The 56946-nt window shown below is 34.2% G+C and carries 59 protein-coding genes and 4 pseudogenes; 24 read left to right on the top strand and 39 right to left on the bottom strand.

The window, feature by feature from the left end:
- On the top strand, window positions 1–706 hold a 706-nt coding region (locus B1202_RS16155; RefSeq protein WP_228145186.1), incomplete at its 5' end, for a hypothetical protein.
- Window positions 707–733: 27 nt separating this feature from the next.
- Here B1202_RS16155 and B1202_RS16400 read toward each other — a convergent pair.
- A pseudogene (locus tag B1202_RS16400) lies at window positions 734–913 on the bottom strand (MobA/MobL family protein); the annotation flags it as partial.
- Here B1202_RS16400 and B1202_RS16515 point away from each other — a divergent pair.
- The 3 genes from B1202_RS16515 (at window position 833) to B1202_RS16140 (ending at window position 4336) form a co-directional block, all read left to right on the top strand.
- Window positions 833–1249 carry a hypothetical protein gene (locus B1202_RS16515; RefSeq protein WP_171262680.1) on the top strand — a complete coding sequence of 139 codons (417 nt, stop codon included), beginning with the start codon at window positions 833–835 and terminating at the stop codon, window positions 1247–1249. The pseudogene B1202_RS16400 and the gene B1202_RS16515 sit on opposite strands and share 81 nt — an antisense overlap.
- Window positions 1250–1632: 383 nt before the next feature.
- On the top strand, window positions 1633–2829 hold the full coding sequence (locus B1202_RS16145; RefSeq protein WP_078191616.1) for a NucA/NucB deoxyribonuclease domain-containing protein: 1197 nt from the start codon (window positions 1633–1635) through the stop codon (window positions 2827–2829).
- A gap of 76 nt (window positions 2830–2905) precedes the next feature.
- A complete protein-coding gene (locus tag B1202_RS16140) occupies window positions 2906–4336 on the top strand; it encodes a MoeA protein (RefSeq protein WP_078191615.1) in 1431 nt (476 codons plus the stop codon).
- Between the two features lie 929 nt (window positions 4337–5265).
- Here the strand turns inward: B1202_RS16140 and B1202_RS16135 are convergent.
- On the bottom strand, window positions 5266–5664 hold the full coding sequence (locus tag B1202_RS16135; protein WP_078191614.1) for an SMI1/KNR4 family protein: 399 nt from the start codon (window positions 5662–5664) through the stop codon (window positions 5266–5268).
- Window positions 5625–5777: a hypothetical protein gene (locus tag B1202_RS16510; protein WP_171262681.1), complete on the bottom strand. Its 153-nt coding sequence runs from the start codon at window positions 5775–5777 to the stop codon at window positions 5625–5627. The genes B1202_RS16135 and B1202_RS16510 overlap by 40 nt, the downstream gene beginning before the upstream one ends.
- A gap of 267 nt (window positions 5778–6044) precedes the next feature.
- On the opposite strand from B1202_RS16510, the gene B1202_RS16130 reads away from it, so the two are divergent.
- Window positions 6045–6230: a hypothetical protein gene (locus B1202_RS16130; protein ID WP_143221635.1), complete on the top strand. Its 186-nt coding sequence runs from the start codon at window positions 6045–6047 to the stop codon at window positions 6228–6230.
- A 41-nt stretch (window positions 6231–6271) separates the two neighbouring features.
- Here B1202_RS16130 and B1202_RS16125 read toward each other — a convergent pair whose 3' ends face one another.
- The 6 genes from B1202_RS16125 to B1202_RS16100 form a co-directional block, all read right to left on the bottom strand.
- Window positions 6272–6562 carry an addiction module antidote protein gene (locus tag B1202_RS16125; RefSeq protein ID WP_005093398.1) on the bottom strand — a complete coding sequence of 97 codons (291 nt, stop codon included), beginning with the start codon at window positions 6560–6562 and terminating at the stop codon, window positions 6272–6274.
- A gap of 1 nt (window position 6563) precedes the next feature.
- The gene (locus B1202_RS16120; protein ID WP_078191612.1) at window positions 6564–6860 is read right to left on the bottom strand and encodes a type II toxin-antitoxin system RelE/ParE family toxin; all 297 of its coding nucleotides are present in this window, start codon (window positions 6858–6860) and stop codon (window positions 6564–6566) included.
- Between the two features lie 97 nt (window positions 6861–6957).
- On the bottom strand, window positions 6958–7758 hold the full coding sequence (locus tag B1202_RS16115) for an alpha/beta fold hydrolase (protein WP_078191611.1): 801 nt from the start codon (window positions 7756–7758) through the stop codon (window positions 6958–6960).
- A gap of 5 nt (window positions 7759–7763) precedes the next feature.
- On the bottom strand, window positions 7764–8522 hold the full coding sequence (locus B1202_RS16110) for an HD domain-containing protein (RefSeq protein ID WP_078191610.1): 759 nt from the start codon (window positions 8520–8522) through the stop codon (window positions 7764–7766).
- A gap of 271 nt (window positions 8523–8793) precedes the next feature.
- The gene (locus B1202_RS16105; RefSeq protein ID WP_078191609.1) at window positions 8794–9306 is read right to left on the bottom strand and encodes an SMI1/KNR4 family protein; all 513 of its coding nucleotides are present in this window, start codon (window positions 9304–9306) and stop codon (window positions 8794–8796) included.
- Between the two features lie 108 nt (window positions 9307–9414).
- A complete protein-coding gene (locus B1202_RS16100) occupies window positions 9415–9891 on the bottom strand; it encodes a hypothetical protein (protein WP_218948644.1) in 477 nt (158 codons plus the stop codon).
- Window positions 9892–10177: 286 nt separating this feature from the next.
- Between B1202_RS16100 and B1202_RS16095 the strand changes: the two genes are divergently transcribed.
- Window positions 10178–10675 carry a GNAT family N-acetyltransferase gene (locus tag B1202_RS16095; protein ID WP_078191607.1) on the top strand — a complete coding sequence of 166 codons (498 nt, stop codon included), beginning with the start codon at window positions 10178–10180 and terminating at the stop codon, window positions 10673–10675.
- A gap of 145 nt (window positions 10676–10820) precedes the next feature.
- Here B1202_RS16095 and B1202_RS16090 read toward each other — a convergent pair whose 3' ends face one another.
- From B1202_RS16090 to B1202_RS16070, 5 genes are all read right to left on the bottom strand, one after another.
- On the bottom strand, window positions 10821–12116 hold the full coding sequence (locus B1202_RS16090) for a Y-family DNA polymerase (RefSeq protein ID WP_078191606.1): 1296 nt from the start codon (window positions 12114–12116) through the stop codon (window positions 10821–10823).
- Between the two features lie 30 nt (window positions 12117–12146).
- Window positions 12147–12728: a LexA family protein gene (locus tag B1202_RS16085; RefSeq protein ID WP_078191605.1), complete on the bottom strand. Its 582-nt coding sequence runs from the start codon at window positions 12726–12728 to the stop codon at window positions 12147–12149.
- Window positions 12729–12811: 83 nt separating this feature from the next.
- On the bottom strand, window positions 12812–13432 hold the full coding sequence (locus tag B1202_RS16080) for an SOS response-associated peptidase (protein WP_078191604.1): 621 nt from the start codon (window positions 13430–13432) through the stop codon (window positions 12812–12814).
- A gap of 76 nt (window positions 13433–13508) precedes the next feature.
- A complete protein-coding gene (locus B1202_RS16075) occupies window positions 13509–13868 on the bottom strand; it encodes a hypothetical protein (RefSeq protein WP_078191603.1) in 360 nt (119 codons plus the stop codon).
- 168 nt (window positions 13869–14036) lie between these two features.
- Complete coding sequence (locus B1202_RS16070; RefSeq protein ID WP_078191602.1) at window positions 14037–14294, bottom strand: helix-turn-helix domain-containing protein; 258 nt, start codon at window positions 14292–14294, stop codon at window positions 14037–14039.
- Window positions 14295–14470: 176 nt separating this feature from the next.
- Here B1202_RS16070 and B1202_RS16065 point away from each other — a divergent pair, with 176 nt between their 5' ends.
- Together B1202_RS16065 and B1202_RS16060 are read left to right on the top strand one after the other, a co-directional pair.
- A complete protein-coding gene (locus B1202_RS16065) occupies window positions 14471–15091 on the top strand; it encodes a hypothetical protein (RefSeq protein WP_143221634.1) in 621 nt (206 codons plus the stop codon).
- A 39-nt stretch (window positions 15092–15130) separates the two neighbouring features.
- Window positions 15131–15697, top strand: a complete 567-nt coding sequence (locus tag B1202_RS16060) for a hypothetical protein (RefSeq protein WP_143221633.1) — start codon at window positions 15131–15133, stop codon at window positions 15695–15697.
- A 289-nt stretch (window positions 15698–15986) separates the two neighbouring features.
- Here the strand turns inward: B1202_RS16060 and B1202_RS16055 are convergent, their stop codons facing one another.
- Window positions 15987–16208 carry a helix-turn-helix domain-containing protein gene (locus tag B1202_RS16055; protein ID WP_078191599.1) on the bottom strand — a complete coding sequence of 74 codons (222 nt, stop codon included), beginning with the start codon at window positions 16206–16208 and terminating at the stop codon, window positions 15987–15989.
- 195 nt (window positions 16209–16403) lie between these two features.
- Here B1202_RS16055 and B1202_RS16050 point away from each other — a divergent pair, with 195 nt between their 5' ends.
- Complete coding sequence (locus B1202_RS16050) at window positions 16404–16658, top strand: hypothetical protein (RefSeq protein WP_078191598.1); 255 nt, start codon at window positions 16404–16406, stop codon at window positions 16656–16658.
- Between the two features lie 61 nt (window positions 16659–16719).
- Here B1202_RS16050 and B1202_RS16045 read toward each other — a convergent pair whose 3' ends face one another.
- Window positions 16720–19596: a relaxase/mobilization nuclease domain-containing protein gene (locus tag B1202_RS16045; protein ID WP_078191597.1), complete on the bottom strand. Its 2877-nt coding sequence runs from the start codon at window positions 19594–19596 to the stop codon at window positions 16720–16722.
- Window positions 19593–20132: a hypothetical protein gene (locus B1202_RS16680; protein ID WP_228145185.1), complete on the bottom strand. Its 540-nt coding sequence runs from the start codon at window positions 20130–20132 to the stop codon at window positions 19593–19595. Before B1202_RS16680 ends, B1202_RS16045 begins: the two co-directional genes overlap by 4 nt.
- A 63-nt stretch (window positions 20133–20195) precedes the next feature.
- Here B1202_RS16680 and B1202_RS16035 point away from each other — a divergent pair, with 63 nt between their 5' ends.
- Window positions 20196–20567 (top strand): hypothetical protein, encoded by a 372-nt coding sequence (locus B1202_RS16035; protein ID WP_078191596.1) that lies wholly within the window; start codon window positions 20196–20198, stop codon window positions 20565–20567.
- 122 nt (window positions 20568–20689) lie between these two features.
- On the opposite strand, the gene B1202_RS16030 is transcribed toward B1202_RS16035, so the two are convergent.
- Both B1202_RS16030 and B1202_RS16025 read right to left on the bottom strand, forming a co-directional pair.
- Window positions 20690–21919, bottom strand: a complete 1230-nt coding sequence (locus B1202_RS16030; RefSeq protein WP_078191595.1) for a type II toxin-antitoxin system HipA family toxin — start codon at window positions 21917–21919, stop codon at window positions 20690–20692.
- Window positions 21916–22176, bottom strand: coding sequence for a helix-turn-helix transcriptional regulator (locus B1202_RS16025; protein WP_078191594.1), 261 nt, complete (start codon window positions 22174–22176; stop codon window positions 21916–21918). The genes B1202_RS16030 and B1202_RS16025 overlap by 4 nt, the downstream gene beginning before the upstream one ends.
- A gap of 134 nt (window positions 22177–22310) precedes the next feature.
- Between B1202_RS16025 and B1202_RS16020 the strand changes: the two genes are divergently transcribed.
- From B1202_RS16020 to B1202_RS15990, 6 genes and pseudogenes are all read left to right on the top strand, one after another.
- Window positions 22311–22538 carry a hypothetical protein gene (locus B1202_RS16020; RefSeq protein ID WP_078191593.1) on the top strand — a complete coding sequence of 76 codons (228 nt, stop codon included), beginning with the start codon at window positions 22311–22313 and terminating at the stop codon, window positions 22536–22538.
- 585 nt (window positions 22539–23123) lie between these two features.
- The gene (locus B1202_RS16015; RefSeq protein WP_078191592.1) at window positions 23124–23450 is read left to right on the top strand and encodes a hypothetical protein; all 327 of its coding nucleotides are present in this window, start codon (window positions 23124–23126) and stop codon (window positions 23448–23450) included.
- 164 nt (window positions 23451–23614) lie between these two features.
- Window positions 23615–24539: pseudogene (locus B1202_RS16010) on the top strand (IS5 family transposase).
- Window positions 24540–25070: 531 nt separating this feature from the next.
- The gene (locus B1202_RS16000; protein WP_078191590.1) at window positions 25071–27410 is read left to right on the top strand and encodes an AAA family ATPase; all 2340 of its coding nucleotides are present in this window, start codon (window positions 25071–25073) and stop codon (window positions 27408–27410) included.
- Window positions 27407–29368 (top strand): UvrD-helicase domain-containing protein, encoded by a 1962-nt coding sequence (locus B1202_RS15995; RefSeq protein ID WP_078191589.1) that lies wholly within the window; start codon window positions 27407–27409, stop codon window positions 29366–29368. The genes B1202_RS16000 and B1202_RS15995 overlap by 4 nt, the downstream gene beginning before the upstream one ends.
- 71 nt (window positions 29369–29439) lie before the next feature.
- Window positions 29440–30628 (top strand): annotated as a pseudogene (locus B1202_RS15990) (IS3 family transposase).
- 290 nt (window positions 30629–30918) lie between these two features.
- Here the strand turns inward: B1202_RS15990 and B1202_RS15985 are convergent.
- Together B1202_RS15985 and B1202_RS15980 are read right to left on the bottom strand one after the other, a co-directional pair.
- Window positions 30919–31407 carry a hypothetical protein gene (locus B1202_RS15985; protein ID WP_078191588.1) on the bottom strand — a complete coding sequence of 163 codons (489 nt, stop codon included), beginning with the start codon at window positions 31405–31407 and terminating at the stop codon, window positions 30919–30921.
- Entirely contained in the window at window positions 31404–35963 is a 4560-nt protein-coding gene (locus B1202_RS15980; protein WP_078191587.1) for an RHS repeat-associated core domain-containing protein, read from the bottom strand. Before B1202_RS15980 ends, B1202_RS15985 begins: the two co-directional genes overlap by 4 nt.
- Window positions 35964–36030: 67 nt before the next feature.
- On the opposite strand from B1202_RS15980, the gene B1202_RS15975 reads away from it, so the two are divergent.
- A complete protein-coding gene (locus B1202_RS15975) occupies window positions 36031–36324 on the top strand; it encodes a hypothetical protein (protein WP_078191586.1) in 294 nt (97 codons plus the stop codon).
- A 721-nt stretch (window positions 36325–37045) separates the two neighbouring features.
- Here B1202_RS15975 and B1202_RS15970 read toward each other — a convergent pair.
- From B1202_RS15970 to B1202_RS15895, 14 genes and pseudogenes are all read right to left on the bottom strand, one after another.
- A complete protein-coding gene (locus B1202_RS15970) occupies window positions 37046–37513 on the bottom strand; it encodes a GNAT family N-acetyltransferase (protein ID WP_078191585.1) in 468 nt (155 codons plus the stop codon).
- The gene (locus B1202_RS16545; protein WP_213033265.1) at window positions 37501–38166 is read right to left on the bottom strand and encodes a hypothetical protein; all 666 of its coding nucleotides are present in this window, start codon (window positions 38164–38166) and stop codon (window positions 37501–37503) included. Before B1202_RS16545 ends, B1202_RS15970 begins: the two co-directional genes overlap by 13 nt.
- Before the next feature lie 35 nt (window positions 38167–38201).
- Window positions 38202–39713, bottom strand: coding sequence for a hypothetical protein (locus B1202_RS15960; RefSeq protein WP_228145184.1), 1512 nt, complete (start codon window positions 39711–39713; stop codon window positions 38202–38204).
- A gap of 387 nt (window positions 39714–40100) precedes the next feature.
- Complete coding sequence (locus tag B1202_RS16675; RefSeq protein ID WP_228145183.1) at window positions 40101–40352, bottom strand: hypothetical protein; 252 nt, start codon at window positions 40350–40352, stop codon at window positions 40101–40103.
- Window positions 40345–40797, bottom strand: a complete 453-nt coding sequence (locus B1202_RS15955) for a hypothetical protein (protein WP_228145182.1) — start codon at window positions 40795–40797, stop codon at window positions 40345–40347. The genes B1202_RS16675 and B1202_RS15955 overlap by 8 nt, the downstream gene beginning before the upstream one ends.
- Before the next feature lie 210 nt (window positions 40798–41007).
- Window positions 41008–41646: a phage capsid protein gene (locus B1202_RS15950; protein ID WP_078191584.1), complete on the bottom strand. Its 639-nt coding sequence runs from the start codon at window positions 41644–41646 to the stop codon at window positions 41008–41010.
- A gap of 436 nt (window positions 41647–42082) precedes the next feature.
- Window positions 42083–42817, bottom strand: a complete 735-nt coding sequence (locus B1202_RS15940) for a hypothetical protein (RefSeq protein ID WP_078191582.1) — start codon at window positions 42815–42817, stop codon at window positions 42083–42085.
- A gap of 24 nt (window positions 42818–42841) precedes the next feature.
- Entirely contained in the window at window positions 42842–43036 is a 195-nt protein-coding gene (locus B1202_RS15935) for a hypothetical protein (RefSeq protein ID WP_078191581.1), read from the bottom strand.
- Between the two features lie 64 nt (window positions 43037–43100).
- Window positions 43101–44702, bottom strand: a pseudogene (locus B1202_RS16670) (portal protein).
- A gap of 5 nt (window positions 44703–44707) precedes the next feature.
- Complete coding sequence (locus B1202_RS15915) at window positions 44708–44938, bottom strand: hypothetical protein (RefSeq protein WP_078191577.1); 231 nt, start codon at window positions 44936–44938, stop codon at window positions 44708–44710.
- Window positions 44939–45490: 552 nt separating this feature from the next.
- A complete protein-coding gene (locus B1202_RS15910) occupies window positions 45491–45982 on the bottom strand; it encodes a hypothetical protein (RefSeq protein WP_078191576.1) in 492 nt (163 codons plus the stop codon).
- 87 nt (window positions 45983–46069) lie between these two features.
- Window positions 46070–46477 carry a hypothetical protein gene (locus B1202_RS15905; protein WP_078191575.1) on the bottom strand — a complete coding sequence of 136 codons (408 nt, stop codon included), beginning with the start codon at window positions 46475–46477 and terminating at the stop codon, window positions 46070–46072.
- Between the two features lie 4 nt (window positions 46478–46481).
- The gene (locus tag B1202_RS15900) at window positions 46482–46865 is read right to left on the bottom strand and encodes a hypothetical protein (RefSeq protein WP_143221632.1); all 384 of its coding nucleotides are present in this window, start codon (window positions 46863–46865) and stop codon (window positions 46482–46484) included.
- A gap of 44 nt (window positions 46866–46909) precedes the next feature.
- Complete coding sequence (locus tag B1202_RS15895; protein ID WP_143221631.1) at window positions 46910–47287, bottom strand: hypothetical protein; 378 nt, start codon at window positions 47285–47287, stop codon at window positions 46910–46912.
- Between the two features lie 563 nt (window positions 47288–47850).
- On the opposite strand from B1202_RS15895, the gene B1202_RS15885 reads away from it, so the two are divergent.
- On the top strand, window positions 47851–48135 hold the full coding sequence (locus tag B1202_RS15885; RefSeq protein WP_078191572.1) for a type II toxin-antitoxin system Phd/YefM family antitoxin: 285 nt from the start codon (window positions 47851–47853) through the stop codon (window positions 48133–48135).
- Window positions 48089–48355 (top strand): type II toxin-antitoxin system RelE family toxin, encoded by a 267-nt coding sequence (locus tag B1202_RS15880; protein WP_078191571.1) that lies wholly within the window; start codon window positions 48089–48091, stop codon window positions 48353–48355. Before B1202_RS15885 ends, B1202_RS15880 begins: the two co-directional genes overlap by 47 nt.
- 6 nt (window positions 48356–48361) lie before the next feature.
- Here B1202_RS15880 and B1202_RS15875 read toward each other — a convergent pair whose 3' ends face one another.
- Window positions 48362–48703 (bottom strand): hypothetical protein, encoded by a 342-nt coding sequence (locus tag B1202_RS15875; RefSeq protein ID WP_078191570.1) that lies wholly within the window; start codon window positions 48701–48703, stop codon window positions 48362–48364.
- Window positions 48704–49716: 1013 nt separating this feature from the next.
- Here B1202_RS15875 and B1202_RS15870 point away from each other — a divergent pair.
- Window positions 49717–51066: a hypothetical protein gene (locus tag B1202_RS15870; RefSeq protein WP_228145187.1), complete on the top strand. Its 1350-nt coding sequence runs from the start codon at window positions 49717–49719 to the stop codon at window positions 51064–51066.
- A gap of 284 nt (window positions 51067–51350) precedes the next feature.
- On the opposite strand, the gene B1202_RS15865 is transcribed toward B1202_RS15870, so the two are convergent.
- Window positions 51351–51920, bottom strand: coding sequence for a hypothetical protein (locus B1202_RS15865; protein ID WP_078191569.1), 570 nt, complete (start codon window positions 51918–51920; stop codon window positions 51351–51353).
- A gap of 130 nt (window positions 51921–52050) precedes the next feature.
- Between B1202_RS15865 and B1202_RS15860 the strand changes: the two genes are divergently transcribed.
- On the top strand, window positions 52051–52665 hold the full coding sequence (locus B1202_RS15860) for an AAA family ATPase (protein WP_078191568.1): 615 nt from the start codon (window positions 52051–52053) through the stop codon (window positions 52663–52665).
- The gene (locus B1202_RS15855; RefSeq protein ID WP_078191567.1) at window positions 52665–53123 is read left to right on the top strand and encodes a hypothetical protein; all 459 of its coding nucleotides are present in this window, start codon (window positions 52665–52667) and stop codon (window positions 53121–53123) included. The genes B1202_RS15860 and B1202_RS15855 overlap by 1 nt, the downstream gene beginning before the upstream one ends.
- Before the next feature lie 234 nt (window positions 53124–53357).
- On the opposite strand, the gene B1202_RS15850 is transcribed toward B1202_RS15855, so the two are convergent.
- Window positions 53358–53909 carry a recombinase family protein gene (locus tag B1202_RS15850; protein WP_078191566.1) on the bottom strand — a complete coding sequence of 184 codons (552 nt, stop codon included), beginning with the start codon at window positions 53907–53909 and terminating at the stop codon, window positions 53358–53360.
- A gap of 529 nt (window positions 53910–54438) precedes the next feature.
- On the opposite strand from B1202_RS15850, the gene B1202_RS15845 reads away from it, so the two are divergent.
- Complete coding sequence (locus B1202_RS15845; protein WP_078191565.1) at window positions 54439–54951, top strand: hypothetical protein; 513 nt, start codon at window positions 54439–54441, stop codon at window positions 54949–54951.
- A 203-nt stretch (window positions 54952–55154) separates the two neighbouring features.
- The gene (locus tag B1202_RS15840; protein ID WP_228145180.1) at window positions 55155–55736 is read left to right on the top strand and encodes a hypothetical protein; all 582 of its coding nucleotides are present in this window, start codon (window positions 55155–55157) and stop codon (window positions 55734–55736) included.
- Between the two features lie 324 nt (window positions 55737–56060).
- Here the strand turns inward: B1202_RS15840 and B1202_RS15835 are convergent, their stop codons facing one another.
- A complete protein-coding gene (locus tag B1202_RS15835; RefSeq protein ID WP_078191563.1) occupies window positions 56061–56549 on the bottom strand; it encodes an immunity 26/phosphotriesterase HocA family protein in 489 nt (162 codons plus the stop codon).
- Window positions 56550–56946 lie beyond the last annotated feature (397 nt).

The raw sequence follows: 56946 nt of genomic DNA, 5'->3' as shown, positions 1-56946 counted from the left end.
AGGCACTAGCCTAGGTCTTAAATTTAAAAAATACATAAAAAATAAGGCTATAGAATCATTTTTTTCAACTTCGTATAACATGTATTATGTTGATTTTAGCAAAGCTAAAAAGTGTCTCACTTATTTAAATTTTGGAAAATGTAGGCGGTTTATGTCATTTGACTTCGTAAAAATCTTTAAAGAAATTGATCTTCATAAAAATGATCTAGATATTGATAATTTCATGACAACGATCATTAATCATTGTCATGAAATGCAGCCAAACAAAAGTTGGGATCTATTCAAAGAATTAGATTACACAGCAGAAGTTAAACGTTTAACAACTCATATAATTGACACTTTAGAAAAAGAAGCTTCTCCCTTTATTGAGCAAGGGTTTTGGTTCGGTCTTTCTGATAATGGGTATCTATATTTTGCAGTATCAGATCAATACATTGCAGAAGAAGATAACCTAGATTGGATGTCTGAAGCCAAAACATACTATCCTGAGCAAGGAGCTTTTAGCTCTGAAATTTTACGATCTATTGAAAATTTAGCAGATGAAACAGAACTAGATAATTATGCTGAATATCCTTTGTTCTTAGCTTATGGACTTAAGCTGGCACAAGCGTCAATCAATCATTATAAAACCGCTTACCCAGAGAGAAAGATTGGGTATTCTATTGGATATGATTCAGGAGATTTTATTATTGGAGGATGGATTTAACTTATCCATTTAACATAATAGAGGTTATTGCAGCTGAGCCTGATTTCTTTCTTTGATTTCATCATTGGTTCGGCTGATTTCGGTTTCGATGCCTCTTCTACGTAGTTCGGTGACTTTCGGTCCTTCGTGCAGAGTGGCTTCCAAGCCATTCTCCTGGTCTTTATAGCTGCGGTGGTCGACTCTGGCTGTGGATCCGGCCAAACGAGCTATAACATTAGAGCAAATAAATTTTATATTGCACGTACTTCCTGTTCGTGTTGGTCATGTAAAGAAGATACCTTTGTATTTTCTCTAGCTGTACCGCCAAAAGCACTTTTCTGTGAATATGATGAGGATGAAGATATAGAAGAATGGGTAACTAATATTCATGACAATCCAACTTTTATTAGCTACCTTTCTGCAGCTACCCCTAATGTTGAAAAAGCACTCAAAAAGGTAGCCCCAAAGTATTATCCAGATTTTAGTAGAACGGTGAGTACTACTTACTGGATGAATCATTGTGAACACTGTGGAATGAAACAAGGTGATTTTGGGTTACACTAGGAAAGTGATGCACCATTTTTCCCCCATCAGCACAGAACAGGCTCAATTATTAGCGTTTTTAGAAGTAAATGAGCCGATGCAATGTACTGGTGACGGATATGGAAATTACAGCTCTAATATGGATGAACTGTTCCAACTATTTCCGATAATCGACTAGGTGACGTTTTATAAATTAAGTAGATGATCAAAAGGCTCATGAATCGGGCCTTTACGCATAATTTTCTATTCAATCACCAAAAGATAACATGGGGGAGCGTATTGGTATTTTGGACATGATAAAAGATTTTTTATTAAAAAATAAATAGGGATTTTAATTAGTTGTAAATTGTACGTTTTTTGTATAAAGTAAAAGATCAATTAATATTATCTTAATTATATTTATTATGAATAAAATCATTCACTTAATTTTAATTTTTTGCTTTTCGTTCTATATTCCTGCGTATGCGGATACACAAATTAATAGAGATGAAAATGTGAACTCACATAATTCTGCCGAAGGGATATTTTTAGGCACATTAAATAGTATTATTGTAACGGTCAATAAGTTAAGAAGTAGTTCTGAAAGCGCACTAGACGTCTCAAGTGCTTGTGAAAAAGTTGGAGAGGGAGCTTTTAATAGCCTAAATAGTCGAACCTCATTCTGTCAAAAATTTGAACAAAATCTTGATCTCTACGATAGCAGTGGATCATATGTAAATACTGCAAATATTATTGGTTATATATATACTGAGGAAAATAATCCCACAAATACACTTATTTGGCCTGTTAAATTTAAATTTAGAACTGTTTACTCAGACCCTACGGGGCCATTAGCTCAAATATCACCTAGAATTGAATGTGGTACAGATGAAGGCGTAGAAAATTGCCAACTTATTGGCGGTATGCGCTCAGTCTTACTTACCCCTGGATTATCTTTAGAATTCCCAATTCAAACTGTAATGAATATGACAAATAGAGATAAATATAGTTTTGATTCTATGGAAATAAGAGCAAATTATAATGTTATAGGACAATCTCTTGATATAAATTCTCCTTACTTAGTTTCAGATAGAATTCCAAGTCTTCGTTGTGACGTTGGATTAGCTAAAACAGGAACTCAAGGATGTATTTTTGAGGATGCCCCAGCAGTACTTACCCGAATCAATGTAAATGACCAAGATGTTAATGAATCAGCTTTACATATTAGAGATGCACAACTTTCAGGACTTCCTGGAAGATATATACCAGAACCAGATAGTATTATGCCTAGTTATGAATCTTCGCCTTTAAGAAGATTAAGAGATTTAACTTTACGTAGACAAAATCGTTCAAAATCGCTTCAAATGTGTTTAGCAAAGTTTAATTCATATAGTTCAACATGTGCACCATCAGGTGATCCTGAAGATGCTGAGGTTGATTGCGATTGTGATGAATATCCATTTGCGGCAACCATGGAGGGTGCTGCTAATACAGAATTTATACCAGTTTCTGTAAGAAAAATTGATCCGAGTGATAATCGAAGAGCTGGAGCATATCTAGGAGTCTTTTATACACAACAAAGAGTTCTAGATGGTGAAGAATTTTATATAAATGTAGAATAAATATTTAATAGATAGGCTTTTAGGTACACTATTAGCCTATCTATAAACACTAAATTAAATTCAGGTCTTAAATTTTATGGAAATTAAAAATAAAAAAATTATAGATAATATATTAAATAAATTAACATCTATCAGTAAAAAAATGCCTAATAAAAATTCTATAGAATTAGTTAATTTGAATGATTGTTTAGGGCGAAAAGTTGCTGAAGATATTTATGCCGAAAATGACTACCCTGAAATAAAGATTTCAAAGATTGAAGGAAAACTACTAAATATTAATCATAATATTAATTCAGTTGAAGAGTTTAAAAAAATAGAAAATGATGTTTCTGGCAGTTTAGCTTTAGGCGAAAATCCATTTATTTTAAGTACAGAAAACAATTTTAGCGCTAATATTGGCCCTTATATGAAAGTAGGAAAAATTGGAAATACTGTAATACCAATAGAAAAATATTTACCATGGTTTGATGCAGCTTTTTTAAAAAATAGCAATAGTGAATTACTTAAGGAAATAAAAGTAGGTGAAGGAATTATTGAGGTTGGAGTAGATTACAAAAAAAATGATCTTATTTTAAAAAAAGATGATATTATTACAAATGCAAAAAAAGCACTAATTAGACAAGCTGGAATAAAAGAAATCAATGTTTATAAAAATATAAAAATTGCAATATTATGTGTAGATTATGAATTCGAAGAATTAAATAAAAATTTTGAACTTGAATATATTCAAGACTGTATGAAATCTTGGGGTTATAAATTTGAATTAATTAAAGTTAAACCTTTTAACCTTGAGTTTAATAATAATCGAAATTTCGAAAAAACTGGAATGACGACAACATTTAAAATATATTTAGATGAAATCAAAAAAATAACCGAAAGCTTTGATTATATAGTTGCTTGTGGTTTATCAAATAGTAATTATTTTAGCAGATTGGGTTTGTTTAAGCAATTGAATTTTCTACATAAATTAAGCTCTCAAGGAGAGAATGAGGATATTAGCTTTATCGGTAATTATTTTAAGATGATGGTTGGTAGTTTAAGAAGTCCAATACAGTATGAAAATATAACATATTATAATAAAGAAGGCATTCCTATCAGTAATAGAAGAAAATCTTATGAGGATAGAGCTATTATAAGCTATATACCTGGATACATACTTGATATTATCATTAATATGCAAATTTTTATTAAACCAACTATATTGAGTAGAATTTATGGAAAACCTTTCTTTCCTAATTTCAAAATTGGAAAATTAACTCATGATTTTGAGGTTAAAGATGATTATAAGTATAAAAATAAATTTTTATGGGCCTTTTCATCAAATTACACCTATTCTGAAAGTGGAGAATTAAATGTAAAAGAAATTCCTGAAATAAAAATTTTAAATATAGGAGATGAAAGACCGGATCAACTTAGTTTTATGAAATATTGTAATTGTTTTATTCCTATGATAAATAATAATTTAGTTTTAAAAAAAGATGACTATATTTATTATTTAGAAATATAGTTTTTTGTATATTTTAATGGCTTTGTTGCATAAATATGTAAGCATCTGATTTAAATAAATTTAATTTTGGATCAAAAACCAATCAAAACTTTTAAAATCATATAGTTATGAAATCTTTGTGCAACAAAGCCTATTTTAATATAAATAACTATTTATTTTCTTTATGTTTCTTTTAGAAAGTTGATTTTTTATATAGAATTAAATTTGTATATTTTTAATTGTAATTTAATTATATAGATTACTGTTTAAATAATCATAATATATACAATTAGCTAATTATTTAGTATAACTCTATCTTTAATTTCGAAGCAATTAGATCCTATTCAAATTATATCCGAAAACTTTTCTACTAATTACCTCCCATTTAACATAATAGAGGTTATACGAAATGCTTTTTAAAATATCATTGTTTTTCATATAGTTAAAAATTTTTCATCCCCCTAAAAAACAATAAAAAACCGACTTGGAAACAAGTCGGTTTCTTTTTAAGCAGTTTTGATACTTCTTGCCAATAAAATTGATTAATATTTAATCAATTTGTCATTTTTCTCTGCGTTATCAAGCCAGCGCTGGCTTAAATTATCCCCAATTTCTGCGGACAACTCTTGGGATAAAAATCCACCAATTTTGTACGCCTGAGCGCACATGAATTTAGGGGTTTTGCGGATATTCACAATCCCTTGTATTCAATATCATGAAGTCATAAGAGAACAGGACGTTCCGCAGAATAAAAATAAATAATCGCACAAGGATCGGCGGTACGACAGGAGTCATGCCAAGCGAACCAATACGAAAAAGCCCGACAGGATGTCGGGCTTTTTTATCGCAGATTCTTTTAAATCAAGATAGTATACACTTCTAGAATGCCAATTTTATTTAGCTAAAATCTATTTTTTGACGAATTTTATATTCTAGATATTCGATTTCATCTATTGTTCTAATTGGTCTGTAAAATTTGAGAACCATTCTGTAAAATTATTGGCTTCCTTCTGGACTTCAATATCTTCATGCCAGTACTGGACTACTTGTCCAAATTTTCCATCTTCAGCAGGATCAAGATCTAAAAAATAAAGATCGCCATTCCCCAAATCAATGATTGGAATCCATTTAAGGTTCCAACCTTCCCCTTTAATCCCATTGACTGATGAGGCGCCCTCCATATCTTCAAATACTCCACTTTCGAATATATCCTTCATTATTTTCCATATTTGAAAAATACTTGAAGTGGATAAAAACTTAGCATCATTAAACAGTCCGTCAGCATTACCCCATTGACCATTGTGGACTTTTAAACAAGCGAGAAAGTCTTCTGGAAGTTTGACACCAATTTTTCTTCTAAGTTTGAAATCTCTGTATCAGTTGCTGCTGGAGCAAGGTCAGCTAATATAGATGGGTTGGTTTTTTCTAATATATTTTCTAATTTCTGCCAATTTTTTTGCACTTTAAGTTCCTATAAAAATTTATAATTTAAAACATATCGTTAGCGATGATTTAGAGTCTGTTGATATTTGCTTTTTAGAAAATAGCGAGAAAGTAAGATTCAATCGCCAAACCAAATAGACTTCTCACTATTCCTCAAACTAAGCTGGTTGCTCAACATTGATCTAAGTTAAAGGATATTATCGTAAAATTAGATTAATTTAATAAAAATAATATTTTGTATAAGAGATTTCATGTTAAATGTCTTAACTTTTTTGAGGAGGTAATGATGCCTAATAATGAACATGAACATGTGCATAGTAAATTAATTCAGATTATGGAAGATACTATTGATATTGCAGATATTTTTACTAGAGAAGATGCAAATAATGAGATGCTGTCTGAACAGTTACACAACCAAATGTTTGAACTAAGAAAAGTTATTCGTGACTTAAAAAAATTAAGTCAAAATTAAAATTATATGAATTAAACAATAGGAGCTTTAAGCTCCCATTTTTAGGCGTGTTGTACTGTTAGTTTTAAGCCTAAAGCATTCACTACACGATTAATCGTATCAAAACGTGGTGCAGAGTCGTGACGAAGTGCTTTATACAGAGCTTCACGTCCAATTCCTGCCTCTTTAGCGATTTGAGTCATACCACGAGCTTTGGCAATTACTCCAAGTGCATGCGCTAATTCAGCTGGATCATTCTCTTCTAGAACCATATTGAGATACATCACAATGTCTTCTTCAGTTTTGAGTGATTCAGCCATATCAAAACTTGGTAAATCAGCGACTTTAACCATTTTAATCCTCCAATGTTTTCGACAATTTGACTGCTCGCTTGATATCGTCTTGCTGTGTAGACTTATCTCCTCCACCAAGCATCACAATAACGACGTCACCATGTTGGATGTAATACATCCTCCATCCAGAACCGAAGAATTCTCTCATCTCCCAAACACCATCTTGGAGAGGTTTAATGTCTCCCCAATTTCCACGTTGAACCTTATCTAATCTACGATTCAAGCGAATTCGGGTCATATTGTCTTTAATACCATCTAACCATTCATCAAATTCTGGTAGACGTTTAATTTCAATCATGAGGATTCCTTATCTTCTCACTGTATTGTATTCGATCGAATACAATATGCAAGTAATCTATACGAACATCCATTAATTTCGTATAACAGCCATTATGTTAAATCGGATAATTCTTTATTGTATTATCAATGACCTTAATGATCTGATCTGGACTTTTTAGCCAAATACTATGTCTATTGCCTTTCAAGTGTGAGGGTAATTCAATTTGTTCTAAAACATGATGATGAAACATGCCTGCTAGTTTTTTAGTGGACTTTAGAGGGGAAAATTGATCATCTTTTATATTAATAAACAAACTTTTAATTTCATTTTTCTTAAGTTCTATACCTGAAAAACTGTAATTCCCTGTTAACACAGTGTGACACCAATTATTCATCAGGCTTTTGGCTTCCCTATACCCAAAACCAATCTTGTAACCTGGGAAAAAACCATAAGTTTTAGTCAGCGCTTTAAATAATAACACTGCACTTAGTATTTTAGCCCTGCCTGTCAGACTCCAATTCTTATAATGAATGTTTCCTGAAGCAATCACGACGATTGGCGTATTATTTTTTAAGGCATATAAGCTAGCAAGATGCCCCCCTAAACTATGTCCTAAAAGGACAAAGTTCTGTGTATCACAACTTTCAATCAAATTGGGTATAAAGTACTGAAGTAAATCCGCATAATCATAATCGTGGTCTTTAGAGATTTGAGGAGTATTCTCGCCACAACATGGATAATCAGCATAAATCACTGAATAACCATTATTTTTAAGTCCAATGATTAATTTTTCATACTTTTTAATCGGCACGCCAATTGCAGGTAATACAATAAAAGTTAAATGTTTATTTTGACTACTTGGGCTTATCTTATTCACTTTAACCGTATAGGCATCTTTAAAAGAGAAACTTTGCATCTGTTTTAATTCCTATATGGATTCAAGTGAATCATTAATGGTAACCCTAGATTTTTGAGAAAGGCTGTACGTGAATTTGGATTGTTCTTACTTTCAGCTTTGATGAGCTCAATAAAGGTTTTATTAAAATTTTCTCTTGGATAATTTTCTATAATTTCCTTCTTAAAATGAGAGGGTAACTTATGAAAATGTTCACCAATCACATCACACGATGCACCTTGTTGCAAAAGTAGAACTTCATTGGGATGTGATGGATCAATATAACCATTCATATGAATGCAAATGGCATCTTTGATGAGCCGTGTCTTATCTTGATCAAAATTGATCTGTGCTGCTTTATAAGCAAATTGATCCGCACTTTCATGTGTAAAACATTTACAGCCTTTCGTCTTCAGATGAGGTTCTGTTAAACCAATGTCATGGAACAAAGCCGCTGTGAGCAGTGATTCTGGATCAAAGGTTTTATTCTGAATTTGGCCTAAAGCAGCTCCCCAAAAATAGGTTCTCCAAGAATGATTAATGATTGAAGCACTCGCTTTTGATTCGAGTTCTTCTATAGCCAGTTCAATCATTTTGGTATCTGGAACGAGAATTTTATCGAGATTTATATTTTTATTTAACTGTTTTTTATATAAATTTTCTTTAATTGGTGTGATTAGGCTGGGTATCAATAGGTGATTAAATAATTTAATTTTCTCCTTAAAAGATAATTCCCCATTTGCTTTCACAACCCATGAATAGGTCCCTATTTTTGTATGATGCATTATTTTTAGCCTTATTTAGAGTAATTACTCTAAAATATAAGGTCACAATACTTTTTACAATATGTTCTAAGCTTAAAACATATTAAATGCATAATAGTAATTTAAGATTTTCTAAAATTAACATAATACACGTTATGCGAAGTTGAAAAATTGAGACTATAGCCTTAATTTTTATGTATTTTTTTAATTTCAGACCTAGGCTAGTGCCTAGGTTTTTTTATTTCGTATAACAGCCCTTATGTTAAATGAGGCTTATATCCACCATCTAATTTTAAGGTTCCCAGAATTTATCCCCCTGAGTTTCATAAAATTTATTAATGAATTCTTCAAAAGTATTAGCAACAACATACCAATCTTGTCTTTGATCTATAGGTAAGACAACAAAAATAGAGCCGTAATCATTACTATTAGGATCACATCGAACCAACAATAAGTCTGAATCTCCATAGAACTCTCCAATAACTAAGTCACTTTGAAGAGTGTCATTATTACGATTACTTTTATAAATTTTTGAAGCAAAAGTTACCTCCTCAATAGAATATAATTTTAAGCCCCATTGTCCGTATTCTTGATCTTTAAATAGATCTGCACCATTAGATACTGTATAAAAATCCTCTAATACTTTTGGTAAAAGTACTTGGGGTATTTGTGGGTAAATTTTGCTTTTTGGATTTAATGAACACTGTAAAGGAAAGGGACATTCCATACCTCTATGAATAGCTTTCTTAGGCTCAATCTCCCATTCATTATGTATTTTTTCTATAATTTCATGAACACTATTCATTTATTAAACTCTTAAAATCCTTAACTTTTACTAAAATTAACATAATACGAGTTATACAAACCGTGAGCCAATTTCCTACGCTTTTTGCTTCGTGTAACAGCCCTTATGTTAAGTATTTGCAGATATTAAGTCATTGTTTCCACAAATGAATACTGCTTGAGAGCAGTCATCTAAGCTATCCATTAAAATTTCATTCATTCTTTTTTTATGAAAACTAAGAGTGGCATTACTTCCAAATTCACTTTCTAAATCAGATGATAAAATTATAGTGCACTCATCATCCCTTAGCTGATTCCATAAGTTTTGAACTAATTGAACTAATGCGAATCCGATGTTGATTATTTCATTCATTTCATACTGTTGATTATCCACGTAATCCTCGATATGAATCTTATTACTGGAGGCTTCAAACCCTGTTAGATCTCCGTAAACATCAGCTATGGCTTCGTAATTCACCTGCTCTAACCTATCTTTGTAAAAATTAAAGACAATAGCATCCGAATCCTCATAAAAGCCTTCTAGTATCATAAGTTCTAAAATTGAGGGAAGCTGGACATCATATCTGGATAGAAAGAATGCATCCATTTGGGAACTTTGAAGTATCACTTTTACACCTGGAATATTTTTGCTGTTATTGAAATTAGATTTTTAGTATTTCTAAAATTAACATAATACACGTTATGCGAAGTTGAAAAATTGAGACTATAGCCTTAATTTTTATGTATTTTTTTAATTTCAGACCTAGGCCAGTGCCTAGGTTTTTTTATTTCGTATAACAGCCATTATGTTAAATATGGGCTTATTGCATAGTTAAAGCTAATAAGTAATTTATGCTAAGTTACAGGGAGTTAAATTTTTCGAATATAAGAATATGTTAAACATTGAGATTAAAACTTTAGGTGTAAGCGATCTTAAAGATTTTAGAACTATCAGACTTTCAGCTTTAGAAAAATCTCCAACAATGTTTGGATCTACCTATACAGCAGAAGTAGTGAAACCTTTAATGTTTTTTGAAGCTTGCTTATCAAATTCAACTGTATTTGGTGTATATCACAAAAATGAAATAATAGGTTTAGCCACATTAACACAAGAGATTGGAGCAAAATTTTCTCATAAAGCACATTTATCCAGTGTTTTTATTGAGCCTGAATTTCAAAAAAAAGGTATTGCAAGTAAGTTACTTAATGCAATTATAAAATATAGCAAAAAGCATGTAGAACAAATTTTACTTACTGTTGCAGATGACAATAAACCAGCAATTCATCTTTATGAAAAATTTGGCTTTCAAACTTATGGAATTGAACAAAAAGCATTAAAAGATAATGACGAATATATTAATGAAATTTTGATGAAGCTTTTTGTGGTCTAGTATTCAGTTCTACTAAAATTAACATAATACACGTTATACGAAAGGCCCGATCCACGGGCCTGTTGATCATCTAATTAATATGAAATCTCTTATATGAGATAAATACTTTTGACTCAATTAAGAATTATTGCTGATATAAACTTAATTAGTTAACAACGAGCAATTGATCCCACTGGAAGTAGTTTTGGGTCAGTCTATCGCGTGACATGTTCCATGCTCTATTAGGAAGCATACTTGCTCCAAGGCCCAGCTTCTTCTTCCCATATTTTGTATGTATTGCTTCAAGGGAGTCCATCAAGCTATCACTTAATGCAATGGTTTTCATATCGGTGAAGATATCAAAGGAGTGGCTGCTCTTAGGCTCTAAGCATGTAAGGATAACGCCACACTTCTTGTATGCAATATCTTTGGTAAACAGTCCATCTATCATTGCAGTGGCGAGCTTAGAAAGCACTAAGACGTTATCTGTTGGTTCAGGTAATGGAAGTGATAAAGACTTATTGTAGAAGGGTTTTGATGTATCGAATGGATTAGATTGAACGAAACCAATTAGACAGCCACATAACAATCCGTCATCTCTTAAACGATGTACTGCATCTTGAACATAAAAGGTCATCGCTTCTTTAAGATCATCAATGTGATATACACGTTGTCCAAAGGAACGACTAGCTATGATCTGTTTCTTTGCTTCAGGTGTATGCTCCAATTCAATGCATGATAAGCCATGCAATTCTAGAATTGTTCTGTGCATTACTATTGAAAATTGGTCTTTGATCATAAGCGGGGAAGCCATAACAAAATCAAGTACAGAGTGAATGCCTAAGCCATTCAGCTTCTTCGTATGCTTTCTACCAACTCCCCAAATTTCACTTACATCAATGCGGCTGTAAAGAGCTTCAGTAGAGCAAGGGTCCATTGAAACCAGATTACATACACCATTAAGGTAAGCATTTTTCTTAGCAATATGGTTGGCTATCTTGGCTTCTGTTTTGGAGCGGCCTATACCAATGCAAGCCGGTAAACCAAGCCATTTAAGTAAACGTTGTAGAATTTGTAAGGCATACTCTGTTAGGTCATAGTTTGCAGCATAAGCTGTGAGATCGAGAAAGCATTCATCAATGGAGTAGATCTCTTGTTCTTGCGGTGTAACAAAATCAGAGAGTATCTTCATAAACCTGCGCGACATCTCTGCATAAAGTGCATAGTTGCTTGATAGCACTATGACTTGGTGCTTCTCTACGATGTCCTTAATTTGAAAGAGTGGGACACCCATTTTGATGCCTAAATCTTTAGCTTCTTGAGAACGTGCAACAGCACAACCATCATTGTTTGATAAGACAATAACAGGTCTTCCATTCAAGCTAGGTCTAAAGACTCTTTCACAACTGACATAGCAGTTATTGATGTCTACTAAAGCATAGATTCGATGTTTACGATTCATGTGATGAAACCAAAATGAAAAGGTTCTGTATTACTTATGCTTTTTGAATGACTTTAATACGAAGGTAACAACTCCCCACACAACTACTTCCTGCCCATCATGAAAATGGATGTTTGGATAATCTGGATTTTCAGCTTTAAGCCAACGGTTTTTGCCTTCTTCGATCATTAGCCGTTTGACAGTAAATTCATTATCAATCCATACGACTACGATGTCTTCGTGTTTGGCTTCTAAGCTACGATCAACTACAAGTTCATCATTAATGTCGATGCCAGCACCTAGCATTGATTGCGAGGAAACAGTTACGACGAATGTTGCTGCCTCATTTTTGATGAGGTGCTCATTCATATCGAGCGTTTGTTCAATATAGTCTTGAGCAGGGGAAGGAAAGCCAGCAGAAACTTTTTCAGAAGCGAGCGGAATTCGCATAAATGTAGTTGGGTCAACCTGAGTAATGGATGCTACATCATTAAAGATAGGTTTCTTGCTTTCAGCGAGGAAATGCTTTATTTCGATAACTTTGGATTCGGGTACTCGGATGACTTTGGTCGGTTCTTCATATAAGGCTTTGCGCCCTGATCCTTGTCGACTGCCACCATGATTACTAGTCATAAGACCCTCACTTGAAAAAGTTACATAATCAAATGTTAGAGGATGTAGTTTGATTCATACAAGCTTGATCTGATGAGTGGTAGTTACCTTGGCATGTGTGATGAAGTGAATTCTTTAGGATTCATGAGCTTAAAAAATTGTGGAGCATCTTCAAAATTACAGTGAAGCCATTCATCTCTGAGTTCATTTGGTATAACGATGATCGAGCGTTTTTCATCTTCTGGTTTATGGAAATGAGACATTAATGAGTGCTCTTCTGCATTGATGGTAAGCATGGACATGGAGCGTACCTGTTGCCCATTTAGGAGGATATTTTCATATATGGCTGCGACCATAAAAGGTAAGCCATCATCTCTGTATATGCCCCATCTTTGGGCTTTGCCATTGACATATTTAGGTTCATAAATTGTTTGAACTGGGATGAGTGCGAACTGACTTCGATACCAAGCATTCCTGAAACTTGGTTTTTCATGGACTGTCTCAGTACGCGCATTGTAAGTCATACGGCCTATTTTCATGTCCTTGGCCCACTTTGGTATCAATCCAAACTTAACAGATCTCCATTCGATTCTTTCTTTACCTGCAAAGATGAGAGGGCTATCACTTAACGGGTAGAGGTCATCACTGAAAACCAAATTCATAGGTTCTGGTAGGTTAAGTAGCTTAGCTTGATTTGGTTTTATAGGGCGGAAATTAGCACACATACGATCTCCATCTATATTATTAGAGAAATTATTTCTCCTCGTGGAATAAATATATGGTTTCTACCCTCTATGAACGCTAAATATTCGCTGGAATAGCCTCCACAAACTCTAAAACTTGAACTAGACCTTCAGGATGCTGAACTTGCTCTACAGGGATACCCCCAGTTAAGAGGTTTTTGTTATGCATAAAATGATGAATCATTTGAACATCACCGCCATTTAGCATTTCTAAAGCAATAGAGATCCGGACCAATGACAAAGCACGTTTTCCTTGTTCAGAATCAGGGTCGATGCCAAATTCATTAACCGTGAGCTCTCCTGGAGATATTCTGAGTGTTGTTGCCATCTGATTTAGAGTCATGCCGAGCCGTTCAGCACTGTTTAGAAATGCTTTGGCTAAAACAGAGTTTTTATCTGTATTTGAAGGTGAGTACATAACACATCCTCTAATTAATCATTATGGGCTGTTTCAATAATAATTAGTACACAACAGACATCACTTTGTATAGATTTTTAAAGTGATTGGGAGGAGTGAATTTTTACCTATAAAAAACATGCGATAGTTCTTCAGACATCAAATATGCCGAATAATAGAGTTTAACCTCTACCGATCTTGAAGTAGAGTTATCAACTGCTGAATTGTGGTGTGTGCATCTAATTCTAAAGCTTCGCAATACTTTAAAAATTCAAAGATATCTAGTTTTCTATCCCCAGTTTCTACTTTCGCTACAAATGAGTAAATGACACCTAAACGATCTGCTAGCGCCCGTTGGGAAAGTCCGAGTTCATTTCTCTTTTGAATAAAAAGCTTACGCAGCCAGACATATTCATCAGAGTGAATTGATAAAGTAATATTATTCATTGCACCTATAATAGGTGCATGTTAGGATGCACCTGTTTTAGGTGCAACTGACGCTAATATATTAATAATATGTAATTTTTATCCTTAATGCCGTTAATTTTTATTTAAGGAAATAAATTCATATAGCAAAAAAAGAGGGGATTGAAATGAGGATATTTAATAAAAGAAGCCCAGGAATGAAAAAGTTACTGTTGTTATCTAGTATGGCTTTTACACTTCAACTAAGTGCTAATACCAATGCCGGCATAGCACCTGAAGTGAAGCCTGTAAAAAATAAGGCGGGCGTTAGCCTGAAAAAAATGGTCTCTGAAAAATGCTTGGATAAGCTAATTGTGAGTGATGATGGAAATATAAGTCTTCCATCGGAATGCAATTCTTCATTTAGCGAATTGTATGCTCATGACCAAAATTTCAGAGCTAAAGTGGGCCAAGCATTTAAAGTTTCACCATTTGATGGCCGATTTTTTGATATAGAGTCACCTGCAGAGATTACTGAGCCAGCAGGTGATAATGATCTTACATGGTCTGTTTTACTTGAAACAGTGTCCAGAGAGAAGGGAATAAGCGCACAGGTGTTCGCTGTTCCAAATATCAATGAACTCACTGTAATTATAACGGATACAGGGAGTGGCAATAAAAAATGTAGTTATGGCATATATGGCGATATTCAGGAAAGAAATGAAAGTTTCTCTTTGGCTTCTTTATATATAAAGAACATTCAGGGCGCATTTCAAGGCTGTAAATTGCTGACAAAAGTGCCAAATTTAAGTGGTTATGATGGTTTAGCTAATCAATAAAAAATCTTCTTTAGTATTCTATTTTAAAAGTTTTATGTTATGTCTTGTGTAATAAAAACGGTTTCAGTGAAGCAGCCTTGGTCTGCTATGCAAAGTTTGCTTGGCTATTTTATATTTTTTCTGATTACGCTATTTGCTTTCAAGGCATATGCCGGAATGAAGGCAGATATCTTATTTTATTTTGTGGGATTCTTATATTTAGTCATTTCATTTTTAATTTATTACCCGATTCGAAAGGTATATATCAGCAATATTTTGCCCCAAAGACTGCATAAGCAAAAATTGAGCTATTTGAAGGCAGATGGTTTTAATGAGAGTTATTCAGCGACAGGTGTGGTGATTGATGCTGTACAGCGGAAAATTGCTTTTACAGCGCAAACGATATCAAACATTATAATTTTTGATTTGAGTGACATCCGCAGCTGGAGTATGGAAACGCGGACAAATACAATTCGGCGTTCTGACGGCAGAGAGATCTCACGAGATCACTATTCTATCGTTGTGAATACGAATAATGCAGAGCAGCCTATGTTCAAGTTTTTTGCGGCCAATGCTCATGATGCCCAATCATGGATTGCAAGATTCAATGCGATCATAAATGGTTAAAATTATTTAAAATCAAAGTACTGATATTGATCAGTACTTTTTTGACTTAATCAATATCATAAGTAATTTTATGAATCACAACTCTATTAATAAAGTTGATTTGATCAAACGTTAAGAAATTAAGACAATTCGAGAGTGACCGAACTTTTAAATTAAGCTCAATTGTATTGGTAAGCTATTTGATCATTACAGCAGACGAAACGTGGAACGAGGCTGGCACGGTCTAAAATTATAAAATGGTGATACTTCATTTTTTCCCAGAGAAAAAATAATTGTAGGATCGGCCAATTTAAATATCTGACTCTATATCAGGAATGTATACAAATAAGTCATTCATAGTGCAGTTGAAATATTTACATAACTTGTCTGCAATAGGAAGTTCGATTCGAACAGCTCGATCATAGTACAAACTCGTCAGCGTATTTCGATTTATACCTGTCGCATGTACGACATCACTTAATTTCAAAATTTTACGTTCGCCCATGAGGCTCGCTAATTTACATTCAATCATATGACTTTCAAATATAAAAATAACTTACTGCAGGTTATTTTTGGTTGAATTATTGCTTACACTATAGTATAAATAACCTGCAGCAGGTTATATTTACTTTCTACAAGTGTTAATTCTTCTCTAATCATAATTATAGCTTGTAATTGAGATAAACCATCATTTTTTGATAATCAGATTAAAAGATAGGATGAAATTATGAGTATTTCTAACGAACTATGGTTAAGCCGTAAAACTAAAATTTTGGGCTATAACTTAATCAAACAGTTGAATGTCGGTATGGGATTCGGCCTAGCAGGGTACTTGCATGTAAATCATTGTTATAATAACCATGAAGCTGTTTTGGTATGGTTGGAACATTTCTTAACTGAGAATCCAGAAATCGATAATTTTAATTCTATTAAAACCGAGTTTCTTAAGTATTTTCCTGAATCTTCGTATGTAATAGCCTAAGCATAATGCTTAGGCTATTTTTCATACTATGAAAATAATAGCTCAACTAAAATATGTTTTGTTAAAAGCCTGGTCCATCATAGCTTCTATTTTCGGGTTGAGACTCTTGCTTTCGAGTAGGAGGGGAGACGGATTGATTTTCATAAAAATGAGTCGCTTTATCTACCTGATTAGTTCGACTTAATTCTTTTGGTTCCAGTGATAATTCCTTATTTTGCGAGTTCTGATCAGAGCATTTATATTCAATCTGGTTGCTCTCAGCTTTTGTGCTGTCAATTGGAGAAAGTGGAACTTGCTGTGGAGGAGAATCAAATTCAATTTTGATATCTTCTAAAGTAGCAAGTTGCTGTACCTTTTGTTTAAATTCGTCTGTTCCAGATACCAGTACTACTCCAAATTTATCTCTAGCAAGTAACAGAGCATCATGGATATGCGTATTATTTTTACTTAATACCTTAATTTCTGATGAGTTTTTATCCTCAAAAAAAGCGATTTTTTTTTGATCTAAATAAAACGTACAGCCAAATTTATAATCAATTTGATATTTAGTGTGCGGAAAAAACCGTTTTTTGGTTTGTTGATTAGAATTTGAATTGCTCTCTGATGCTGTGAAGCTATTTGCTGCTTCTATTTCTTGCTTTTTCTTCAGCTTAGATCTTCGGCTATATTCAAATAACTCATACATCTGTAGAAAATCGAGTTCAGATAAATTTTCGCTATGTTGAAAAGATTTATTGACCTGGTTTTTGGGAATTAGGCTGAGTCCTTGGTAGAGATCAGGCGATGAATCAGATGTACGTGTATCTAGTTCATACTGATGAATAGATGGCGTGAGTTTTTGTGAGAAATATAATTTCCAGCATTCCTCAATTTCATTGGCGTTAAAATATTGTCTATTGAGTTTTAAGGATTGGGTATATATCAGATTACGAATTCGTAGCATCAGTATCTTTTGATTTTCGATACTTAAATCGGGTATATCATTTTTACGAATACACTCTGCTAATGTCGATTGCAGTGTATCTGCAGCAACACCGCAACAATTGAGGAGCAGAGCAGTTTTGATCAGCGCTGTGCTTTGACATGCATCTGAAGTTGTAAAGTATTTATACAGTTCTTGGAAACTGGTTTGAATATGTTGAGGAGATAAATTCTTGAAGCTTGGGAGGACTCTGTCTTTATTAATATCTTGAATATTCCTAGATTTATGTTTCAAAGCCAGACGAAATAATTCTTTAAACTCTGCTGATCCTCTGATTCGCGCTTTTTGCTTGAGATCTAATGCATTTATACATTGTCGTAGCCGACTCATTGAATAATTACTAAATACAAGGATCCCAAATTGATTTTGAATTGCAATTGGTTCATCCGGTTGATGCTGATCAAACAGGATTTGAGCCTTCCTAATATTTGGGTTGTTCTGAGCAATAAAATTCTTAGATTGACGCTGATCAAATAAAAATTGTTGCTGGATCAGCAATGGATTCATTGGTGAAATATACTTTAAAAAATCAGCGTATGATGTGATTTTGGATGAGTCAAAGCTTCTCGATGAGAAGATATTATTCGGTAACTTTTCCGATGTCTGTTGACTCAAGTCTTTATGTTGAGAACTAAACTTTTCTCGTATCAGTGCTCTGGTTTTTTTTTGATCTGCATGATGATGATAATGTAATAGTGTAAAAATCACATCAGATGATTGTGCGGGAAATTTTTTCTGCCATCGCTTCAAAGAATGACCTTTATTATATTTATAAATTTCATTGTCAGACTCGATTGCTTGGTACTTATTTTTCCGATCTACGCTTATAAGATCTTTGTTTGCTTTCATTGTGAGATAGTTATCATGCAGATCTTTTATCAAAAAGTCCTCATTATTAAATAAATGATAAGCGTGTAACGTCGAAGTTATAGGTTGATTCTGCTGAGCTATATCACTTATTTTGAATAACGGAATTCTTGTCTGATCGATATCATAATGAGTAAAGTCTCCCCATTTTTTTTCTAAACTTTTAAGTGTTACTTGCTTATTACAAAATAGAGAGGCTTTAAAGGTGAGTATTTGCTTATCACTCGTTTGAATTTTAAAAATACTGCCATTACGTTTCTTTTCAAACAGAATTCCAACTTGAGCTAACTGTTGGTGCCAATCTTTCCAATTTTTTGTGCTGTTGAATATATGTTCAATGTCTTGAGCAAGATAAGCATGGTAGTTATTCGCTGCTGAAATTTCATTGCTCATCTGACTTTTTTGTTGATGACGATGTTCTTGATCACGAATTTTTGAATTGATTTTTTGCGCATCCGGTTCAGCAATGTAATTTGGATTTCTTTCACATTTGCCAAGCTCAAAGTTATATATAAAAAGTGGATTGGGCTCCGGCTCCCAGCTTTGCTTTGCTTCAATTTCTGCAGCAGCTCGATGTACCGCATTTAAGATCCACCCATCACCTAAATCAATGACTTTATTTTGATTACGCTTATTTTTTTGGAAAGGATGTACTTTATTTATGATTAAATGAAAGTGCACATTGTCTGTATCCACGTGCATCGCATACTGCATTTGCAGTTCTTCAGCACCAAGGTGTTTCGTTAAAATATCAATTTGTTCCTCTAGCTGTTCTGTGGTTGGAACTTCAAATTTTTTAAAACTTCCAACGATATGAACGATTGGGTCAATCACTTGAGAGTTCAAACTTGCAGTTTGTGACATTTCAATTTTTTGATAATGTGGGTCATCATCTAAAAAGTTTCTTGAGTTTGAATAGACACATTTTTCAGAGATAAGTTCGTCACTGAAACTAGAATGCAATTGAGAAATATAGTCCGATAAGTATTCACCACGTGTTTGTTTCGGATCATGAATATAGTCTGACAACCCTGCGACGCGCTTATCAATTGATGTATCCAGTGTATTTGCAATTACTTTAATAATCATACTTTACTCACACTATCATTAAGTCTGCGTACAATTATTTTCAATTCATCAATCAGTTGTTTAATGTCCTCTAATTCATGTGGAATGAGTTGTGTATCTTTGAGTTCTTCTAATAATTTGACTAGCACCAGCCCAGCGATTCTAATAGCATGAATGTCTCGAGGATCTATGATCTGAGCGTGAGATTCAGTTAAAATTTTCATGCGCATATAGTCTGATTTATTCATTTGTAATGCGTTAGATGACGCAACCATTTTCTGATATTCATCTATTGTTAAACGAACAAGAATTTGTTTATTTCTTAAAGCCTTATCTTCCATTTTTTCTACTGCATCCAAATTGAGACCGAGCGGAGCAAGCTCGAAATTTGTGACTATGGACGATGTGATATACATCGTCCCATCCTGTATTTTTTTGGCCATATACCAGGGGGAAGAAATATGAAGAAATCTTGATAGCTTTTTTGTTTTTTTCTTATCGCAAAAGGTGACTTTTTTTGAACTTTTAAAAATCGAAAAAAGGGCAGGATTTGCCATTTCTGCATTAGTAGAAATTTTAAATACTGATCTCATTCTTTTGTTTAAATGTGGAAAATTACAATGCTAGATCAGAATGTTTTAGAGCTCGAAACTCAGAACACGAATAGTCGAAATCTTGAAAGCGTATTGACTCTTTCAAATGTGAAATCGGTTGTTAAAGCAGAAAAGTCTTCGAGTACGATCGATAAAAAGCAAAAAATATATAGCGAGAATGATTCAAAAAAATTTGAGAGTATTCTTATTCGTTTTAAAGAAAAAATGAATGAAAAGAATATGACAAGAAATCAGCTTCTCACTCAGCATAAAAATACTTTACTAGAGCTCTTCGAATTGGGGGCAACAGTTGAAGAAGTGCTTTTGTTTTTAGAAGAGAATAATTTTTCTGGTCTCACTGCGGAAAATTTACGTGAGTTTTCTAAGAAGCTGAAATAGTTTTAGAAGCTAGAAAAAGTTCTCTACTCACAGTCTGTTTTATATTTAAAGCATCTCTTGGACAAACGACGTCTATTCTTTTGGCGTAGGCGAGAACAGTAACTTATAGGTTATTGTTCTCATTATTCAAATTTCTTCTTTCTGTCATGTCGATAAATTTTTGTACTAGAGCTTGATTTCATAATATTTGAGATTGATTGTTCTATAGATGTCCGCAATCCATCAAATAGCTGCACTTCATTAGATACTTGGAGATAATCCAATATATTTTCGCTAAGAGATTCGATGATTTCTCGCGGATTTCTAATTCTAAAATACTCGCTTTCAGCTAATTTTAGAAGATGGGAAAGTACAGGAAATTCTTTGCTGCCAGCGAGTTTAAGTGCCATTTTATTATCGATTGATTCATAGATAAGTGTATGTGTAATATCAAAAGGTGGGGAAACAAAAATATTTTTCATATCTGGAGAATATTGCAGAGCAAAGTTTTTCAGGTGCGCATCACCATTCCCGATTAAGCAGTTGAATACGATGTACTTATACATTTTTTCAACTTCAGTTACGCTTCCAGTGTATAAAAACGTCGCTTTCAATAATGTTTCATAGCTCCCTGTATATTTTGCATCTGCATCATTTGATTTCTTCATGAGAGTCGTAAAGTCTTCATAACCTAGCTTTAAACCTTCTACTGTTTTATCAAACCTTTCTACAACATATGTTTCTAAATTTTCAGACAAGTACGTTTGTGGTGGCTCAAGTCCACACTGCCGAGCAGCCTGCATACAGACAAATTCATTGACGGTAAGTAATGGGAATTCAGAATCAAACGACTTCACGATTAAATTTTTTTGTTGAACTGTTCTATCCGTTTTAACAGTTTTTGCATTCGGAATACTCACCTTGGGTTGCATACCGGCCAACGAATTTCTGAGATAATATTTTTCTAATAGCTGTGGAAAAAGGGGTTCTTTACTACGGTAAGATAGGATTTCACTCAAGCTTAAAGAATCTGCTTCAGGCAAATTTAGCTCACTTTTATAAGAGAGCATTCCAATTCCTTGACTGCCTTGAAGTGCCAATAAATACATGTCATTAACTTTGGCATATCTCGCAAGTTTTTCAGCAATAAATCGTCGATTAAAACCTTCTGGCAAGTTCTGAGCAAAAATTGGATGAAGTGCACCAGAAGAATATCCATCTATGCCTTTGCGAGTCATAGTGAGTGATACATGCTGATTTTCCTGAGTCGGCTGATAATGGTGCACTGAACCATATGTCAGTACGCCTAATTCAGCCTGATTGGCACATACCTGAATATTAGTGATTTTGGCTGGAAGCTTATGTGTACTCATTCACTATCCTCCGAAAACATATTTTCAATTTCATCCCAGTGGGGCAATGAATGCTGCTTCGGAGATACATCAAACTGTAAACCTACTGCATCCAGTACACGCTCAAATATGTCAAAAGAACCAGTAAAGCGGCCATTCTCGATCTCAGAAATTGTGGTTTTGTTAATTCGAATCAATTCTGATAATTCTTGCTGTGTATGACCAAGAGCTTTTCGTGCTATACGAATTTTTTTACCAATTTCGACTCTACTCGCCATCGCAATCCAACCAATATATTAGCCATATAGCTAATATAATATCTTATAAACAAGATATTAGCTATATAGCTAATACACTCGGTGTAATTTAACAAACTCGCGGGTAATATCTTCAATCAATTAGCAAATTAAAAATGAACTACTTTGAATCTATCAATCCTTCAGTGAGGGGAGAAATAGTAGAACTAAAACAGTTTACAGATAATAACTTTGTACCACCTGTGCCCTACACAGGATCGATGCGTATTGAAATGAACGGATGGGCTGACTTCAACAGCTTTAAACTAATCATTGAACAATCTGAACCATTACCGCTTCATGTAACAGCTGTAGTAATAGAACAGAACATTAATGAAAGGTAATCGAACAAGAGCGTTAAATGTTGTCGCGCTACATCAGCAAGGGGGTGGAATAGTTAGACTTGTGTAAGTAGTCTAATAAGACCACAAGATGTAGTGGGTAATAGCTATCTAATAAGATGTGAAATTAAGTGAGAGCATGGGTGTATAAAAGAATAATTGTTGATACTATATTTTTATAGCTCGTATTGCTCCATATTGCTCCGTATTGCTCCGTATTGTTGTTTTATGGGGTGTTTTGATATCTTTGTAAAAAAAGCTATAAAATAGCGTAAAAATAGCTATTTAAGTTACATACACACTTGCGTAAATAGAAAAACTCTCGTAAAGTGTTTCCGTTAGCTATTTTTAGTTAATAAAAAAGGCCGAGCATAAGCCCGACCTTTTTGAAAGAAGCGAGATAAGTGGCTTTTAAGGGTTTATAAAGTACCAGTTTATAAACTCTACCTCTTAAATCTAGCATTCAGTGTAAATAAGGAGTAATCAAAATTCAACAAGTTTGTTGTATTTTGCAACTTTTAAGAAGCTGAATTAGATTGGAAGGGTAGCTGTTTTCTCCATAAACTTTTGTTTATTAGGAGCAAAGCAATGACTTTGACAACAGGTGGATATAAGTTCCCACGTAAAAAAACTTATGCAGCGGGTATCCTTGTTAAGTTGCTTGACGGCAACACTATTACGAATGCTCAAATGATGGCAGAACTAAATTGCCCTCATCCAGCTACGGCAATGAGTCATCTGCGTAAGCGGTGCAAATGGGAAGATTTCATCAAAGATAAAGATGGGCCAGCTATTTCAGGTATGGGTGATAGTACACATGCCAAAAAATATTGGTTAGATCCCTTAGAAATCTTAAAACTGAAAGCAAGCGATCCGCGTGTAGAAAGTTTTTTAAAGACTAATCGTAAAATTTAAGAAGTAAGTTAGCTTTAAAGTGAGGTGTCCTTCGGGATGCCTTTTTTATTACAACAATAAAATAGAAATAATATACTTAATAAAGCATGAAAAATTTTAGACATCATTGAGACTTTGTTGCACAAACCTACCGATAACGTCTTATTCGGCAATATAATTCGCAAATGAATAAGCCTACGCCTAAAATTTATCGTACAACCAATTGGTTATCCTACAATCGCGCTTTGATCAATCGTGGTAATCTAACAATTTGGTTTGATCCTGAAACTCAATGATATGTGCAGTCACAAGGCAGGCATGGTCGAAATCAAACTTTTCCGACACAGCCATCCAATGCTGTTTAATGATTAAATCCTTATTTCGTCTGTCTTTAAGCATGGTCACTGGCTTTGTTCAAAGTCTCATTCATCTTTGTAGATTAGATTGGCCCCCCCAGATTATTCCACCATCTGCAGAAGACAAAAGCATATTGATATTCAAAATAGTTATGAGAAGAGTTGCTATGGACTGCATCTACTCGTCAATTCCACGGGCTTGAAGTTTTTAGGTGAATGGAAATGCAAGAAACATCAGCCTGAATATCGTCGCCAATGGCGTAAATTACATCTTGGTATATATGCTAACACCCTGCAAATATGCGCTGTTCAGCTCACAACTAATAATGTGAGTGATTCTCAGGTACCTGGTGGTTTACTTGATCAGATTCCACAAGATGAGCAGATTGACTCTGTTTATACCGATGGAGCTTATGACACCAAGTAAGGTCGTCAGGTCAGTGCAGATCGGCCAGCGTATGAAGTGATTCCGCCAAGAAAAAATGCGAAACCTTGGAAAGATACAAAAATCAGCTCGCTAGAGTGAAATGACTTACTTCGAACAGTTAAACGTTTAGGCAGGACACTATGGAAAAAATGGGCAGGCTATCATCGGCGAAGTTTAGTTGAAACCAAGATACATTGCATCAAATTATTGGGGGATAAACTCTGTGCGAGAAATTTTCAAAGCCAAGTCAATGAAATTCATGCACGTGTGGCAGTATTAAATAAATTTAAGGACTTAGGCAGACCTCATACCCAAGTTGCAACTTAAATTTGAGTAGATATGGGAAATCTAAATTTTTAAATCTTTGTGCAACAAAGCTTAGCCAAATTAAGAACACAACTTAAAATTGATCCTATCTCTAAACATGGTGAATTAGCATTACTGTTAGTCCATCTTTTTAAACGCTTACATGACCTAAGCGGATGGGACTTTAATTGGATTCAATATTTTCTTAAGACTAAAAATCGAGTAACTAGTGGAGTTCCAAAAGAGCAAATTGAAACTGTTCGTGGTTTAATCTTAGTTCTTAATTTTGTCGAAGCAATTCGAAGTTAACAATATGTGAATTGAACTGACGAACATTAAAACTGTGATCTTTATAGTGGTGAAACAAGGCTACTTCTCTTTTAATTATTAGTATAAAAAATCATAAGTATCAAATCCAACCAATTGAAATATAAAAATTATAATATATTCTTATACATCTCTAAAAATAGATATTTATGCTTTTACTATTTTGAGAACTTTAAAAAGATATTTAATAAATAATTCAAAGAAGTATACAGAGGGGGGGGAGCTATGCTTGAAACTACTTTAAAATCTAAAGCAAAAGAAGGCATCAACCTTAGATTTATTGAACTTAGTAACTTTCGTAGACTAAGTGAAATTCAACTAAATCTAGATCCAGAAACTACAATTTTGGTTGGTGCTAATAATAGTGGCAAGACTTCTATCCTTGCAGCTTTGCGCCATTTTCTTGCGGATGGTTCTCCTTTTAGTGCCTTTGATATAAGTATTGCTCAATGGTCAAAGCTAAGAGCTTTGGGGGAGACTTGGGAAAAATTAACTGAAGATCCATTTACTAATAATGATTCAGAAGAAGTTTGGCATGAACAGTTAGAGATACTATTAAATACAATGCCAACAATTGACCTATGGTTTGATGCTGACATTGGTATGTATCATTATGTTGCTCCATTTCTTTCCACATTTGCATGGAAAGGTGGTGCTTTCGGTGTGCGTTTACGATTAGAACCTGTAGCAAACATAGAAGAATTAAAAAATCTAGCTTGGACTTTTAGTAGCGCTCGTAGCCCTATTAAAGATATGGGCGATGATTCATTAGCTTGGCCCATTGATATAATTGACTTTTGGTTGAGAGAGCCTCAGAAACTTGGGCAAGTTCGTGCGTACAAGATTAATAGCAAACATAATCCTATTACTGAGCTACAGTCTTATGTCACCCCTAATCTAGATATCAATAGCCTTCCTGTAGATCGTAAACATCTATCTCGATTAATTCGAGTGGATTTTATCGCTGCACAGCGTGGATTGGGTAGTGAAGAAGCTGAGTCAAAGTCTACCTCTGGAGCACATCGAATAGGCATGTTTTCAAACCAATTGGTTAAGTTCGCACGTCAACATTTGAATGTTTCTAGTTCAGGACATAGTCAACGGGCAGATCTTATTAAAGCTGTTGCTTTAGCCCAAAAAGAGTTGGATGATAAAATCCATTTAGCTATTGCCGATTCTGTAGAAGAGGTTAAAGAACTTGGCTATCCTGGTTTGCATGACCCACAAGAAATTCGCTTTCGCACACGTATTCAAACATCAAATTTACTAGACCACGGAACAGCTGTGCAATACAGTATGCAAAAGGATTCAACAGAATCACTTTTACCAGAATACTCTATTGGGCTTGGATATCAAAACTTACAATCATTAAGTTACCAACTAGTCTCCTTTAGGGCTTCTAGACTTAATCCTGAAAAAGGTTCTCCTGTGCCAATTCATATAGTTATGATTGAGGAGCCAGAAGCCCACCTTCATGTTCAAGTACAGCGAATATTTCCAAGAAAAGCACATAAACTTATCAGCCCTACAGATAAAGACTCGCTAGGTTTAAAAAGCCAATTAATAATAAGTACTCATTCAAGCCATCTAGCACATGCAGAAAATTTTGATCGTCTTCGATATGTTTGTCGCTTAACAAAAAAAGGCGAAAATCAATCACCTATTACAGAGGTGGTTAACCTTGCAGATGTATTTGGAAATGATAAAAAAACCCGTGCATTTGCAGAGCGTTATTTTCGCGTTCAGCACACAGACTTATTATTTGCCAACGCAGCTATTTTTGTTGAGGGTGTTGCAGAACGTATGCTAGTACCACTTTTTATGGAGCGTGATTTCAAAGCACTAAATAGCCGTTATGTATCATTCTTGGACATAGGTGGAAGTCATGCACATCGACTGAAACCTTTAGTTGAAAAACTTCGCATCCCAACAGTAATTATAACTGATATTGACCCATCCGCAGTAAAAGACGGGAAACTTAAGAAAGATGGCACGCCATCTAAAAGATTAGTTGCTGTTCCTAATACTGGTCAAAAAGACCTCCAGTGTGGTAACCAGACTTTACGTGGATGGCATCCAAAACTGGAACAACTTGATGATTTTAAAGAACCTGAAGACACCGCACTGATATGGAGTGAAATAGAAGGATGTCCCGTTCGCTTTAGTTGGCAATTACCTATAACTGAACATAAAGACTGCTGGCCAAGTACATTTGAAGACTCTCTAATCCTTACTAATTTATCTTGGTTCAAAGGGTTACTTAAAGATGAGTCTGATGAATATGAAGAGCAGGATGAGGAAGAACATGAGTATGAATATGAAAAACAAACGCCAAAAGGCGCTCTAGGTTCTATTGCAAAATTGGCAGAGGAAGAAACTAATGCTCAACAACTTCTAGAAGAACTACACAAGCTAATGCACGGTTCATTCAATAAAGGAAATTTTGCGGCGAATATGTTTGAGTTAATCTCTTCAGGAGAGGATATCAAGTGTCCAGAGTACATAAAGAGTGCTTTGGTCTGGTTGCAAGATCAACTGGAGCCAAGTAATGGAGTACTAGAATGAATAAGTCCATGATTGATATTGAAAACGAGCGTGATGCAGGGGTTGTCGACGAAATCTGTGGTTATTTAACTAGCTTGCCTCCCCGCAGCTATTTTCTTTTTGCTGGTGCGGGTTCTGGTAAAACAAGAACTTTAGTCGAAGTTTTACGTCGTTTAACGGGTGTTGTAGAACATGCAGAAGGAGGAAGGCTTGCAAGACAGTTACGCTTATATGGTCGCTCAATCCGTGTGATTACATATACAAAAAATGCTGTTGCTGTCGTAAATGGGCGCCTCGGGAATAATGACTTGGTTGAAGTATCTACCATACACGCATTTTGTTGGGAGCTTATAAGCGGATTTAATGATGATATTCGAGCTGCCCTCATTAGTATCAAAGAAGCACAACATGCAAAGGAAATGGCTGAAGCGCTTACTAAACCAAAGGGAATTACCTCAGCCAAACAACGAAATCTAGATGAGATTAATGAGGATATTGAATCTTATAGAAAAATTGACGTATTTATCTATCATCCGGATCGTGAAACTTATGGTCTTGGTGCATTAGCCCACAAGCATGTCCTAGACGTAACTGCTTGGCTTCTCCAAAATAGACCGACTCTCCAAGCAATTCTTAAAGACCGATATCCCATTGTGCTTATTGATGAATCTCAGGATACAATGAAGGGTATGTTGGATGCATTGATAAGTCTCACAGACCCACATGCTAATGGTATAACTATTGGGTTACTTGGTGACCATAGACAACGTATTTATGCGGATGGTCATGCAGATCTGCCTAGGTTAATACCTCAGAGTTGGGCCACCCCGAAACTACAAATGAATCATCGAAGTCAACGTAGAATTGTGGATTTAATAAATACAATATGGGACGCGGAACTTGTAGGAAGAACTCAACCAGTTAACGGAATAATGCAACATTCAAGAACTGAGAAAACTGGTGGTCTTGTACGAGTTTATATTGGAGATACGAGCTTTTCTCCTGAGGAGAAAGTTCGAGGTGAGCATTGGTGTGCAGACCAGATATTTAAGGCAAGTGGAATAGAGGCTTGGTCTACTAAAAAATTCCAGTTGCTTGCACTTGAGCATAAATTAGTTGCAACCCGCGGTTCTTTTCTTGATGTTTACAATGCTATGGATTTATTAGATCCGAATTCTGCCGCCCCGAGCGGAAGTGGTGAAAATAAAGGACCAACTATTGTAAAAATACTCTTGAATGAACTTGCAGATCTAGAGGGATGTCTTGATTCTTATGGCGTTATTAATGAGTTTAGAATTACTGAGATTCTTAATCGTTATGAATGTCTTGATGAGATACCCGAAGACCCTAAAACCAGAGAGATTCGTGTAAAAGAAATATTAGATGCTATTTCAGCTTTTTCATCCGCTTGTTCAAATTCAGATTCGACGGTGGCACAAGTACTGGAACCAATCATAAGAGTTAAGTTATTTAAAGTTGATAATCGATTAGTTGAGGCGCTAAATGACAATTCTCCTCCACCAGCTGCACCAGTAAGAGGTAAAAAAAATGAAGAGTCTAAGCAATCTCGAATTAGACGAGGATTATGCACTCTCTTTGCTTCTCCGTGGAGTCAATTAAAAGGATATCGGAACTATCTTTCAGGTAATTCAGTTTTAGCTACTCACCAAGTAGTAAAAGGTTCTGAATTTCCGCATGTTATGGTTGTTATGGACGATATTGAGGCAGGAGGGACACTATTTGGTTACGATAAACTTTTCGGCGGGAATGAATTAAGCCAAAGAGATAAAGAAAACTTTGCGGTAGGTAAAGAAACAGCCATAGATAGAACTCTCCGCCTTCTTTATGTAACTTGTAGTAGAGCTGAAGAATCTCTAGCACTCGTGCTATGGTCATCAGCTCCAACATTAGCTATAAAAAAAATAAAGGAGAGCGGTTGGTTTGCTGAGGATGAAATTCAAGAAATTAGACTGGATTGATATGAATTGGATAGCCACCGATTTTGTAGACACTCTTTAGTTAGATAAAATGGCTAATTAACGAGGTGTTTATCAGCAGTAGCAAAAGATATCCTGAAGAATTCAAAATTGAAGCAGTAAAGCATGTGACTGAAAAAATTCATAATGTGGCTGAAGTGGCTTCACGTTTAGGAATCACCACACATAGTCTGTAAGCATGGATAAAACGTTATGATCCTCAGCAACCTAAAATCACAGAATTTAGTGATCCACTTGCAGAATTGGCAAAGTTAAAAAAAGAACTACAACGAGTCACCGAAGAATGGGACATATTAAAAAAAGCGGCGGTGTAATTCGCAAGCCAGTCCAAATGAGGTATGCCTTTATTCAGGACAATAAGCACAATGCCCTGTTCGTCGTTTATGTTTAACTTTAGATGTTCATCACAGCGGCTATTAAGCATGGTTAAAGCAACCCATCAGTGAGATTGCTAAGAAACGGCAACAGCTTTCAGGTCTCATTAAACAGTTCTGGCTCGAATCTGGTGGAGTTTATGGCTATCGTAAGATTCACTGTGATTTAAAAGATATCGGTGAAGGATGTGGAATTAACTGGGTATATCGACTGATGAAAGCCGATGGGCTTAAATCACAACGCGATTATCGCAAGCTTCGAGCTTATGCTGGTATTCCAAATATCTTTGCTACAAACACTTTAGACCGGCAATTTAATCCAACTTAGTTTAATCAGTGATAGGTGACTGATATTACATAAATTCGTACACACGAAGGTTGGTTATATTTTGCGGTGGTGATTGATTTATTTTCGCGTCTTGTCGTTGGCTGGTCTATGAAGTCGAGAATGACCACAGATCTGGTTTTAGATGCATTATTGATGGCTCTGTTGCGAAGGAAGCCGAAGCATAAAGTACTCATTCACTCAGACCAAGGTAGACAATATACGAGCCATGAATGGCAAGCTTTTATCAAGTATCATAATCTGAAAAGCAGTATGAGCAGAAGAGGAAATTGCCATGATAATGCCGTTACTGAGAGCTTCTTTCAGTTGCTAAAGCGAGAGCATATTAAGAAGAAAATTTACGTATCAAAATCAGAGGCTAGAGCAGATATTTTTGAATATATTGAAATGTTTTATAATTCAAAACGAAGACATGGTTCCAATGGACAACGTTCTCCATTAGATTATGAAAAAGGACCATCAAAAGATGGTTATGTGTGTCTAGAATTTTGGTGGCTATTCAATATCATATTTTATGCGTGAAATAAAAATCACTTAAGTTATTGAATTTTGGTTTAAGTAAGAAGGATATGAAGTTATTGTTAGGTGTATCGGATTTAACATAATCTATATTATACGTAACCAAACTGTTAGAAACCATTTAAAGTGTCTGGGTAATCCTCCGATAAATAACCGAAATTAAAAGTAGAGGTTAAGCAGCCATTAGAGGTGGTCTTCCTGCTTTGTAAACGTGCCAAGAAATACACCATATATTGATGTTTATAACATCAATATATGGTGTAGAGTAATAGTTAAAATTTCCTGATCCATTTCTAACTATCACACAAGACCTCTTGCTTAACATTTATATGTTGATCTTCTATCCATGAATTTTTTCGTCCATTATAATTTTTTATTTCAAACTGATAGTTCTCAAATATCGTTATTTCATAAAACTTTAACCGCCAATTTTCAATGGGATATCTATCAATACTTAAGGGGACACATTCCTTAACATTAACAAGTTGTTGAAATGAGCACACTATTGATTTAGAAGATATTTCAGTACAACTATTCCAAAATCCTATTTCGTTCTTTGGATAAATACTATGTAAATGAATCCAATTTAACTTTTCATCTTCTGTCAACGATTCTCTATTCCTATATAGCGTTTTTTCAGTGGAATGAGAATATTCGAAATTTGATATACAAATCCCATTTTTTAAAAAGCACTCAGAATTATCGCTAAAAATAGCGATAATTCCAATAATTCCAATAATTCCAATAATTCCAATAATTCCAATAATTTTACTTTTTTTCATTTTGGTGCTGGCTTACATGATGGGCAACTAGGTTTATTAAAAAAGTGAAATGAATAACCGTCTTGGATATAATTAGTTCTACCATTACTCGCGACTCTTCCACCTATTATCGTTTCCATATTTCTTAAAAAAGTTTTACCTACACTTGCTACTCCACCATTAGAACTAAAATCATAACTATGTTTTTCAAAATTATAAGTATCATTATACAACTTTCCATTTATATTCATTGTCAATTCTCCAAATACCCAATATCCACTATCATATGGTGATGGCATCGTAAATTTACTTGATGGTATCCAATCTCCAGAATTATTTCTATAAGCTACAACTTCTACAGGTAACCGATATTGATTTGTTGTAGGTGATATATTCCAATTCCCATTTGGGGCAACCATCAAACGATTTGCGTTAACCCATAAATCCTGTCCAGAACCGCCATTAAAAGATAAATTTGCATTAGCTTGGCTAACAGTGGGGGGAATTCCATAGAAATAATCCGACGAAAATGTTGTTTGATAAGAGAAAATGCTACTCATCGAACTTGACCAATCCCCCAACCACCCCCATCCACCGTATAAAGCATCCAATCCACTTGGGTCAATATTACTAATAGGATTATTTCCAGCATAAGCATATGGATTTAAGCCACCTTCTAGCCCAATTGGATCAGGCTCCATATACCGACCTAGCTCAGGGTTATAGTAACGATTTAAGTTATAATGTAATCCTGTAAATTCATCATAATACTGACCAGGGAAACGTAAATTAAACTTAACACTTCCTGTCGGTTGCCCGACACCAAATGCAGAACTTTCCCATATCCAAACAGCATTATCTGTAGAATTATCGACAAGCATACGCGGGGTATTATTATGGTCAGTGACTATTGCATAAATTTTAGATGAACCTCCACTACCATACACAGCTGCAACTGGTGTATTTCCCATCCAAATATATTCAACAATAGGTGTCCCGTTTGCTGCATATTCTCCTATCAAATTACTGCTTTCGTCATAAATGTATTGAACAGCACCTGCATACCAATTTCCATATGTATTGATTGAACGAATAGTTCTTTCATTCTTATGGTTATATGCCATGTAATACTGACCAGATGAGCCACCGGAATATCGCATATGCCCATTACCATCATAGCTAGATAAAAATGGAGCAAAACGTAATTCACCCGTCGCTAAATAACTGGCACTTTTTAAAATAGTAGTTCCGGATTTTACAGTAGTTAGACGATTTGTATTCGCTGCATAAGTATACGTGATTCCAGGTCTCGCAGTACGATTACCATTTTTATCATAAGTATATGATCCTGATTGATCGCTTTTTAATCTTCCTGCTTTATCATAAGTGTAGTTATGAGTATTATTAATTTTATTTATTGAGGTGATTCTTCCATCTGCATCAAAATTATAATTTTCTGAATATAAAATACTGTTATTTCTATTCATAAAATTAATAGATTTAGTCGCACCACTTCTAGAAGGGTCATATGCTATTGAATATTTGGCACCTGTATTTTCAATGTTCCATGAAATTAATTGCCCTAAATTGTCATAAGAAATATTACTAATAAAAGGGTTACCAGCAATATCTACTGAGGCAATACGTCCTTTATTTCCATCATAGTTATAGGAAATAACTCTCCCTGACGGCATGGTTAGTGAAGTAAGCTTATTTGCTGAACTATAGGAATAGCCTACGTTGAGTGATGAATTTACTCCCCCCCAAGCTGTAATTGCCTTATTAGTTTGAGTTTTTCCGATAATACGATCTAAATGATCATAGCTATAGTGTGTATCTATACCAAAAGAAGAATTTGATGAAACTCGGTCTGTACGACCAAATCGTGAAGTATCATAAGTATATTGATAATTGTAGGCATAGGCTGGGTCAGCTGAATTTTCACTTGTACAATTTACGCTCACTTCTCGACCCAGCGTATCAATACCTGAAAACTCGCAATTACGACCACCATGATATTTATTGGTTACTTGATCATTTTGATTATATGCATAAGACTTTGTTGCATAATCATTATTTATTTCATCTTTAACTAGTGTGCTGTTAATATAATTAAATGGGCTCGAACCAGAATTTACAGCATCTTTAGAAGAAATTAGGTTATTAGTTTTATCATAGGTTTTTTTGCTAATATTACCTTCACCATTTGTATAAGATGTATTCCGATTTAAAGCATCATAAGTCCATTTTTCAATAATCCCTAAAGCAGTTTGTGTTTGAGTAATATTACCATTTTTATCATATGTGAATGTTTTCCATAATGAAGTGGAATTTGTTCCTGATCCTGATTTAGAGATACGCCCAACAATATTTATTTCATTATATGTAGAAGATGCACCGTCAATAGACTTAATTTCTCCTGTATCAAAATATGATTGAGTCGTAATACTGCCATCTGGAGCAGTTGTTTTAGTTAATCTACCAAGACCATCATAATCATATAAAGTTGTTTCATTATCTGAATTAGTTTCAGATTTTTTACGTTTTAAATAATCATAAGTATAAATTATTGTATTGCCATAAATATCTCCTGTGTCACCACCATTTCCAGTAACTTTAGCCTGTAGTGTACCATCTACATTATAGATAAACTTTTCCACTAAACCCGAAGGATAAATAATCCGCTCTGGTTGAGAAAAGCTATTATAATTTAGATATTTAGTTACTACTGTAAGGTTATTGACAACTTGAGTCTCTGTTAACTTATTACCAAACTCATCATAAACAAATGAAACATTATCATTAATATCAGATCTAGGACCATCAACATTGCTCACTAAACCATAATTTGCTTGAGCTTCATCTGTATAATATGAATATCCTATTGTTTTTTTATTACCACCTTTAGGATATGAAATAACCTGCTGCGTAATCCATCCCTTTGAATCAATAGTATTAGTTACTATTTGACTATCAGTAACAATGGCATTAGGTATGGGATAGTTATTTATCAAACCATTAGATAAGCTTGTATAGCTATAATTTGTTGATTGACTATCAATATTTCCTACAGCAACAACTTTTTGTGTCAATCTATTTAAATTGTCGTAAGTATAATTGGAAATATTACCGTTATAATCTTTTAATGAGCTTATTCTATGTGTATATGGATTATATGTCACTGATCTTATCGGAGATGTTCCACTTACAATACCTGGATAATCATTACTAATTGTCATCGTTACTGATGCTTTAACCATCTTACCTAAATCAGCCTCATTGACATAACTACCTAAGCTTGCAGTACTAATTGTATAATTAAAGGTTTGTTTTTGCCCATTTACTGTAAATTGATTTGCAAATTTTCCGTTAGCATCATCATATGCCGAAATACTTTCCTGTACTTTTTGTCCATCAACAATTGAATAAGATGATATTTGTGTAGTATAGACATTAAATGTAGATGAAGTACTTGTAGTTTTTCCTATAACATTCCCATAAGAATAGGCTCTTAATACATTCTCATTCTGATCAGTTACTTTGTTTAAAATTGGGTAGTTCCCTTCATTTCCATCAGTAATATTACGTCCAGTACTTTTCATAACATACTGGATTAGATAACCTCTGATTTGATTTTCATAATGAAAAAAAATCTTTCCACCAACAATAGAATTAATCTCTGAAATTGTATAAATGGTGTCTATCTTACTTGGATTTGCGATACTTTTTATCTGTGATTCTTTATATGTAATAGCTGATTTTTGAACACTATTTCCACTTATAAGTTCAACAGAAGTAATTAGTTTTCTTTCTAAATAAGATTGATTGCTTGCACCAATTTTTTTATATTCACGAAAAATATTTAAAACATTATTTCTATTATCTTTTACTTGTATTAAGTTAACGTTATTATCATAGCTTAGCTTAAGCTTTTTACCATCTAAATATTCAATTTTTGTGAATCTAAATAAGTAACTTGGTATTGTAGTATTACCAAATACCGAGTCTAAACTTTTCGAAATAGCAGCAGTATATTTTATACCATCTTTTTCAACTATGATTGCGCCATTTAATTGACTGAAAGAAATTTCTCTTAAATTATTAGAATAAAAACTTTGCGTTGGAAATTGGCCCCCACCAGTGTAGTACAATCGCTTAATTGTTCCAGCACCATCCTTAGTGATTAAATATTTTTCACTACTTCCTGGTAGTTGAATAATAAAAGTACTTTGGTTAGTTGTCGGAGCTGTACTAGTAATAATTTGGCCAGAATATTCATTAGTCCAATCCGCTACCCCTCCTTCATCTAATTCTTGATAAAGATCAGGACCTCCCTCACCATTCAATCTTAAAGAAGCATGGTATTGCATTGTAAAAGGAATATTTCCTTTTACTAAAGGAATATTTTGTATAATTTTTCCACTAAGTAAATCATATCCTTGTGTTTTTGCCTGAATTCCAGGAGTCATAGCTAAATTATTAGATAACGCAGTATAGTCTGTATTTGTGACTGCATATGTGGCAATTGCATAGAACCATACACATAGCATTGTTATTTTTTTTAACAAAATATTCATAATTCATTCATTATTTTAATTTAACTATGCTAAATTAAATTAATTAACAAGAAAACTGAATAGTCTAATGAAAAAAAAAACCTTTCAGGTTGGTAGCCTAGCATTAATGTTGATTGTAAGTTTTATTTCTTATAAAACATATGTTTATGATAATGAAATACAAAATATTGAGTATAGAATTGAGCCCGAACAAGATGCTCAAGTTAAAAATAATGAATCTATGATTTCAAAATCTTTAGAAAATGGAATAACAAATAATCAGAACACGCAAATTGAGAGTGAAAAACAAAAGTTTATGCCTGTTAATAATTCAGATACTTTTATGATGTCTAATCACCCCATAACAAAACAAGAAAATTAAGGCATATGTATAGTTCACAAAATTTTATTAATTGAGCATAAATCTAATAAGCTATATCCAGATTCATGACATAAAAAAGCCCGACATCCTGTTGGGCTTTTTCGTATTGGTTAGTTTAGCAGAGCACCTATCTTGCCGCCGATCCTTGTGCGATTATTTATTTTTATTATACGGAACGTCTTGTTCTCTTATGACTTCATGATATTGAATACCATGACTTGTGAAAATCCGAAAAATCCCTAAATTAGGATGCGCTCAGGCTTACAAAATTGGTTGATTTTTCCACAAGAGTTGTCCGCAAGATTGTGGACAATTTATACAAGAGGTAGTTTGATAACACAGAAAGAATGACAACATGGCTAATATTTAATCAACTTTATTGATAAGAAGTATTAAAATTGTCGAAGCATTTCGAAAATTTTGAGTATCTTTATTTAGAACTACAGCTAATCTTGATTTTTGGAACATCTTCGCTAAACAGTAGTTTAACTTCTCTCTTGGCTTTTCAGGTAGTCGTTGACTTTAAGCTTTTGTACTCTAGCTGCTCATGGTTTTTTTTACAAAGTTCACAAATACGGTTAGATTCAACTTATCCTTGTGACTCTACTTATTTAGACTAAGCATTAGTTTATTGTCTTTAGTTATATTCTTCATATGCCCTACTTGCTATGCTGTAGCTGACCAATAAGATATTGTTTGATAAATAGTGTTATTAATAGCTCTATTTTAACAACTTCATTTCCAAGAAGATTCCTGTATGTTCAAAACCCATCTTGGTATAAAAGTTTATTGTTTTATCTGTTTGAATACCTGTTGCCGTTCCACATTGAATCCAATCTGCACCAGCTTGTTTAGCCCATTCTTTAAAGGCTGTGATAAGCATATATGCTGCTCTACCACCTCTATTATTAGCTCTAACAAATAAGCAGTAATCGAAAGCCATTAGTGAGTCTGCTTGCCATTCTTCTTGTAAGCCACCAACAAATACACCAATGATTTTATCGTTGTCATCTTTAACGACTAACACACAGCCTTGTGTTGGAAAAAGGATTAAAGCTTGAAGTTGTGTTTTGACTTTATCTAAATTGACAGGTCTTTTCTTGTAGTTTGGAGATTCATTCCAAAATTGAACTGCTATTTCTAACAGTTCAGGAATGTCTAAAATTCGCGCGTGTTCTATTCTGTACATTGTTCCTCTTCAATAATATCTTGAAAAAAATCAAGATAAAGTTTCGTTCTTTTATATATCACTTTTGGTTTAATACTTCCTGATAATGTGACAGGTGTTTGATCAGGTTCTTCATCAATAAACCCAATGGTTTGGAGTACTTGATTTTTCGATGTATTGTTAGACGTAAATGCCATTGTACTTAACGTCTCACCTGCTCTAGGTAAACCATGCATCGAGTATTTACTTACGGCATTCAAATCTTTTTGGATTTGATCTAAAACATGCCTGTTTAACTGCTCTATTACATGTATATATTCATATAATTTCTGACTTTTAATCTTTTTCTGTACATACTTTTTAAAACCTCTAGCTAAATACTCTGCCTGCTTTTCTAAGAATGTTTGTTCTAGTATTTTAAATATTTCAACACCTAAACGTAAATTTTCTGGATTTTCATTGAAAAATTTATCTATCTCTTCCTGATCAAACTCTTCAGTTTCGAGAAAAGTTTTAACTTGAAGATAATAAAGAGCTTCATTATTTTTCTGTGCATATTCCTTAATTTCAGCAATGGAATTTTTTACAGCACTTCCCATTCCAGCAGAAAAAGTATCAGCAATACCTAGTCCTACATGTTTTGCTGTAATTTTTAATAGATCATATCTACTCATTGTTTTAACTCTTTAATTATCTGAAGAAAATTATTTTATCTGTCAATCATATTCACTTCTAGTACTGCTGCTGTTATGTGGAATGGCAACGGTTCATCTTGTGATATTTCTAATTTGAAATTGTCGTATGTATTCCAGCCATCTAAAGAAATTCTCTTCTGACCTGTAAATTGTTTTGGCTTATCTAAAGCTTCTTCATCAAACTCTTTCAGCTCTATCATTTCGCCATTCTCTTTAGGGTTGATGGATTTGTACATATAAAGGTTTAAATGATCCACTTTAAATAAAGCAGGATTCGTTGTTGTTGGAGCTTGGCTTAAATCAGGAGGAAGTAGGCTAACTTTAGCTGTGAACTTTCTACCTATAATGACCTCTTCTACTAAATCATCACATTCAATATGAATCGTATCCCCTTCTCTATGTAAGATTGGAATAGCGTAGGTATGTGTTGCGTCTTTATAGTAAGCAGCGACATTCTCACCAAGTATGTTGATCAATGAATGCTTTACCGTACAGCCGTCTTCCGTATGCGTAACTTGAGTTGTGATTGCTGTATCCAGTAATAGACTTTCTTTTAGCTGTTCAATTTGTAGTAAGCCATCTCTGTTTACTAGAAAATAAACTTTATCAGCCCCTGTAGTTGATGGTAACGATGCAATACTAATTACATTCCCACCTATGTCATGTTTAGCCCATGCGATAACTGACTGCTCTCGATCCAGTGTTAGCGTTGCTAGTTTTCCATTGTTCATAACAATCCAAATGACTGAATCTGGCTCTTGTTGGTATGTCATCTCTTTAAAGCCACCACCATCTTCACCAAGATGTGATGCTAATACTGATAGCTCATTCGATACTAAGCCGTCTTGTGCATAGTCATAAACAAGTGTGCGGATTCGTTCTGCACCACGCTGTATAAATAGAAGCTCACTCCCGACCTTAATTGGTTTAATGGTTGAGACAATTCCATAAGCTGTGTGTTCTAAGATATTTGCATTCGTTGGACTCAGTGAGTCTTGAGCATTAATAGTTAATTCAGATCCACCACAGAAAACGACGATTCCTCTACTCTGACTAAGATGTAGGACGTTTGATAATTGTTCTGAAGACGCAGCTACAGTAAATGAGTCACCATCTAATGTAGTTGTCAGAAAGTTAGATTCATCACCTGTACGGCTCAACCAAATATAGTTTGGATACTTACTTGATCCAGCTAAAACTAAACGCTGTTGAAAGTATGTGATGGCTCTAGGGTAGCCAAAAGTTTCGTTAAAGATAGGTTCTTTGATTGTCCAAGATCGAGCTATAGCTTCTACGTTTGCACTTAGTTTGACTAGAATCTCACCTGAAACTTGAGTCTGTGAAATGAAGCGGTCTACTCGAATTACGCCACTATTTACAAAGATATATTTACCAACAATAGATGAGTTAAAAGCAGTTGCTTCTTCAATTGAAATCTTCTGCCAGTAAACAACTTCTGTGTACGTCACTTCTCCAGTATCAGGATCTGTTGTTGAAGCATATTCATCTTTAGGCACTTGGTTCATGTGATCTACTAAGCATCTGTAATACTTAATAGAAGGTCCAGCGACAAGCAAATAACAGATATCCCCTACCGTGTATTGTTTGTTCGTTGCATGAATTGCATAGATTGATGCTGTTAATGTTGTCGTCTTGCCTACATTCATTTCTGTAGATTTAAGTGATAGCGCAGGCGTATATGTGTCTTCTAATGGAGGTACTGAATAAGTGAACTTATCAAACGCCCAATTTGTAAAATCTTCTGAGCATCTAATCCAAGATACTGGATGATTACCATGTACGAGCCAAAGGTTATAGCGACTCTGACAAAAGTTAATGTCTTTGATCTGTGATGCTGTGTATTGAGTTGAGAAGGTCTTAATTAATGTGCCTTCCGTACTCAGAATATTGATTTAGAAAGGTTTGAAGACTACAAGAAAGTTATTACCGTGACTGACCACAAAAGGAATGATTCGGATTGCATCTTGTTCAATTCTTAATAGCTCTGTGCCGCCACGTTTCTTGATACCTCCTTCAATTATGGGAAGCATATTCTCTACAGATTTTGCTCCATTCTTAAATTGGTTTAGATCGGTGCGCATCCAAATTAATGGGCTTAACTCTCCTGAAGTGAAGTTATTCTTTATTAAATTGATCTTAGCCATATCGTCTCGTTAATGTGTAATCTTCATCTTTGAAGAACTGCATACTCAAAACTTCCTGTCCCTGAACTGCTTTCGATTGTTTGATTAGGTCCTGACATTGGATATAAAAGGACTCCCCTGCTCCTTGAGATCCTGTAATTGGTTTAGCTACTTTAGAAGCCAGATATAAAATTAGGCATTCAATAAATAGTGAATCGAAGGTTTCTTCGTTTGCGTTATAGAATACGAAAATGAGTTCGATACTTTCTGTATTTGTGAGTAGTCGATCTGTCTCTTGCACATAATCATCTGTGCTAACTGAAATGATTCTGATTAGATCGTTTGGAAGTTGGTATTGATACTCATAACCGAAATCAGGTTTCTGAGTTAATGGTGATAGTTTGATTCGCTTAAGTTGCGAAGTTGAATGGATGGAGTCTAAGTAACGCTTTACGTGATGTGTCATACATACCTTTCATACGTTTAGCTATACTTGTTTTTTCGTCAAAGCTTGTAATGCTATCTGACCCGATCAGGCTTAAAGCTTGATTGCATATATCAATTTTAGTTGTAATGTAGCGTCCTTAGTTATTTTTATTATTAGGTAATGAAAGCTCCCTATCCTGTTAAAGATAAAGAGCTTTATATTATTTAATTAGCTTTATTAATAGAGCTATTAAACTTTAAAATTGAAAGCAACTACTTTCTTTTCATCCGAGCGAACAGCTCCAATAGCCTCAACGTGCCCAATGCTATGGAAACGGTTAGCTGTCTCTACTTCTACGATTTTCAATGGTGAAATTGAGTTCGTTGCTACTTCAACTGCTGAACGTACATAAGCAACACCAGTTGCAGATAAACCATCTGCAGCACGAATCCCTTCATAATGAACCCAGTTAAAACCTAAGAAGTTACTGATCTCACCACGTTGAAGCATCTGCCCAGCTAAATAATCAGCACTCGTAAGAGTCGTATCTGCAAGTAAAACATTTAGTAAGCCAGCATTGTAAGTTACGTAAATATCTTCTTCACATTCGTTTTCCATGAACTTAGTACGGATGTCGATAAGAAGTTGTTTAGTGATTGGAGCTGCTGCATCACCTAAGATTTGAGAAGCAGGAAGAGCTACGTTTGTATAAGTTTCTGTACCAACTTCTTTACGAGCCACTGTACCAATTAATGCGTTATAAACTACTTTATCGACCTTGCGATTCCACTTGCTATGTAAGCGTTGTAATAGTTGGTCTTGTGGTTGTGCTTTGAGTTTATAGAGGTCCTGAATAGCCAAACGTGTGAAGTTCGGGAAATCACTCATTGTTCCTAAACGAGAAGCAAATGAAGCATCTGTATATTAAGTATCACCGAAACGAGTTAATGTATTGAACTCATCACCTAAAGTACCCATCTCGTTAAGAGTCCAAGACGTACCAGTGATAGATCCGATATTCGTTACTGTTGATAATAGTTTTGATTCTTTCTGCTCCAATAGAGCTAAATATGTGTCTGCATACTGTTTAACAAACACACTATCAATAGTGTTATATGACATTGTTATTATTTTCCTTATTTTTATTTTATAGATTTATTAATAGAGCTATTATTAGCTCTTTATTATTGTTGTGATTCGTAGAGCTAGTAGATGTCTCAGTTGTCCGTATGGGCTGATGTATGTGATACCTTTCCTATGCTCTACATAAGGACTTGGGTATGGCTTAAAGCTTTATCTGAACGCCACTTCAGGAGCTATTTGTTTATCGTCTTAGGCTGTTGTAATACGAATCGATCTGAGCTTTCACTGACTTATGTTCAGGATGGCGAGGATCGAAAAAGGCTTCACTACGCATTAAAGAAGTAATGTCTGTACTAACTGATGTACCGTTATTAATTGGTCTATCTTCTGCAATCTGTGAACCAAAATAAGCGAGTGCTTTAATTACATGAATGTTATTGCCGATACTTGGATCGTTAATGTGTTCTTCAGATAAGCCTGCTGATTTAGCTGCTCGAATAGCTGAGAAAATATTAGATTCATAATCATTTCCCCATTCTGATTGAAGTGACTGGATAGTTGAGTCCGTATCAAACTGTGAACTGTTAGTAACTAGATTGACCGCACGCTTGTCGTACTCAGATAGTAGGAAGTCGAGTTGTTTATTTGTTATCCCATGCTTGTGTGCTTCAGATAAAAATTGCTTATTTGATTCGTCTGCTTTGAAGTATTCAAAGTCAAAATCCTCTCGTTCAATCTTATATTCATCTGCTGATTTAGGAGCAACTTCACCAGTTCCGACTTTCTTCTCTAAGTAATTATAAGAATCTGAAAGCTTCGCTACTGTCGCTTTATAATCTACTGATCCATCTTCTGATACCACTTTAAACTTATCAGGAATAGCTTTTTCATTAGAGCTATTATTAACTGTACTTAACACAGTCTCTGAAGCTGTATCTTGTTCATTAGATTGTAGTTGTTCTACATTGTCTGTCATTATTATTCTCTTTTTTAAATCTTGTTATTTGTTATGTTCAGCTTCTTTAATACAAGCCAAGATGAAGTCAATGACATCTTTCTGACCACAGTTAAATGCTGTCTGTGTAGCTGAGTCTTTATCAAATATAAACTGTGCATGAAAGGTAGCGATGAGTTCATCTAATACCTGTATGCCTTCATTACTTGTAAAGACTCTTTGATATTTATTGCTGTTCAAACATTTCTCCTAATTGCTCAGGACTCATGTTCTTCGCTTGATCTTTTGCTATGTCCATTGCTGTTTAGCCAACTTCTGACATTACTGCCTGCTGCTGTTGCTGTTGCATAGCTTGTTGTTGTTCTTGTTTAAGCTGTCTCAGTTCTGCTATCTCATCTGATGTACGAATTGCTTCTTTAGGTACGTTTAATCCATCTGCCATGATTTGTACCATTGCATCTAGGTTAAGGTTGTCTAAGACTGTCTGATCAATTGTTGCCATTTGACCTACATTCAACATTAGTTCTTGAGCTGATGTTACCCACTCAAGTTTTTGTGAAGCAGCCATCGGGTTTAAGAAATTAAAGCTTATACGTGAAGCTTGCATTAGCTCTTCAGGTGCTGGAGGTAGAACACCAGATCTCATTGCTAATCCCCAACATCTTTCTAATAATGTTTGAAGATACTCAGCCTGCATTCGACTAAAAACGCTTCCTAGTTGGTTACGATATACATTCACTCTTGCTTGTATTTCTGTCGCTGTAAGTGGTGCTGAACCTTGTGGTGTGAGTTGGTCAGACATCAATGTACGTTTAATCTTAGCTTGGAAGTGTTGTAAGAAATCTAAGCCCATACCAACCGTTGATGAACCTGTATCCAGTCATTTAATAGAGTTATCAATAGAGTTAACAGCGATGATAGCATTAGGGCGAATACGAAGTGTATTAGGGTTTACAACGCCATCATGGGCTGCTAGCCACAAACCGCCCAAATTAAGTTCTGCTGTCTGTAATGAGAGCTTCATGAGCTGATTAGTTGTCTTAACGTCTGCTAGAACCATACTTGCCATTCCTAAGCCGTATGGACTCTCTGGGATCTTTCTAAATCTACTTACTACACATGGGAACTCTTCAAATCCTGACTCTTTTAAGATGTATTTGGATTGAGCTTCTATTGTGTATGAAGCGAAAGGCATTGCTTTACCTAATCGTTTACCTTCATCACCTTTGATGTATTGCTTATCTCTTGGGAAGATTGCTTGAACAAGTGTGAACTTCTGATCAGGTTTCTTTTCTACTGCAGCTTTAACTTTGTCTGAGACATTGTTAATACCAAACTCAGTTACGATTTGCTCGGCTGATAACTCGAACTCTCTGTAGATTGTATCGATCAACCCATTCGCCTGAGTTGATGAGATATAGCAGTTACCTATTGACCATGTATGAAATGAGAAGCCACCTTTATCACGCTGAGTATCAACGTATAAAACAGCCCATCCAGCAACAATTAGATCTGTTAGAAAGTCTGTTACTTCACTATCAAAATTTGAGCTGTGTATGTTGCGGAAGATAAAATTATCTACTGTATCGAGCCACTATTCGCCTTGTGTGAGTTGAGAGGGTTTATCTATGCCTGATGGTACTGATTTGAACCATAAGCTAACAGGTGATGTTGTGCCGCTATAAACGCTTGATACTAAGAGTTGAATACCTTCACATGCTGTTGTGTCGTATAACTCATTTCTTGCTGTCTTACGTTCTTGTTCTAGTCCAGATGATGTTACGTCTTGGAAGGATTGTTGTCGTTCAGGTGCGCAATATTTATAACAATCACGCCATGTAGCTTCATGCTTTACACGTTCAGATTTAAGTTGAGAGAGACGCTTTAATATTTGTTGTGCGTTCAATCTAGTTAAGTTCCTGTTTTCGTATTACTCGAATTGTTACTGCCAGTGTTTTGGTTTCTTTGCATCATGTTTCCTAATGCTGAACCTTGATTAAATAGGCTACCCAGTACAGAGCTTTGTTTATATTTACGTCTCGATGCTGTGTTTTCGTTAGCTTCTTTCTGAGCCAACTCTTTAGCCTTACGTTCAATCTCTTCGGCTGAATCCTGCTTTTGAACTTTTGGTTTTGATCCCATTGTTATTGTTCCTATAGTTATTATTTTGATCTGCTGTTGATTTTGCAAAATGCGTGTGCGCATACGTGCGTGTAGGTATATAGAAGGGCAATCTAATTCTTCATCTAGCACTTGGATCTATGCAGTCTTTTCTTTAATTATTATTGTCTTTGTACTGTAGTCGTTGTATTCGTAAGTGATTAAATGTCTCTTTTTTAAAAGTTTTATATGTCTGTTTTAAATACAGATCTTATTTATTTTTATTATAATATTAGAGCTATTGTTAGAGCTATTAATGTAGCCTAGAATAGAAAGAGAAAAACTAAACTGAGCTAAAAGGGGATCTGATAGCCTACCTAAATAAGCTATGAGTTAAGGATGGAATAAAGGATATATAAATGACTGACCTAGTTTTTATTATTAATCTTATTCAGCCTAATTCGTTCTAAATAAGTAATGTGAAATATATCACAATTTTATAACTTTGTTAAGTTCCAGACACCATATATAGTATTTGTGTTTGAGAAAACCATTATATATTGTGTTTAATGAACTAACGAAACTAATCTGACATCATGGCTTCATATTTAATAAGTAAGTACTACTTGGCTTCTCAAGTGGTGTATTTCTGCGATAGATTCTGCCTATCTCTTCTTCATGATCAGCACATACAAAATCATTTTTGTTCAATTCAAGGACGTCATCTTTTAAATCATCATCTAATTCAGTAGGTTCTAAATATGAGGGGGAATAGTGCCCATACTTTTTCATCACATCGTTAAAATGTACCTGCTTTTCGTGTACATATAGGATTGCACAATTTAAAAGCATACTTTTCTTTAGGTAGTCTTTTTTATCTTGCTCAGTCTTTTTAGTTTCATATTCAGCAAATAGATCCATCTTTTCTTTTATGATATTTACTTTCGTCTCTCCATGAAAAATATTCACCTCAAATATCGTATGCATATTTGCTTTATGATCTTTTAAGCTTTCATATATAAGAGCAGATGCATTTGTTGCTGCAATAATTGGCAATATCGAAAGGACTACTGTTCTTAGTTTCATCTTATAAGTTCTTGTAAAGTTTCAGATAACTAAATATAGCATTCAGTTTATAAGCTATTAAATAATATTTTAGGCTGATGGTAGAACTCATTCATTTATATGGTTGTCCCCATATACTTCATCCTTGCATGAGTCTTCTGTTATTAAATTACGCTCCATCGTATCGTAGACTGTTGTTAGCATGCCTTCTGCTATTTCCTTAGCTTCATGTGCAATTTGTAAATCGTTATAGAAGTTGGAGACTGTGACCATATCTTGTAGATTGATAAGCATTTTGCAGAGCTGAAACGAAAACTCCTGCCTATCGTTCTCTATATTATTTTTTGCCAAGTCTTTAGCCAGATTAAAGTCACTTAGTAGGCTTATAGAAATCCTTTTAAATTGTTCCTGTCTTTCTTCAATAATAGATTCATCTGCCACTTTTTCTGTTTCTGCTTGTACTGTTGATATATTAAATAAAGCTAAGAGAGTGAGTAGGGCAGTTATTAGTTTCATTTAGTTAATTCAACTTTGGACAATAAGATTTGTTATCGTCTATTTTAATCATCATTGATATAGACATACTTTTGAAGGCTTCGACTGTTCTAAATTCAAACCAAGTGTCACCATTGTTTTCTTTCAGTCTATTTTCCCCCATTTCAATAATTCGATCAGTTGTCTGGACGAAATCACAAGCCAGTTTCACCTTCTCTGGTGTACTTATATCTATTACATCATCATCACTTATGATCGAATTTAAAATTTTAAATCCTTTCGTTATTTCATTAATCATTTGATACAGATATTTCATTTCTGCTTTTGTACCTTGAGGTAATTGTTCTCTAGCATGAGTACTTGAAAATAAGCAGAGTGACAGTGTTAAAAGAGCGATCTTTATTTTCATTTTATAAATTGTTGTAAAGGCTAATATAATTGAGTATATCACTATCATTTCTTACTGATGATGTGCTTCTTAATTTTTTCAAAATTTTGTAATTGAATCTGTCTACATGCTTCCATTTCATTGGTATCTAGATTTTTTAAAAATTTAGCCATTGCCGTTATATCTCTTGGGTCTGAAAATTCTTTGTTTGTTAATACAAATTCAGCTAAAGATAAGTTAGCTGTAAATTTGTTACATTCTAAAAGCTGTGTCTGTTCTTTATTGCTTTCCACTTTTATCATCTCCATTGAGAAGAACTCAGACTTACTTATCCAACTATAGTAAATATAGTCATACTGCTGTTGATTATTAATTTTTACAGGTGGAAGGTAACCATCTAATGGTAGTGTTTTATTTGCATAAGTACAGATAGGTAGAAACATTAAAGCTGTAATTAATATTTTTTTTATCATTTGATTAGTAAAAGTAAATTAGAAGTTAACTCAGTATAGCATTCTGTTGTTGAGCCGTTGAATGAGATTTTAGGCTTATAGTGATACTCATTCATTTCTGTTTTGAACTGTACTTCCATGTCATAAACTGCTGCTGCCGTATCAGGTAGCTCTAATAGAATCTCCCATTCGTATGGCATTGAGCGGACTGTTCCGTATCGCGTAAGGATGTTGTTCATTGTTATGCCGAGCTTGTAAAACGTCTCTTCTTTGTTCCAGCATCGTACTAAGTAGAAGATTGGTTGACCGCCATTCAGTACAACTTGGTCTAAGAAGGACTGTCGCTTGCAGCCTTTAATTTTTATTATTTTCATGATCTATTTAGAGACCTATTAACAGGTCTTGTAATTGGTCATGTAATTCTTTATATTGTGTATGAACGTTCAGTTACTGACGTTTTTTGAAAACATTATTCAGCTACTAAAATTATTTTTTAGCTTATTTAGTAGTTCAATTATTTGACTATTAAATCTTTGAGTGGAGAGGCTTTAAATATGAATCACATCGTTCACAGTCGGTTTGTGGCTAGTGTTTCAGATCTAAAGAAGAATCCAATGGAAGTCGTAAGTCATGGGTTTGGTGAAGCTGTAGCTATTCTGAATAGGAATAATCCTGCGTTTTACTGTGTTCCTGCTGATATGTACGAGAGACTGATGGATTTAATTGAAGATAAGGAACTTTTGAAACTAGCAGAACAAGTCGATACTGAAGAAACAGTAAAGGTGTCAATTAATGACTTACGAGCTAGAGTTCGCAAAAGCAGCTCTCAAGAAGTTTGATAAATTAAATCCTCAAATCGCTGACCAATTTATTCGTAAGTTGGAAGCAATACTAGAGAATCCAAAGATACCTAAAAATAAGCTGAGTGGATCTAACGATCTATACAAGATAAAGCTTAGGTCCGCAGGATATAGATTGGTGTACCAAGTTATTGATGACAGGGTAGTGATATTAGTCCTTGACGTTGATAGACGGGACACCATCTATAAGAATATGTAAGCTAGATTAGCCCTCAGTCTCTGATTGTTGGGCTTTTTTAGTACGTGGCTTTCTTGTTTTTGGAAGGACAGGTACATGACCATCTGCTGTAGTTTGAAGGTTAGCTTTGACTAAGTTAATGCTATTAACTTCTAAGCTGGCTTCTAAAGCATTGCTGATACCAGATTTAAAAGTACGGATCTCAAAGTCTTCAGGAGTTTTAAAGTACTGCTCAGATACAGAGAAGGGGATAGTTGGTCCATTTAGGATAAGTTGTAGCTTTGTCAGATCTGACAGTTCAGGGTTAAAGTCGTTATAAGTTGCTAATACAAATTTCTTTTTGTTGGTAATGATGAATACTGAATACATATTTTTTTCTTAATTTATGGTTTTATTTATTATTTTTTGATGTCGCTTTCATATAAATATTATTTATAGAAAGATGACCTTTATATTATATTTTTTATATTTATCAATCTTTCTATAACTTTAAGTAATAAGAAAAATATAAAGAATAACGAATACGACCCAGTAGGGGAGTATGAAGGTATGAGAAAGAAGAAAAGTTTAAAAAGATATGAGAACGACTGTAAAGAGTTCGATATATCGTTAACATACTCTTCTTTATTTCTAATAATTTTATAATATTTATTAAATAGTTATATGTATTTTTTTATAATTTTCTCTTTAAGATAAATTTGAAAATAAGCCCTAAAAATATGACGTTTTTCAACCTCCCAAGACAAGATTTTGTCTTCCCTTATTTTATAAGGACTTTTTAGTTATCTTTAAAAACAGATGAAAGTAAAGGCTTTATAAAGATAGTATCCAGCTCGAAACATTACAAAGTATAGCCGAGTGAAACGAGAGCTATGCTGAAGTAATTGTTTGAGCAACCAACCGACTTCCAGTATTAGTTACACAATGAGAGTTACAGAGGGCGGTCAGGAAATGATCACGATTAGGTGTTGCGTAGGTGTATGTATGTGGCTACTAGAATACTTATTTTTTGTTTTAAGGTTTTCTGTTTTTTCTTAATTGTTTTCAGTATCTTACAAACAAGCCAAGACAAGGATTTGTCACAGCTTCATTAAAAACCCTTTATAAATTCACTTTAATTTGTGTATCAAATTTAGGCGAAAGCCGTACTATTTCTAGGATCAACTCAAGACTGAAATCTGTCTTACTTATCCACAGTTTTAAATTTAAAATAAAACAAGAGTTTAGCAGACAAAATAAGGATTTTTAAGACAATAATTTCGTTTCAAGACAAATACTTGACATGGTTTGTCTTGGATTGCTACAATCTGTCTCAAGAGAGGAGTTCTGTCTTTACCAGACTTCTACAACAATCAAGAACAAAAGGAAAATAAAACGTGCAAATGGGAAAAATTAGCACCGTGTTTAAAGTATATGACGCAATGATGGGTAGCGGTAAGACTACTCAAATTATAGAAAACATTAGAACAGCAGAAACATCACAAAACTTTTTATATATCACTCCATTACTTGATGAATGCCATCGTATTTCAGGTACAAGTTATGATGAAGATGATCACTTAAAACGTCCATTGATTACTACAGAAGACGATACCAGCGTACATTACGCTTACCTGCCAGATGCACCCCTTAAAGATAAACGATTCAAACATCCATCTTATAAAGGCGGTAACAAAGCTGAAAGCTTACAGTACTTGCTCAAAAACAAAGAGAATGTAGTTAGTACACACCAGCTATTTATGAACTTGACTCCTGCAATGCTTGAAGATGCTAAAGATTACGTCTTAGTTATCGACGAAACAATTCAGGTTTATGACGTTTATGCCGAATATACAGCGACTGAATTAGAAGCATTGTTCCGTTTAGGATGGATCAAACTAGATGATAGCGATAATGTTACCTTACGCTTCCAGCGTGAAAACTTTGGTGATAATGGCGGTGATCCAACAGGAACAAAATACGAAAATCTAGCAACTATGTGTGATCTTGGTCAGCTCTTATATGTGGACCAAAAGCTGATTGTTTGGGAATTGAGTATTGATACCCTTAAAGCTTTCAAAGAAGTTTGGATTGCTACATATATGTTTGAAGGTTCGCAAATGAGTGCGTATCTGAAGTCTTATGGAGTTGATTATGAATTAATTCGTTTTGGTAACAAGCCTTCTCAGATTAAAGAATTGGTCACTATTTCAGACGACAAATTTATCAATGATATCGGAACGAAAAAAACAGCCTTAAGTTCTAGTCAATTTAAGACTAATAAAAAGGCTTTATGTGAGCAGCTATCTAAAAACTTAGATAATTACTTCCGCAACAAAGTTAAAGCTAAGAAAGGGGATCGTTTATGGACTTCTTTCAAAGAAGGTCATTCACTAATTGCAGGATCACGCTACAAAGATGAATGGTTAGCATTCAATACTAAAGCGACAAATGAATATAAAGACAAAACTAACTTGGCGTACCTTCTAAATCTTTTCCCTAACCCTATGGTGGTTAAGGCTTCAGCTATGAAAGGCTTCCCAGTGAACGAGGATGTATTTGCGCTTTCAGAAATGGTGCAATGGATTTGGCGTTCAGCTATTCGTGAAGGTAATCCAATCAATATTTACGTACCGAGCGCACGTATGAGGGATCTATTAACTCGTTGGATGAATGACGAATTTGAGAATATTGTTGCAGTTAAGACTGAACCTTACGTTCAAGCTAAAACTGAACAATTAGAATTAGTATAGGGGACTAAATGTTTACTAATATTAAAACAAAAATATTTCTATCAGTATTGGTACTTTCTAGTTTGATGGAAATAAAAAATCAATGGCCTAGTCCTGATATGTATGCTGTCTAGTCAAGCTATATTGTTGCAGGGATTTCATTTACATTATTGGTAGCAATTTCAGGTAATAAAAAAATTTTATTACGAATGGTTTAGCAAGAGTATTCACTTCATTAGAAAGGCATTTATTTTAAAGATTGATATACTTTTACCCCTGTTTCCTTAATTGGAGCAGGGGATTTTTTATGCCTTGATAATTTTTATTAATAGTTTTTTCAATTCACATTCGTAAGGCATGTATGCAGTATCATATTGACTATATATATTATCAAAAATATCCAAAGAACTTTGTGTATTTGGTAATTCAAAGTTTTCAAATTCATTTTTCATATTATTAGTAATTCTTTTTCCTAGAAGATCCTCAAGTAACTCTAATTCTAGTTTCATGCTAAAAACCATCTGTTGAAGTTTCTTGATAGATTGTACTAGATCGGAACTCATATTCATGATGTCAGTATCAGGAATTTCGAGAGGCGTGTGATACTTGGTAATAACTGAATGATGATAATGACTTATTTCAGTTAAATTCTTCCATATAGTTTGAGCTGTTTCTGATAAAATCTTTTTATTATGCTGTTCTTTCCATATATCATAATAAGCGACAATTAGTACGATTGAAGCTGTTGCAGTACTCCATGCTAATGTAGTTGCGAGGGCAGTACCTTTATCAATTGCTATATCGGATATATAGCTTTCAAAAAAAAAGTAACCACATACATTCATTGCAACAATCAAGACTAAAGACCAAATCATAACTATTCCCTCATTTTTATCTCTCAATAATACCTTATCCAATTGTCGAATATAGAAAAATTATAGTTGTTGTTACTGTTTTATAGGATTAAAATAGCTCTATTGTTGAAGGTATTAGAGCATAAGAAAAATGATTGTCTGTATTGCAAATCAAAAGGGTGGAGTTGGTAAAACAACCCTTGCAACTAACCTAGCTGTAGCATTAAGTAAAAAAGGGGACACAGTTCTTGTTGATGCTGATGACCAGCAATCTGCTGTTAAATGGTCAAAGCGTAGAACTGAAAACCTTATTGATACTGAACACCATAAAGGCGACTTGAAAAAAGTACTGATTGACCTTCAGAAGAAGTACAAATATGTGGTCCTAGATGTAGCTGGGCGTGATTCAGAAGAGTTCCGTAGTGCTTTGCAAGTAGCAGATAAGTTGATTGTACCGACTCAACCAAGCCAAGCAGACGTTGAAGTATTGCCATTCGTGTTGAAGATGTTTAACACATTCCAGAAGGTCAATGAAAAGCTTGAGCCATTTATTGTAGTAAATAAAGCCCCTTCAAACTCAAAATCTACTGAAGTTGCTGACTCAATCGAACTGCTTCAAACCTTACCAAAATTTAAAATCCTGAATACTGTTATACGTGACCGTAAGCAATTTCGTGATGCTTCAGTACAAGGCTTGTCTGTATTGGAAATGGGTAGCTCGAAGGCTAAAGACGAATTCAATGAGTTCTTGGTGGAGATTCTATAATGAGCAAGCAGAAAGCTAAAATCGGCTTTGGTGACGACCTTGACGAGATTCAATCTAACCCTGAAGCCACATTAGAAGACGTAACAGGTCAGCAAGTCGAATATACACGTAACCTGATGTATAAGATCCTGCTCACGCCACATACAGGCGAAGTAAAGAAGCGGACACGGAAGGATCATGGACGCTTAGCATCTGTGCCTTTGTACTATGAAGAAGAAAAAGTATTGAAGGAAGCGGCTGGATTCGTTGGTGAGTCATTGAATGACTTCATTCGTGATGTTGTGTTGAAAGAAGCAAGACGTGTCTTAGGTGCAGAAAAATTCAATGAAACGATGAATAACCCACTTAACCAGACGAAGGTTAAGTTAAGTGATGAAGAGCATTTAAAACTCAGTGAGCAACGTAAAGCTGAACGTGAGAAAAATAAGCCAGCTTCAGATAAGACATATAGCGTATAAAAAAAGCTCCTTCTGGAGCTTTTATAATTTTTGTCTGAAGCTAATTTCCTGATCATCGAGTTTTGCATCATGTTGAGCCAGTAATAAATCAATTTTAGCCACATTCACAACACCTAATAATTCATCAAATCCACGGACATCATTTGTTTATGTAATTTTTGTTTTAGCTTCCTCGTCATCCCCTTCAGGAACATAGCCTTCAAATTTCCTGATGAAAAATAAGTTATATAAGTATTAAGTCGATAATGCCCTTTGTACTGTAGCAACACCTACTCCAAACCTTTTAGCCACACTTCTAAATGTCGAGCCATCTTCCAGCATGGCTTTTTGTATTTCTGCATACTCCACCTTACGTTTCCTGCCTTTATACAAGCCCTTTGCTTTGGCTTTTGCAATACCTTCTTTCTGCCTTTCACGGATCATAGAACGCTCAAATTCAGCGAATGCAGCAAGCATTTGAAACATGAGCTTATTCATTGCCGACTGTGCTACATCATGGCTGAAGGCCAAATTTTCTTTATGAAAAATAATAGTGATGCCTCTGTCATTCAAACTATTCACAATATCATTCAGATCATTTGTATTACGTGCTAGTCGGTCAATGCTATGCACATGGACTGTATCTCCATCACGAAGATATTCGATCATAGCGTTCAATTGAGGACGTTCACGGCTTCCACCGCTTGCCTTCTCTGTGAAGGTTTTATGCAGACAGATTCCGTCTAACTGACGTTCGGTATTTTGTTCAGTTGAGCTGACTCGAATATAGCCGACTTGATTAGGCATTTTGTACCGTTAGATATAAGACTTATAGATACGAATTGTACCGAAATTAAATATTAAGTCTATAGGTACGGTTTTTTATATGAATTGATGTGGTGCTAAATTGTTCCGTTAGACTATACTCTAAAGTTACATAATCCGTGATTTACAACAGTGTTTTTATCATGCGATACATAAGTGTCACTTGAATGGCTTTTAGTCATAGCCTGAAGATGAATGATTGTCTATTCCGATGAAAATAGAAAAATAAGTGTATTCCTAAGTCAGAGACGTAGTAAAAGAGAAATGGTATGTATCCGAACTAATAAACTGAGCTAATTAAAGTTGTGAAACATTGATTAAATAATAGTCGTGGAACATGAAGAATCAACAAAAAGGCCCAATCGGTGATGATTGGGCTTTTCACATCAGAATAAGACAATGATTTATATGAAATAAAAAATAGAATTTCGTATAAGGTGTATTATGTTAATTTTAGAGATACTTAATTTAATACCGCGAATACTAATCGAAATATTTAAAAGGTAATTGAATGCTAGATTTAATAAAATTTTTCCCTGAGGATGAAATTACTGTTGGTATATTGCTAGATGGTGAATATGAACGATTCAATTTAAATCTAAGAGATTGGGCTAAAAAAGATTATATTGCCCAATGGAAGCATGCTGCGAAATACTCATTAAAAAATAGAGAGGTTTCAGCTTTTATAAAAAATTATGAAAATGCTCAGCGTCATGTAAAGGTAATTGGAATATATACAATTATTCCTGAAGAGGACACTATTCATAAAAATGACTTAATTTCTGAAGATGGTAAAGATTTTTTTATTACGGAATCTTTTGTTTTTATTACTGAAAATGAAAAAACGTTCATTACAAATAAGTCATTTAAGAAAATTAAGAAAGCTTACGGAAGAACTTTCCCTATTTTTTATTTCGATAAAAACAGAATAGATAAATTCTATTTATATCTATCAGATAGGGTAGAAGGAGTTTCAAGTTGGAAAATAACAGAAAAAGATTTAGAAAGCATTTTAAATCTCTAAAAACTATTCGCCATTTAACATAATGGCTGTTATACGAAATAAAAAAACCTAGGCACTAGCCTAGGTCTGAAATTAAAAAAATACATAAAAATTAAGGCTATAGTCTCAATTTTTCAACTTCGCATAACGTGTATTATGTTAATTTTAGTTTTTCTTTACTTTAAAATGAATGTCTAAATACACTAGAGAATGGTTCTATGAATATGAAAACTGAACCTTGGATTGAGGATAATGATCCCTTAAAGCCCTATTATGGAAAATTGAGTAATAAGCAATATACCGATATTTCTAATATATTTACTTTATGGATTAATCATAAGAATTATATTGATCCTTCAATAATTTCTAAAAATAAAAAATTAAATTTATTAGATTTTTCAAATAGATATAAAGAAAAATGTAATCAAGCCTTATATGAGCTGCTATGTGAGAGCCTAAAGCAAACAGATGGATATCTCTATTGGCTACCTATGAACAATGTAAAGAGTGAAAATATCTTTGCCGCATATTCTCCAGCAATGATTGCTAAGACCCCAATAGAGGCCAAGTATTTAGATTATGCTTCTCGCTCTTTTCTGCAAATGCAAAATGGTGGATATGCCATTGTTGAAAGCAACCTAAATTTTATAGCCCTGGTTATTGATGGCTACTATATGCAGGTAGCATTACATTCAAACTTTATGAATGAGAAATTTCAAGAATATCTCGATAGTTGGAACGAGATTGAAAAAAACCTTGATGAAATTACAGTACAGTGCCTTTCACACGCTCATTCTATACAGTAGAAATTAAAGAGGAATGAAGTATGTAAGCACCCTATTTAACATAATAGCTGTTATACAAAATGAAAAAGCCTAGACACTGGTCTAGGTTTTAAAATTTAAAAAATAAATAAAAATCAGCATCATATACTCTTTTTTAAAACTTCGTATAACGTGTATTATGTTAATTTTAGGAAAACTTACAGAATGTATAATTTAAAGATTATGGTTTGGGTGATCCTTATCTTAGTAATCTTATGGGGAATACAATGGATGTTTCATGGCTTTCCAACAGGAAATTAAAGCTATACATTGATGAACTAGACTTTAGGTAAACATAAGTTAAATTTAAGATACAGAGGGTTTAGGGCGTAATTGTTTAACCCACTCATTCGGAACACCACTAAAATGATCTCTTAAACGATCTTCTACATGTTCAGGATCCCATACAGCAGCACGTTCCAAATCTTTTACTTCTTCATATGTTGCTGGAATATCGATACCTTCAGTTCCATCTTCATAATAAATAGAAATTGAATGATCAAACATATCTTGCGTAAAGAAGTAAACCCTCTGTTTTAAATCGTCATTTAATTCTATATTCCCAATAATATGCCATTTCTCGGATTTAAATGCGGAATTCATGACTGGTACTTTAAACAAAATCGAATGTGATGTTATGAAATTAACATTCAACTCTAAATTTTTCGTCTGTAAATTGTAGAACCCTGTCGATGAGGAGTTTAAAACTATGCCATAGCCATAGCTTAGATTCCCCAAATTAATTGCAATCACATCACCTTCTTTAGTTCTCTTACGTTTTGTTCTTTGTTCCATAATTTCTGATCTTCTTACCAAAAACTCAAATACATTCCTGCAAATAATAAGGTTCTGTCACATTAAGAAACTAGCTTAATTTACTATTGAGCTTTATGGAAGTTAATAGGAATAAACTATTTAACACAATGGCTGTTATATAAAATATAAAAACCTAGGCACTAGCCTAGGTCTTAAATTTAAAAAATACATAAAAAATAAGGCTATAGAATCATTTTTTTCAACTTCGTATAACATGTATTATGTTGATTTTAGCAAAGCTAAAAAGTGTCTCACTTATTTAAATTTTGGAAAATGTAGGCGGTTTATGTCATTTGACTTCGTAAAAATCTTTAAAGAAATTGATCTTCATAAAAATGATCTAGATATTGATAATTTCATGACAACGATCATTAAT

Source organism: Acinetobacter amyesii (assembly GCF_002018365.1).
GTDB classification, from domain to species: Bacteria; Pseudomonadota; Gammaproteobacteria; order Pseudomonadales; family Moraxellaceae; genus Acinetobacter; species Acinetobacter amyesii.
Note: the sequence above shows the minus strand (reverse complement) of the source record. Positions and strands in the feature narration are given on the sequence as shown.

Coding starts and splice junctions, on each gene's coding strand:
- B1202_RS16085 (WP_078191605.1), bottom strand. CDS start 12,728: ATGACTAGTAATCATGGTGGCAGTCGACAAGGATCAGGGCGCAAAGCC.
- B1202_RS16070 (WP_078191602.1), bottom strand. CDS start 14,294: ATGAATAATATTACTTTATCAATTCACTCTGATGAATATGTCTGGCTG.
- B1202_RS16015 (WP_078191592.1), top strand. CDS start 23,124: ATGACTTTGACAACAGGTGGATATAAGTTCCCACGTAAAAAAACTTAT.
- B1202_RS15950 (WP_078191584.1), bottom strand. CDS start 41,646: ATGAGTGATTTCCCGAACTTCACACGTTTGGCTATTCAGGACCTCTAT.
- B1202_RS15870 (WP_228145187.1), top strand. CDS start 49,717: ATGGGAAAAATTAGCACCGTGTTTAAAGTATATGACGCAATGATGGGT.
- B1202_RS16055 (WP_078191599.1), bottom strand. CDS start 16,208: ATGATTGAATGTAAATTAGCGAGCCTCATGGGCGAACGTAAAATTTTG.
- B1202_RS15855 (WP_078191567.1), top strand. CDS start 52,665: ATGAGCAAGCAGAAAGCTAAAATCGGCTTTGGTGACGACCTTGACGAG.
- B1202_RS16105 (WP_078191609.1), bottom strand. CDS start 9,306: ATGAATAGTGTTCATGAAATTATAGAAAAAATACATAATGAATGGGAG.
- B1202_RS16020 (WP_078191593.1), top strand. CDS start 22,311: ATGAACTACTTTGAATCTATCAATCCTTCAGTGAGGGGAGAAATAGTA.
- B1202_RS16675 (WP_228145183.1), bottom strand. CDS start 40,352: ATGGCTAAGATCAATTTAATAAAGAATAACTTCACTTCAGGAGAGTTA.
- B1202_RS16080 (WP_078191604.1), bottom strand. CDS start 13,432: ATGTGTGCTAATTTCCGCCCTATAAAACCAAATCAAGCTAAGCTACTT.
- B1202_RS16095 (WP_078191607.1), top strand. CDS start 10,178: ATGTTAAACATTGAGATTAAAACTTTAGGTGTAAGCGATCTTAAAGAT.
- B1202_RS15880 (WP_078191571.1), top strand. CDS start 48,089: ATGACTTACGAGCTAGAGTTCGCAAAAGCAGCTCTCAAGAAGTTTGAT.
- B1202_RS15885 (WP_078191572.1), top strand. CDS start 47,851: ATGAATCACATCGTTCACAGTCGGTTTGTGGCTAGTGTTTCAGATCTA.
- B1202_RS15900 (WP_143221632.1), bottom strand. CDS start 46,865: ATGAAAATAAAGATCGCTCTTTTAACACTGTCACTCTGCTTATTTTCA.
- B1202_RS16030 (WP_078191595.1), bottom strand. CDS start 21,919: ATGAGTACACATAAGCTTCCAGCCAAAATCACTAATATTCAGGTATGT.
- B1202_RS15915 (WP_078191577.1), bottom strand. CDS start 44,938: ATGGGATCAAAACCAAAAGTTCAAAAGCAGGATTCAGCCGAAGAGATT.
- B1202_RS15905 (WP_078191575.1), bottom strand. CDS start 46,477: ATGAAACTAATAACTGCCCTACTCACTCTCTTAGCTTTATTTAATATA.
- B1202_RS16035 (WP_078191596.1), top strand. CDS start 20,196: ATGCTAGATCAGAATGTTTTAGAGCTCGAAACTCAGAACACGAATAGT.
- B1202_RS15985 (WP_078191588.1), bottom strand. CDS start 31,407: ATGAAAAAAAGTAAAATTATTGGAATTATTGGAATTATTGGAATTATT.
- B1202_RS16545 (WP_213033265.1), bottom strand. CDS start 38,166: ATGAGTAGATATGATCTATTAAAAATTACAGCAAAACATGTAGGACTA.
- B1202_RS15845 (WP_078191565.1), top strand. CDS start 54,439: ATGCTAGATTTAATAAAATTTTTCCCTGAGGATGAAATTACTGTTGGT.
- B1202_RS16130 (WP_143221635.1), top strand. CDS start 6,045: ATGCCTAATAATGAACATGAACATGTGCATAGTAAATTAATTCAGATT.
- B1202_RS15835 (WP_078191563.1), bottom strand. CDS start 56,549: ATGGAACAAAGAACAAAACGTAAGAGAACTAAAGAAGGTGATGTGATT.
- B1202_RS16140 (WP_078191615.1), top strand. CDS start 2,906: ATGGAAATTAAAAATAAAAAAATTATAGATAATATATTAAATAAATTA.
- B1202_RS15970 (WP_078191585.1), bottom strand. CDS start 37,513: ATGTACAGAATAGAACACGCGCGAATTTTAGACATTCCTGAACTGTTA.
- B1202_RS15980 (WP_078191587.1), bottom strand. CDS start 35,963: ATGAATATTTTGTTAAAAAAAATAACAATGCTATGTGTATGGTTCTAT.
- B1202_RS16075 (WP_078191603.1), bottom strand. CDS start 13,868: ATGTACTCACCTTCAAATACAGATAAAAACTCTGTTTTAGCCAAAGCA.
- B1202_RS16110 (WP_078191610.1), bottom strand. CDS start 8,522: ATGCATCATACAAAAATAGGGACCTATTCATGGGTTGTGAAAGCAAAT.
- B1202_RS15960 (WP_228145184.1), bottom strand. CDS start 39,713: ATGAACCAAGTGCCTAAAGATGAATATGCTTCAACAACAGATCCTGAT.
- B1202_RS16145 (WP_078191616.1), top strand. CDS start 1,633: ATGAATAAAATCATTCACTTAATTTTAATTTTTTGCTTTTCGTTCTAT.
- B1202_RS15860 (WP_078191568.1), top strand. CDS start 52,051: ATGATTGTCTGTATTGCAAATCAAAAGGGTGGAGTTGGTAAAACAACC.
- B1202_RS15895 (WP_143221631.1), bottom strand. CDS start 47,287: ATGTTTCTACCTATCTGTACTTATGCAAATAAAACACTACCATTAGAT.
- B1202_RS16100 (WP_218948644.1), bottom strand. CDS start 9,891: ATGGATGCATTCTTTCTATCCAGATATGATGTCCAGCTTCCCTCAATT.
- B1202_RS16000 (WP_078191590.1), top strand. CDS start 25,071: ATGCTTGAAACTACTTTAAAATCTAAAGCAAAAGAAGGCATCAACCTT.
- B1202_RS15940 (WP_078191582.1), bottom strand. CDS start 42,817: ATGACAGACAATGTAGAACAACTACAATCTAATGAACAAGATACAGCT.
- B1202_RS16120 (WP_078191612.1), bottom strand. CDS start 6,860: ATGATTGAAATTAAACGTCTACCAGAATTTGATGAATGGTTAGATGGT.
- B1202_RS15910 (WP_078191576.1), bottom strand. CDS start 45,982: ATGAAACTAAGAACAGTAGTCCTTTCGATATTGCCAATTATTGCAGCA.
- B1202_RS15975 (WP_078191586.1), top strand. CDS start 36,031: ATGAAAAAAAAAACCTTTCAGGTTGGTAGCCTAGCATTAATGTTGATT.
- B1202_RS15995 (WP_078191589.1), top strand. CDS start 27,407: ATGAATAAGTCCATGATTGATATTGAAAACGAGCGTGATGCAGGGGTT.
- B1202_RS15850 (WP_078191566.1), bottom strand. CDS start 53,909: ATGCCTAATCAAGTCGGCTATATTCGAGTCAGCTCAACTGAACAAAAT.
- B1202_RS15875 (WP_078191570.1), bottom strand. CDS start 48,703: ATGTATTCAGTATTCATCATTACCAACAAAAAGAAATTTGTATTAGCA.
- B1202_RS16060 (WP_143221633.1), top strand. CDS start 15,131: ATGTCTTGTGTAATAAAAACGGTTTCAGTGAAGCAGCCTTGGTCTGCT.
- B1202_RS16065 (WP_143221634.1), top strand. CDS start 14,471: ATGAAAAAGTTACTGTTGTTATCTAGTATGGCTTTTACACTTCAACTA.
- B1202_RS16045 (WP_078191597.1), bottom strand. CDS start 19,596: ATGATTATTAAAGTAATTGCAAATACACTGGATACATCAATTGATAAG.
- B1202_RS15840 (WP_228145180.1), top strand. CDS start 55,155: ATGAAAACTGAACCTTGGATTGAGGATAATGATCCCTTAAAGCCCTAT.
- B1202_RS15865 (WP_078191569.1), bottom strand. CDS start 51,920: ATGATTTGGTCTTTAGTCTTGATTGTTGCAATGAATGTATGTGGTTAC.
- B1202_RS15955 (WP_228145182.1), bottom strand. CDS start 40,797: ATGACACATCACGTAAAGCGTTACTTAGACTCCATCCATTCAACTTCG.
- B1202_RS16025 (WP_078191594.1), bottom strand. CDS start 22,176: ATGGCGAGTAGAGTCGAAATTGGTAAAAAAATTCGTATAGCACGAAAA.
- B1202_RS16680 (WP_228145185.1), bottom strand. CDS start 20,132: ATGGCAAATCCTGCCCTTTTTTCGATTTTTAAAAGTTCAAAAAAAGTC.
- B1202_RS16090 (WP_078191606.1), bottom strand. CDS start 12,116: ATGAATCGTAAACATCGAATCTATGCTTTAGTAGACATCAATAACTGC.
- B1202_RS16115 (WP_078191611.1), bottom strand. CDS start 7,758: ATGCAAAGTTTCTCTTTTAAAGATGCCTATACGGTTAAAGTGAATAAG.
- B1202_RS16125 (WP_005093398.1), bottom strand. CDS start 6,562: ATGGTTAAAGTCGCTGATTTACCAAGTTTTGATATGGCTGAATCACTC.
- B1202_RS16050 (WP_078191598.1), top strand. CDS start 16,404: ATGAGTATTTCTAACGAACTATGGTTAAGCCGTAAAACTAAAATTTTG.